The organism is Aquabacterium sp. (assembly GCF_041915145.1).
Classification (GTDB): Bacteria; Pseudomonadota; Gammaproteobacteria; order Burkholderiales; family Burkholderiaceae_C; genus Aquabacterium.
In genome coordinates this window covers 1-43,575 of sequence record NZ_JAYSBZ010000023.1, presented here as the reverse complement: position 1 = coordinate 43,575, position 43,575 = coordinate 1, and the positions used below count along the sequence as shown (strand labels likewise).

Genomic DNA, 43,575 nt, shown 5'->3' with positions numbered 1-43,575 from the left:
GTAAGGGCACATGTACTTGCACATCTGCTCGCGCAGATAGCCGGCGTTGCCGTAGGTGGCGAAGCCGTAGAACAGCACCCAGAACCATTCCCAGGCCGACAAGTTGAACGTGCCCAGCTCGGCCGCCAGCGTGCGGATCGGCGTGAAGTAGCCGACGAAGCTGAAGCCGGTGACGAGGCCGATGGCGACCCACGCGGTCTGCTTGGCCGACTTGCGCCACAACTTGTTGATCGACCACGGCGCCTGATCGAGCCGCATGCGCGCGAGGCGGTCGCCCTCGATCTTGCGCTCGACCCACATGAACATCTCGGTGTAGACCGTCTGCGGGCAGGCGTAGCCGCACCACAAGCGCCCGGCCACCGCGGTGAAGAAGAACAGCGCCAGCGCCGAGATCACCAGCAGCACGGTGAGGTAGATGAAATCTTGCGGGTACAGCACCAGGCCGAAGATGTAGAAGCGGCGCGTGTCCAGGTCGAACAGCATGGCCTGGCGGCCGTTCCACTGCAGCCACGGCAGGCCGTAGAACACGAGCTGCGTCAGCCACACCATCACCCAGCGCCAGTTGGCGAACCAGCCCTTGACCGTGCGCGGATAGATCTTGGCGTGCTTTTCGTATAGCGAGACCGAGGTGACGTCGGCAGGCACCGGCTGGATCGGGATGATGGGCGGGCGGGGGGCTTGACTCACGGCAAAGACGCGACTGAAAAAGACGATGCCCGATCACCACGGTGGTGTCGGGTTGGTTTCATAAGATACCATTTCCATGAATCTTATGCTTACACCGGGGCTCCGCCGATCATCATGCGCCTGACCACCATGACCGACTACTCGCTGCGATTGCTGATGTACGTCGGGCAGCACCCGGATCGGCTGTGCACCATCAGCGAGATCGCGCAAGCCTACGGCATCTCCGAGGCGCACCTGATGAAGGTCACGCACCAGCTCGGTCTGCACGGCTGGATCGAAACCGTGCGCGGCAAGGGCGGCGGCATGCGGCTGGCCCGCGCGCCGGCCGAGATCAATGTGGGCGAGGTGGTGCGAAGCATCGAGCCCGACTTCAATCTTGTCGAGTGCTTCTCGACCGGCAACACCTGCGTGCTGACCAATCGCTGCGAGCTCACCACCTTGCTCGGCGGCGCGATCGAGGCATTCATGTCCCACCTCGGCGCGCACACGCTGGCCGACTTGCTGCCGCGACGCCAGACCTGCGTCGTCATGCCCCCCGCCAGCCGCCGCGCACGCGCTTCGCTGCCTTGACCCCCGATGGGCCACCGGCCCGCGCGCGACAAGCAATCGCAGACTTGATCCACATGAAGCAGCGGAGCCTCCGGCGGCCTCTCATCGTTAATCCGCAGACACCTACCATCGGTTTGCTTGACGAGGGTCAACAGTAAGGCTATTCGGGCTCCAGACACTACCGCTAGCGTTTTCGATCCATAAAAAACGCTAAATACAGTAGGAGACCCGCATGCCCGCCACGCCCCTTGCCGCTGCCGATCAGCGCCCGGTTGCCGTTATCAAGCGCAACGGCGCCACCGCCAGCTTTCATCTCGACAAGATCACCCACGCCATCGCCTGCGCCGGTCAGGCCACGGGCGAATTCGATGCGTCGCGCGCCCAAGCGCTGGCCGAGCTGGTGTGCCGGGCGCTGCAGCGCCGCGTGCCCACCGTCGAGCAGGTGCAGGATCAGGTCGAGCGCACCCTGATCGAGGGCGGCCACTTCGACACCGCCCGCGCCTACATCGTCTACCGCGAGCAGCGCAGCCAGTTGCGCGCCGACAAGGCCTGCGCCGTCGACGTCGAGCGCTCGGTCAACGAATACCTGAGCCAGCAGGACTGGCGCGTCAACGCCAACGCCAACCAGGGCTACTCGCTGGGCGGCCTGATCCTCAACGTGTCGGGCAAGGTGGTGGCCAACTACTGGCTCACGCACGTCTACCCGCGCGAGATCGGCCACGCGCACCGCGAGGCCGACGTGCATATCCACGATCTCGACATGCTCAGCGGCTATTGCGCCGGCTGGTCGCTGCGCACGCTGCTGCACGAGGGGCTCAACGGCGTGCCGGGCAAGGTCGAGGCCGGTCCGGCCAAGCACCTGTCGAGCGCGGTGGGGCAGATCGTCAACTTCCTGGGGACGCTGCAAAACGAGTGGGCCGGCGCGCAGGCGTTCAGCTCGTTCGATACCTATCTGGCTCCGTTCATCCGCAAGGACAACCTGGGTTACGACGAGGTGCGCCAGTGCATGCAAGAGCTGGTCTACAACCTCAACGTGCCTTCGCGCTGGGGCACGCAGACGCCCTTTACCAATCTCACGTTCGATTGGGTCTGCCCCGAGGATCTGCGCGAGCAGGTGCCGGTGATCGGCGGCGTCGAGATGCCGTTTGCCTACGGCGATCTGCAGGCCGAGATGGACATGATCAACCGCGCCTACATCGAGGTGATGATGGCCGGCGACGCCAAGGGCCGCGCGTTCACCTTCCCGATCCCCACCTACAACATCACCAAGGATTTCGCCTGGGATCACCCCAACACCGAGCGGCTCTTCGAGATGACGGCCAAGTACGGCCTGCCCTACTTCCAGAACTTCTTGAACTCCGATCTGCAGCCCAACATGGTGCGCTCGATGTGCTGCCGCCTGCAGCTCGATCTGCGCGAGCTGCTCAAGCGCGGCAACGGCTTGTTCGGCTCGGCCGAGCAGACCGGCTCGCTCGGCGTGGTCACGCTCAACTGCGCGCGGCTGGGCTATCTCTACAAGGGCGACGAGGCCGCGCTGCTGGCGCGCACCGACGAGCTGCTCGAACTCGGCAAGAACAGCCTCGAAATCAAGCGCAAGGTGATCCAGCAGCACATGGACGCGGGGCTCTTTCCGTACACCAAGCGCTATCTGGGCACGCTGCGCAATCACTTCTCGACGCTGGGCGTGAACGGCATCAACGAGATGATCCGCAACTTCACCGACGACGCCGAAGACATCACCACCGCGTGGGGCGTGGCGTTTGCCCTGCGTTTCCTGGATCACATCCGCGCCCGCATCACGGCCTTCCAAGAAGAAACCGGCCACCTCTACAACCTCGAAGCCACCCCCGCCGAAGGCACCACCTACCGCTTCGCCAAAGAAGACCGCAAGCGCTTTGCCGACATCCTGCAAGCCGGCCCGGCCGACATGCCCTACTACACCAACTCGTCGCAGCTGCCGGTGGGCTTTTGCGACGACCCGTTCGAGGCGCTCGAGCGCCAGGAGGCGCTGCAATCCAAATACACCGGCGGCACCGTGCTGCACCTGTATCTGGGCGAGCGGGTGTCGTCGGCCACGGCCTGCAAAGAGCTGGTGCGTCGCGCGCTCACTCGCTTTCGTCTGCCCTACATCACGATCACGCCCACGTTCTCGATCTGCCCGACGCACGGCTATCTGGCCGGCGAGCACGAGTTCTGCCCGCAGTGCGATGAACTGGCGGTGGCACGCAAGCGCGCCGAGCCGCAATCGTGCTGCCCGGGCCATTGAATTTCGAGCCGATAACGACAACCGATCTCCCTCCATTGCCCCGTTTCATACCGCCCCCTGTTTCTTTGTCCACAACCCCAAAAGGAGAGACACGATGACCCGCTTCAACACCGCCGCCCACCCCGTGCTGGCCGACCACGAGCGCCAGCGCTGCGAAATCTGGACCCGCGTGATGGGCTACCACCGCCCGGTGGCCTCGTTCAACACCGGCAAGAAGGGCGAATTCGCCGAGCGGGTGTATTTCTGCGAACCGGGCCGCGCCGCGCCAGGCACCCCGAGCCGCACCGAAGTGGCCACCCCCGAGCTGGCCTGATCCGCCCTGAGGCCCCCATGGCAGCCCGGCTCACCGTTGGCGGCTTCTCGCCGCTGAGCACGACGGATTGGCCCGACGCGCTGGCCGCCGTGGTCTTCGTGCAAGGCTGCCCATGGCGCTGCCACTATTGCCACAACATCGGTTTGCAGCCGCGCGATGCCGCGTCTGCAACCGAGTGGCCCCAGGTGCTGCAAACCCTTGAGCGGCGCCAGGGTCTGCTCGACGGCGTGGTGTTCAGCGGCGGCGAGCCCACGCTCGACCCCGCTCTGCCCGACGCGATGCGCGAGGTGCGCGCCCTCGGCTTCAAGGTGGGGCTGCACACCGCCGGCATCTACCCCGATCGGCTCGCCGAGGTGCTGCCGCTCGTCGATTGGGTGGGCTTTGATCTCAAAACCACTTTTGATGATTACGACAGCGTTACCGCGGTTCAACGCAGTAGCCAGCCGGCATGGCGCAGTTTTCAGGCGGTGCTGCAAGCCGCCCGCGAGGACGGGCTCGACTTCGAGATCCGCACCACCTATCACCCCCGCCTGCACAGCGACAACCACCTGCTGTCGCTGGCCGCCATGCTGACCGACGCCGGCGTGTCGCGCTGGGTGCTGCAGAACTTTCGCCCGGCCCACGACGAACACGCCGATCTGGCAAGCGACTGGCACGCCCCGCCACCGACGCTGCTGCAGCAACTGCGCGACTCCGGCGTCGAACTCACCTTGCGCTGAGCGGCGCAACTCCACGCAAATTGCTTGATCCAGGGCAAGAAGGCACGCTGACAACCCGCTGAGCCGCCCCCGCCGAGACTCCAATAGATGTATATTGGATAGATCTTTAAATGCCTCGCGGGAGACCGGCATGAGCACGAGCCCTGAACCGACCTCGGACGCGCTGTTCGATTACAGCGGCGACGAGGCGTGGCGCGCGCCCATCACCGAGGCCCTGCGCCGCGTGGTGGACCCCGAAGTGGCGCTGTCGATTCTCGACGTGGGTCTGGTGTACCGCATCACCGTCGAGCCCGAGAAGGCGCATGTGCTGATGACGATGACGTCGGCCGCCTGCCCCGTCACCGACGTGATCCTGGACGACGTCTACGCCGAGCTGGAACGGGTGCTGCCCATCGAGATGGACATCGCCATCGAGCTCTGCTGGGAGCCCCCCTGGACGCCCCAGCGCATGAGCGAGTCGGCGCAACGCTTCATGCGCTGGTAGGTCGCCGCACGGACACCCCATGCGCCCGAGCATGCTCCACCGCCCATCGCCCGCCCCGTCGCGCCCGTCGCTTGGCGCGGAGCGCCGACGCGCCGCAGGCTGGGTGCGTCTGGCCAAGCCGGCGCTGATGGCCCTGGTGGCCGCCAGCCTGCTCAGTGGCTTGCTCGGCGGGCTGCTGCGCGCGGGCGTGGCCCTGCCCGCGCTGGGCGCTGGCGCGTGGCCCGGGCGCGCCGTGGGGTGGCACGCAGCCTTGATGATCTGCGGCTTTCTGGGCACCGTGATCGGCGTGGAGCGCGCGGTGGCACTGCGCGCCCGCTGGGCCTTCGTCGCCCCGTTCGTCTCGGGCCTGGGCGGCGCGCTCATTCTCGTCGGGCAGACTGCGGCGAGCGCCGCGCTGTTCGTGCTGGCCGCCGCGGTTTTCGCGCTGGTCAACGTGCAGATCGTGCGCAAGCAGGCCGCGCCGCACACCGTGTTGCTGCTGGTGGCGGCGCTGGTCTGGCTGGGCGGCAACCTGCACGTGGCTTACCGGGGCCTGGGTGACACCGGCATCGCCGCCTGGTTCGCCTTTCTGGTGCTCACCATCGCGGCGGAGCGGCTGGAGATGTCGCGCCTGATGCGTCGGCAAGCTGCGGCGCAACCGCTGCTGGTCGCGGCGGTGTCGATCCTGCTGTGCGGCGTGGCGCTGGGCGCGGCGCCGGTGGCGTCGGCGTGGGGCGGCACGCTGTTCGGCGCGGGGCTGCTCGCCCTGGCGTTGTGGTTGGGCGTGTTCGATATCGCCCGCCACACCGTGCGCGCCACCGGGCTGAGTCGCTACATGGCGGTCTGTCTGCTCGGCGGCTACGCCTGGCTCGCGGTGGCCGGCGTGAGCTGGGTCGCCTACACCTTCGGTGCGCCTGCCCGCGACGCCGCGCTGCACGCGCTCGGACTGGGCTTCATCGTCAGCATGGTGATGGGCCACGCGCCGGTGATCCTGCCGGCCGTGGCGGGCATCAAGGTGCATTTCGATCGCCGCTTTTACGTGCCGCTGGCGCTGTTGCACGCATCGCTGCTGGTGCGACTGCTGGGTGGCGCCTGGTTGCCCGACTGCCGCATGCGAGGGGCCGCCCTGAACGCCGCGGCAATCGTCCTGTTCGCGCTCACGATGGCGAGCGCTGCCTGGTCATGGCGACGCCGCCACAATACGCCCCGCCCCGCTCGTCACTGACGAACGCCCCGCCGCATTCCTGCCTCATTCGATTTCCCTGGAGCACGCCATGAACCAAACCGCCTCATCGTCCCCCGCTGCCGCGCCCGATCGCGACGAGCTCACCCTGGTCTACTCGTGCTCGGGTTGCTCGAGCGCCGCGCAACTGGCGAATCACCTGGCGGTGCGCCTGGATCGCGAGGGCAGCGCCGAGATGTCGTGCATCGCGGGCATCGGCGGGCACGTGCCCAGCCTGCTGCGCAAGGCGCAACGCGCGGTGGCGTCCGGCCGGCCCATCCTGGCGATTGACGGCTGCGCGCTGGCTTGCGTGCGCGCCTCGCTGGCCCAGCACCAGATCGTGCCGACCGTGCACCGGCAGCTCGACGCCGATGGCGTCAAGAAAACCTATCGCGCCGACTTCGACTCGGCCCAAGCCGACGCCCTGCTGGGCGAGTTGCGCACCCAGGTGCAATCGATGAACCGCCTGCGCGCCCAACCGCGCGCGAGTCAAGCCCCAGGCGGTTGCGGCGGCACCGGCCAATGCCGCTGCGCTGGCGGTTGACGAGAAGGGCGCGCTTCAGCGCCCCAGGTAGGTCATCACCATCAGGCCCAGCGGCGCGAGCGCCGTGAACACCGCCACGATGCGGCGGAACACCGGGCCGGCGTGCTGCACCTCGAGAAACTGCGTGGCCACCAAGCGCCCCTTGACCCAGGCCACCAGCGCCACGCCCCAGCCCAACCAGGCATGCGCGTGGCTGCCGTGCGCGAGCAGCAGGCTCACGCCGGCCAGGGCCACGAGCGCGATCCAGGTCAGCGTCAAGGCCGACACCCCCGGGCGGCCGCTCGACCGAGCCGGTGCGGGAGCGTGCGGTGTGGGGTGGTCTTGCATGGCCTCAGCCCGTGAAGGCGTAGAAGAAGGTGAACAGCATCAGCCAGACGATGTCGGTGGCGTGCCAGTAGACGGCCAGGGTTTCGAGGCCGCGCAGGTCGTCGGCTCGGTAGGTGCCCATGAAGAGCCGCGCGGTCACCCAGGCCATGCCCATGATGCCCCACGAGGCATGCACGAGGTGGTTGATGGTGAGGTAGTAGTAGACGGTGACGAAGACGTCGGCATGCGCCCGCAGGCCATGCGCCTGGTTCCAGCCCACCTCGAAGAACTTGAGCAACGGGTAGCCCAGCGCCGTGACCAGCGCCGCGACGATCCAGCGCCGCGCCGCCGCCTGCTGCCCGCGCCGCACGGCATCGACCGTGCGGGTCAGGAAGTAGCCGCTGGTCACCATCACCATCGTGATGCCCAACCCCGCCGTGGCCCACAGCCGCTGCGCGCCTTCGTGAAAGGCTTGCGGATTCAACGCCCGGGTGGTGAAGTACACCGCGAAGAACACCGCGAACTCGAAGAATTCGAGCGAGATGCCGACCCACATGCCGGTGAAGCCCGGCCGCAAGGGGAAGCGTCGCGGCGGTTCGGGCCAGTCGCCCCCCGCCACGGCGCCCGCGGCGTCCAGCGTGGTCGCGCTCAAGCGCCGACCGCCCGCGCCACGGCGTAGGCGCTCACGATGAAGCCGATCACCACGACCAGCCAGCCGATCATCAAGGCCGGCCACAGCCAGGGCGCGCGGCGCAGCTCCATGAAATCGAGGATCACCATCAGGCCCTTGACGAGCGAGAGGCCGAACATCACGAGCACCGCCGTCACACCCGCGCGGCTCGACAGCCCGCTCTCGCCCAGCCAGAACGTCACCAGCGTGGCCGCCACCAGGGCCAGCCAGATCAGGTTGAGACGCCAGGACGTCGGGTGAGCAGCAGTGTGAGATGACATCATCAACCTCGTGACCATCAACGCATCACGTAGACCAGCGGGAACAGCACGATCCACAGCAGGTCGACCATGTGCCAGAACGCGGCGCCCGTTTCGAGGGCGTGGCAGTTGTCGCGCCCATAGCGGCCGCGCAGCGTGTGAACGAGCAGGATCGTCAGCAGGATCATGCCCACCAGCACATGCAGGAAGTGAAAGCCGGTGAGCATGAAGTACAGCATGTAGAAGTCGTTGGTCGACAGATCGATGCCCGCGTGCAGCTTGGCCGCGTACTCGCTCAACTTCAGGCCCAGAAAGCCGCCGCCGCACAGCAGGGCCCCGACCAACCAGCCCGCGCCCGCCCGGCTGGCATCGCCCCGCACCGCATGCACGGCCCGCGCCACGCACCAGCTACCCGTGATGAGCAGCAGCGTGTTGACCACCCCGGTGTGCAGATCGAGCGTGCGTTGCGATTCGGTGAACACGGCCAGGTGCCGCGCCCGCGTCACCGAGTAGGCCAGGAACAGGATGCCGAAGGTCAGCAGTTCGGCCAGGATGACCAGCCAGATCACCAGGTCGCCGATCAAACGTGGCTGCGCCGAGCCGACCGCGTTCGATGCGGCAGGCGTGACAGCAGGGGCGGGAGCGGCGGCTGGTGAAGTAAGCACGGCAGTCATCGGGTGCGAAGCAGCTTTGCGCGGTTAGACAAGATCGATCTCGAACACGTCGTCGTCGAAGGCATGGTCGATCAGGATGCGGCGCACGCGGCCTTGCCACAGGTCGGCGAACTCGGCGTGGTCGTCGGCCGAGGCCTCGCCGTGCAGGCAACGCTGCATCAGTGGCGCCATGCGCGGGTCGGCCGGCACGCGCTTGAGATGCGCCTGGGCACACACCGTCGCGCCGGTATCGGCCCGGGTGAAGCGCAATTCGGTGGCAATGGGCTCGTTGAACGCGAGCAGATCACGACGCACGAACTGCCCGCCGATACCCTTGAAACCCCCGGAGCCAGACGCCCCGGTGATGAGCCCGACCACGCCCGCCACCACCCCCATCGTGCCCGACTCGATCGGGTCGCGCAGCGCCACCTCGATCCGGCCGCGCACCGGCATGGCATCCGGGTAGAGCGCGTTCAGGCTGCGCGCGCACAGCCAATAGGCACTGGCCACCGTGGGGCAAGAATGACCGGCCAGACGCACGGCATCGGCGTAGCGATAGTCGAGCACCCCGCCCTCGGCGGCGCCCAAGAACGCGGCCAGCGGGTCACGCAGGCGGATGCCGGGAACCTGATCAAAAAACGGCGGGAAGATCGACGCGTTCATCGCATCACTGCACGATGAAATCGATCACGATCGCACCCGGCTCGCGCTGGCGATATTCAATACGCACGCGGTTGCCGTAACGCGCTTCGAGCTGAGCGAGCAGCGGCAGCGGATCGTGGTCGTTGCAAAAGCGCATGGTCTCGCCGGCGTTGAGCGTATCGAGCGCGCCGAAGATGGCCGCGTGGCGGAAGCGCTTGGCAATGCCGCGGGCATCGAATGGATAGAGCGCGTCGGGCGAGGTGTGAACGTGAGGGTGATGCATGATGCGAATCCGTTTAAAGATTTATCAAGGATACATCTTTATGCTAAAGCCCCACTTGCGCCAGAACAATACGTCGCACGAACTAGTGCGACGTGCCAGCGGGCGCCCTACACTGGGCGCCACTCGGCTGCCCGACTGGCCGAATCAGCCTGGATACCGCCATGAACATCTCTTCGTTCGACGACCTGCTGCTGGCCGCGCGCCAGCAACCCACCGCCCAGCGCCTGTTGCTGGTTTTTGCCGGCGCGTCCTTGCCCGCCGATGCCACCCCCGAGCAGCGCGCAGCCTTCGATGCCGGACACGGCGGCGAACTGGCGCCGCTGATGTGCGTGGACAAAACCCCTGACGAATTGATCAGCTTCACCGCGCTCGTCGCCGAAGCCGATCAGTTCGGTCACCCGTGGGCGATCGTCTTCGTGGCCGCGCTATCGGGCAGCGCCACGCAGGCACCGTCGAGCAACGACGCGCAAGCGCCTTTGCAGAGCATGGTCGAATCGGTCAAGAGCGGCCAGATCGGCGCGTTCATTCCGTTCGACCGCTCAGGCCGCGCCGTGCGCCTGGCCTGACTCCGCTCACACGTCCCATCAACCAGGGCGGCCGTCCAGGCGCGGGCGGCCGTACCAGCGCCCGTAGCGCACGGCCCAACCGCCCACCGCGATCAGCCAGACCGACGCGGCGGCCAGCAAGATCACTGGCGCCTGGGCCGCCCAGATTGCTCCGACCAGGCGCAGCACCACCGCGCCCTGCAGGGTCCAGAACAGCCCCCAGACGAGGTTGTCCGCCGCCAGGGGCCGACCGCCGTGCCCGCAGCTCACGCGCGTGACCATGGCGATCAGCACGCTGCCCAGAAAACCCATGGTCAGGGCATGCAGGGGCAACAGATTCAAGGTCACGCCGCTGATGGATTCGCACGCCACGGCCACGGCATCAAGCAGCAACGCCACGCCCAGCCAGACAAAACCCAGATGCAGCATCGCCAGCAGGCGGATGCGCAGGCTCTGCACCAGGCCCCAGCGCACCGCCAATGCCAGCACCAGCAGGCCGAACACGCCTGAGCTGAACACGCGTGCGCCGTTCAGCCCCGGGCTTTGCCACGCGAGCGCGTCGGTCAGCACCCACCCGCCTTGCAAGCCCACCGCGGCCAGCAGCGTCCACAGCAACCAATTGGGGCGCCACGCGTCGAGCACCGGCAGCGCCGAGGCGGTGAAGAACGGAATCATCCGATGCGCCACCGTGACGTACACCGGCACGACGAACCACCACAAGCCCAGCAAGGCGGCCAATCGCACCGCAGCCCAGTGCTGCGCCAGCGCACCGACAGCCGCCGACGCGAGCACCGCCACGCCCACCACGCACGCCACGGCGATCACCGAGGCATGCAGGCGGTCGCGAGCCGGACTGCGCCGCACGAGATCGATGAAGCGCACCGTCAAGCGCGCCCAGCCGCCCACCACCAAGACGAGCCCGGCCGCCGCCAGCAGATGCCCGACGTGCGCGCCGATCAGCCACCCCGCCCAGCCCAGCACCATGACCGCGACCGGACGCGCGATGGCGGACGCCGCGACCTCGGGCATCTGCAACCACTTGGGGCCGGCGGTGAACAAGAAGCCGCAGAAGAACAAGGGCATGAAGCCCAGGCTCATCACGAGGGCATGCACGAAGGTGGCCGGCACGGCGGCGCCCAGCGTCAGGCCGGCATGCGCCAGCGGGCCGGCGGGGAGTCGGCTGAAGATCTCGACCCACCACCACGCGGCCGACAGCGTCATCACCACGGCGGCCGAAAAAAAGGCCAGCCGATGCGGCGCATTCAACAAGACAACCCAGCGCCACGGCGCGGGTGCCAGAGCGGCGGCGGAATCAGGAGCGGGCGAAGAGGCTGGACGCGGCGCGACGGTCTTATCGGCTGGCATGAGGAGCGTGCTTGGCCGCGCGACCCGGCCATTGCGGAGGGCCCACGGCGTCGAGAGTGTTCTTGAGCAGCAAACCATACTCGGTATCGCCTTCCATGACCATCAAACGGTCAAAGAACAGCGTGTCCGGATCGTCGCGACCTTGCAGCAAGCGCCAGTAGACCTCGGCGGTGGCGCGCAGACGCAAGGCCGTCGGCTGGCTGGACGTGGCGGGCGACAAGCCGCCGGGCTGAGCAATGAGGCGACAGGTGATGCCGAGGTCGTCCACCACCAGCTCGACCACGCGACCCGACAGCTCGCGCTGCGTGGCGCGGTCCACGCGCGGCCACCACAAGCGGTTGAGCGCCTGCGCCGCCACCATCGAGGGCGGCCACACCGGCAGGCGGCGAATCACGTTGCGCAACAGCTGCTTGGGCTGCTGCAAACCTTGCTTGAGTTGCTTCGAATCGATCATGAGGTCACCCATTCGCGGCCCGCGTGGCGTGCGCGGGCGTAGCCGTTGGACAAGGGGCCGGGCAGGCGCAGCGCGCGCAGCTCGGCCAGGGCAGCGGTGGCATCGGCCCCGTGGTTGAACACCGCGTCGAAGGCCTGCAGCACCGGCATGAAATCGCGCGACGTGGGCGACAGGCGCAAGCGCGTCACCCCAGCCTCGCGCAGCGCGCGGCCCTCGCCGAGCAGGCATTGCACCGAGCCCGATTGGGTCTGGATGCCGTTGAGCGCCAGGAAGTCTTCGCCCTCGCGGGTGTGCAGCGCCAGGCCATCCGGGTCGTCGAGGCACAGAAAGCCGCAGCTGTCTTTCTGCACACGATGGTGACGCGCCGTGAAGCAGCGCGCCGACAGTGCCAGCGGCATGCGGCCGAAGGCGAACACCTCGGTCTGCACCGGCGAAGGCGTGGCCCCGCCCGGCGGGTTGACGCGCCCCACGTCGATCAGCGGCAGCTCGACCGGCGGCACCCAGCGCGTGGCGCCCAGCGCCGCGTATTCGGCCAGCGCCGGCGCGTTGTAGACGTTGACGTGCAAGCCGATCACCCACGGCGCGTGGCCCGCCAGCAGGCGCACCGCCGCCGTGTCGTTGGCTTCGAGCAGGTAGTCGCCCTGCTCCGTCCAGCGACGCAGCGCGCGCAGCTCGGCCTCGGTCTCGATCAGGGCTTGCGTGCCGATCACCACCTCCTTGCCGGCCTGTTTCAGGTCGCGGGCCAGGTCGAGCCAGTCTTCGGGCTTCATCTCGTGGCGACGCGAGCACACCACCTCGCCCAGGCACACGGTGCGGGCGGGCGAGTCGGCCACGTCGGCATAAAAGGCCGTCAGGGTGGGCCGCGACCAGTAGTACTGCACCGGCCCCACGCTCAATTCAAATTTTGCCGTCATGTCGTCCAGACCCCTCTCATTGCCAGGGCCGCGACAGCGCGCCCAGCGTGTGCTGCTGCCCCTCGGCCAGGCGCCCCAACGCCGCCGTCCAGCTCGGCTGCACGGTGTAGCGCTCGGGCTGCGCCATGCACGCGTCGATGGCCTGGCGCCAGGTGCGCGTCACCTGCTCCACGTAGGCCGCGCTGCGTTGTCGGCCTTCGATCTTGATGGCGCGCACGCCGGCCTTGATGAGATCGGGCAGCACCGACAAGGTGTTCAGGCTGGTCGGCTCCTCGATCGCGTAGTCGACCGTGCCACCGACCTCGAAGCGCCCCTTGCACAAGGTCGGGTAGCCGCGCGGCTCGTCGGGGGTGAAGCGGTCGATCAGGATGCCGCCGAGTCGGGCTTCGACATCGTCGCCCACGTTGTCCCAGCGCACGGCCGAGGGCGGCGAGCACACGCCCGAGTTGTTGGGCGACTGCCCCGTGGCGTAGGACGACAGCGTGCAGCGCCCTTCCACCATCACGCACAGGCTGCCGAAGCCGAACACCTCGATCTCGACCGGCGTGTTGCGGATCACGTGCGCCACCTGCGAGAGCGTGAGCACACGCGGCAGCACCGCTCGCTGAATGCCGTAGCGCTCGCGGTAGAACTCGATGGCTTCGTAGTTGGTGGCCGAGGCCTGCACCGACAGATGCAGGCGCAGATTCGGGTAACGCTGGCGCGCGTAGGCCATCACGCCGGGGTCGGCCAAGATCAGGGCGTCGGCGCCGATATCGGCCGCCACGTCCACCGCCTCGCGCCAGCGCTGCGGCTCGGCGGCCTGCGCGTAGGTGTTGAGCGCCATCAGCACCTGACGACCACGCTCGTGGGCATAGCGCACGCCTTGGCGAGCCTGGTCGAGATCGAAGTTCAAGCCGGCGAAGTTGCGCGCGTTGGTGGCGTTCTTCAAGCCCATGTAGACGGCATCGGCGCCGGCATCGATGGCCAGCTGCAGGGCCCGCAGCGAGCCCGCCGGACACACCAGATCGGGCCGCACGGGCCGAGACATCGCGTTCATGTGGGGAGGTGTCCTTGCTGAAACAAATCGCCCGGAGCCCTGCTCCGAGCGGTGCGCCGGAGTTTGGCCACCTGCTTGCACCATGGATTTGACGACGCGCAAGGAAGCGCGTGCCGTTCGTCCAGCGTCAGTGCGTCGGCGCGTCGCCCGCCCCGGCCTGCAGGCGACGTGCCATGCCGGGCGTCTGCCAGACCGAACCGTCGCGGTACACGATCAAACCGTCGAGCCCCGGCGTGCGCTCGATGAGCCGGCGACCCTCGCTCGCTCCCATCACCATGATGGCCGCGCCCAGACCGTTGAGCCGCCTCACGTCGTCCGCCACCAGCGTCACGCCATGCGGCCCCTGAGTCGGGTAGCCGGTCTGCGGGTCGAGGATGTGGTGGTAGCGCCGTCCGTCACGCTCGAAATAGCGCTCGTAGTCACCCGACGACGCCACGAGGCCACGCGTCACTGCCAGCACGCCGAGCAGGCGATCAGGTTGACGCGGATCGCGCACCCCCACCCGCCACGGGCGACCACGCGACAACCCGGACACGGCCACGTCACCGCCGCCGTTGATCATGGCGTTGCTCACGCCGTGCCGCTTGAGCGCTTGGATGCCGGCATCGAGGATCACCAGCTTGGCAATGCCGCCGAGGTCGATACGCATGCCCTGGCGTTGCAAGAATGCGGTGCCGGCGCGCTCGTCGAGCTTCACGGCTCGATAGTTGACCAGCGGCAACTGCGCCGCGATTTGATCGGGCGAAGGCATGGCCGGTTGCGCCGAGTTGAAGCGCCAGCCGCGCAACGAGCCGACGGTGATGTCGAACGCGCCATGGCTGCGCTCGGACACGCCCTGGGCCATCTGCAACACACGCATCAATTCGGGGGGCACGGGCACCGGCTGGATGCCGGCAGCCACGTTGATGGCGCTCACCACGCTGGTCGGGCTGTAGTGATTCATCATGTCCGACAAGCGGACCATCTCTTGGTACGCCGCCTCGAGCGCGGGGCGCAGACGGGGGTTAGCCGAAGCCGCGTCGTCTTCAACGGTGATCTCGACCACCGTGCCCATCAAGGGGCGGGTTTCATGCAGCTCGGCGGCGAGCGACGAGCTGCATGCCAACCAGCCGGCCAGCACGGCCGACCAGCCGAAGGCAAAGCCCCGCAACACGCGAAGGCCTCGCCCGCGAGGCAACACGATCAACGAGCCTTGTCGGCCATGTAGTCGACAGCGGCCTTCACTTCGTCGTCGGTCATGGTCGAGCCACCACGCGGCGGCATCATGCCCTTGGCGCCAGTGAAGCCTTCGAGCGCATGCTTGTAGAGCGTGTCCTTGCCCTGAGCGATGCGCGGGCCCCACTCTTCCTTGCTACCGAATTTGGGTGCACCACCCGCACCCGACGCGTGGCACATCGAGCACGTCTTGTTGAAAGCCTTCTTGCCAACTTCGTTTTCGCCGCCGGCCGCTGCAGTGGCCTCGGCCGGAGCGCTCGTCGAGGCGCCAGCCGATGCGGCGGCGGCCGGAGTCGCGGCAGGCGTTTCAGCGGCCTGAGATGCCGGCGCCGAAGCGGCCGGAGCGGCAGATTCTTTCGGGCTGCAAGCCACCAGGGCCAGCAGGCTCAGCAGCAGAGCAGCGGATGCGTGTTTCATGAAGCGGATTCCTCAAATTTGCAGAACAGAGGATTCTATGAACGCGTCGCGCCTCAAAACATGAAGCAGTTCAAGAAGTACCTCTCACCCGCCCTTTCGCGGGGGCTTGATTTCAATCAAACAGGTTTTCGTCAGGCTTATCGCACGTCAATGATTTCATCTATCCTTGCGGATGAAGATCACTCGCCCTAGGGGATTCACTCAGCCGGCATCTGTCAATCAGCAATCGGGGCTCGCCGGCTTTCAATGACCGAGCACAACCGTGAGGACGCAATCATGAGTCAAGAAAAGAAGAACGGAACCACATCTCAAGACGCTTCGGCGACCGGCCTGGGGCGTCGCCGATTCCTGAACACCGCTGCCGCCGCCGGTTTGGCTGGCGTTGGCATGGCGGCGTGCACGGACAAGCAAGCCGGTGGCAGCAGCGCCTCGGGCGCGGCGTCCGGTTCTGCCAGCGCGGCGAGCGCGCACACTGAAGCCAATGCCGGCGCGGAAGCCGCCATGCACCCGAAGCCGGGCGAACTCGACACCTATTACGGCCTGTGGAGCGGCGGTCACACGGGTGACGTGCGCGTGCTGGGCATGCCCTCGGGTCGCGAAATCCACCGCATCCCCTGCTTCGTGCCGGACGCGCTGGTCGGCTGGGGCATCACCAACGAGTCCAAGGCGGTCATGGGCACCAAGGCCGACGGCTCGCTGCGCTACACCATCGGCGACACCCACCACGTGCATGCCTCCTACAAAGACGGCAATTACGACGGTCGCTACGCCTGGGTCAACGACAAGATCAACGGTCGTCTCGCCCGCATGCGTCTTGACTACTTCGTGTGCGACAAGATCACCGAGCTGCCCAACATCCAGGGCTTTCACGGCATCTTCCCGGATAAGGCCGATCCGGTCGACCCCAAGATCAACTACACCACGCGTGTGTTCTGCGGTGCCGAGTTCTCGATCCCGCTGCCCAACAACGGCAAGGACGCCGACAAGCCCGAGGCCTACCATTCGCTGTTCACCTGCGTCGATGCCGAGTCGATGGACGTGCGCTGGCAAGTGCTGATCGACGGCAACTGCGACCTCGTGGCCACCTCGTACGACGGCAAGCTCGCCGCCACCAACCAGTACAACACCGAGATGGGCGTGCACTACGAGGACATGATGTCCGCCGAGCGCGACGCCTGCTGCTTCTTCAACGTCGCCCGCATCGAAGAGGCCGTCAAGGCCGGCAAGTTCAAGACCTACGGCGACTCGAAGGTGCCGGTGGTTGACGGCACCAAGGCCGCCAACACCGATCCGAAGACGGCCCTGACCGCCTACGTGAGCGTGCCCAAGAACCCGCACGGCGTGAACGCCAGCCCGGACGGCAAGTACTTCATCTGCGCCGGCAAGCTCTCGCCCACCACCACCACGATCGAGCTGACCAAGGTGCTGGACTGGTTCGACGGCAAGCTGGCCAAGCTCGACGACGCCATCGTGGCCGAAGTCGAAGTGGGCCTGGGCCCCCTGCACACGGCCTTCGACGGCCGCGGCAACGCCTACACCACGCTGTTCCTCGATAGCCAGATCGTCAAGTGGAACATCGACAAAGCCATTGCCTTCCACAAGGGCGACAAGAACGCCAAGTACGTGGTCGATCGCCTTGACGTGCAATACCAGCCGGGCCACTTGAACGCCTCGCAGTCCGAAACCAAGGCCGCCGACGGCAAATGGCTGGTCACGGGTTGCAAGTTCTCGAAAGACCGCTTCCTGCCCGTGGGCCCGCTGCACCCCGAGAACGAGCAGATCATCGACATCTCGGGCGAAAAGATGGTGCTGATGGCCGACCACCCCGTGCGTGGCGAGCCGCACGACTTCGTGATCTTCAAGCGCGATCTGCTCAAGCCCAAGCAGGTCTACAGCCTTGATGATTCGCCGCTGGCCGTGAAAGACGCCAAGGACTGCGCCGTGATCCGCAACGGCAAGAAGGTCACGGTCAAGCTGACCTCGCAGGCGCCAGCACTGGGGATGCGCGAGTTCAAATTGAAGAAGGGCGACGAGGTCACGCTGATCCTGACCAACCTCGACAAGGTTGAGGACTTGACCCACGGCATCGCGATTCCGAAGTACAACATCCAGTTCATCGTGAACCCGCTGGAAACCAAGTCGGTGTCGTTCGTGGCGGACAAGCCGGGCGTGTTCTGGATGTACTGCACCAACTTCTGCCACGCCCTGCACCTGGAGATGCGCAGCCGTATGATCGTGGAGGCCTAACTCCACCCGCGAATCCGGCCAGCGTGCCGGGTTCGCACGCTCAGCCTGCCAACCGCCCCCAAATGATGAAGTTGCTATCGATGGTCCAGGCGGTTCGCAGAACCGCTACCGCATTGCTGCTTGGCTTCGCGGCCCACACGGCCGCTCATGCCGGCGGCTCGCCTCACGCCAACGCCTACGAGGCTGCCTTGCCGGCCGACTTGGCCACGGCACCCGACCTCTGCGCCCGCGTTCCGTGCGCCGATGTGTTCCCTGGCGCGACATCCTTTTCCGAACGCAAGGGCCAGCCGCCGTACGTCGAAGCTTATGGCGCCGACCCGGCCAAGCCCGGCGGCAAGAAGCTGCTCGGCTACGTGATGCTGTCCACCGACATCACCGACACGCCCGCCTACTCGGGCAAGCCGGTGGTCACGCTGATGGGCATGGACACCGCCGGCCACTTTGTCGGCGTGAAGGTGCTCAAGCACTCCGAGCCCATCCTGCTGCTCGGCATCCCTGAAAAAGCGCTCATCGACTTCAACCACCAGTACGTGGGCAAGTCGGTGAAGGACAAGATCGAAGTCGGCCCGTCGCGCCCCAACGAAGGCATCGTGGGGGTGGACGCCATCTCGGGCGCCACCGTCACGGTGATCGCTCAAAACCAGGTGCTCACCACCTCTGGCAACGCGGTCGCCCGGCAAGTGGGCATCATCGCCCCCACCGTGCGCAAGCCGGCCGTGTTCACCGACCGCGGTGAGGTGGCCGACTGGGCCACGCTGGTCAAGACCGGCGCCGTGCAGCGCGTGGTGGTGCAGCCCGAGCAAGTGGGGCTGGCGCGCACGGGCACGCCGTTCATCGAGCTGTGGTTCGGCTCGCTCAACGCACCCGACCTGGGCCGCTCGGTGCTGGGCCGCGACGGCTGGGCCAACCTGATGAGCCGACTCAAGCCCGGCGAGCAAGCGCTGTTCGTGATCCGCACACAAGGCAGCGAGTCGTTCAAGGGCTCGGGCTTCGTGCGCGGCGGCATCTATGACCGCGTCCAGATCCATCAGGACATGGACACCTTCACCTTCCGCGATCTCGACTACCTCAACCTGTACGGCGTCGAGGCCGTGGGCGCGCCGGCCTTCACCGAGTCGGCGATATTCATCATCCGCTCCAAGGCCTTCTCGGCGGCCTACCCCTGGAAGTTCAACTTCCTGGGCAACAAGGTGGACCGCGCCACCGGCGCCCGCACCTTCGCCAACTTCGATGCCGAATACTGGCTGCCGGCCGCCTACCTGCAAGGCGGTCGCCCCGAGGTAATCAAGCCCGACGCACCGTGGGTCAAGGTCTGGAAGACCCGTGCCCCCTACATCGCGCTGTTCGCCGTGCTGCTCGTGGCAGTGGCCGTGGTCTACGCCCTGCGCGACCAACTCACCCGCCGCTCGACGCGCAAGAACAAGTGGCCGGTCAACAGCTTCAAGTACAGCGCCTGGGTGCTGAGCATCGCCTTCGTGGGCTTCGGCGTGATGGCGCAGCCCTCGGTCACGCAGGTGCTGACCTGGTTCCACTCGCTGCTGTTCCACTGGCAGTGGGAGCTCTTCCTCACCGACCCGTTCATCTTCCTGTTCTGGATCTTCATCATCGTCACCGTGTTCGTGTGGGGACGCGGCCTGTTCTGCGGCTGGCTGTGCCCGTTCGGCTCGCTGTCCGAGCTGCTCTACAAGGTCGGCGGCATGGTCGGGCTCAAGCGCTTCCAGTTCCTGGTGCCGCGCCGCTGGCATGACCGCCTCAAGTGGGTCAAGTACGCCGTGTTCTTCGGCCTGCTCGCGGTGTCGTTGTTCTCGATGAGTCGCGCCGAGATGCTGGCCGAGGTCGAGCCCTTCAAGACCACCTTCCTGGTCGGCATCCTGAACCGCCCCTGGCCTTATGGCTTGTTCGTGGCCACGCTGCTGGGGCTGTCGATCCTCACCGAGCGCCCCTACTGCAAATACCTCTGTCCGTTGGGAGCCTCGCTGGCGATGCCGTCGACCTTCCGCTGGTTCGGGCTGCGTCGCAAGCAGGAGTGCAATTCGTGCAAGGCCTGCGCGGTGGGGTGCGGCTCGCAAGCCATCGACGAGCACGGCCGCATCGACCACCGCGAATGCCTGCACTGCCTCGATTGCATGGTGCTCTACACCGACACCCATGCCTGCCCGCCGCTGGCGCAAGAGCGCAAGAAGCGCGAGCGCGCCGGCCAGCCGCTCACGCCCGTGGGCCGCGATGGCTACTTCATCCCCATCCACCCGGTGGCCCCGACCGCTGAATCTTCTCGGTGACCCGCCATGAAAATCTCGTCCATCGACCCCACCGTGCCGACGCGTCCCGTCGAGCCGCCCTACGCCGAAACCCGAAGCGCGGCGGGTTGGCTGCTGGCTGAGCTGGTAGACCACCTCTGGCCCTGGAGCCGCAGCGGCGTTGCGCAGCGCCGGGTGCTGTCGGCCATCGGGATGTCGCTAGCCCTGTGCGCGAGCGTGGCGTGGCTGCTGGCCGCCACGGGGCGCCTGCCTGCCGGCGGCATCATCGGCTGGTGGTTCGGCTGGAGCCTGTGCGAAGTGTTCATTCGCCTCAATCACAAGCGCTACGTGAAAGACGGCCCTTGGTGGGGGCGCCGCTACCGCGAGGCCAGCGTGATGGACATGCTGTGCTACGTCGGATTCAAGAATCTGCTGATCGGCGCGGCGCTCTTTTTGGCGAGCAAGTCGCTGGGCGATCTGGTGGTCGTCTGACGATGCCGCGTTCGCCGCGACCCGCGGCCCGGGTATGGGCCGCGTTCATCGCTTTCGCGCTGTGGCTGCCCTCGACCGCATCGGCGGCGGCCACGCGCGGCGTCCACCCAGGCGAATCGATCCAGCAAGCGATCGACCGCGCCGCGCCGGGCGACGTGATCGAGATCGAGCGCGGGTTCTATCCAGCCAACCTGCGCGTATCCAAGCCGATCACGCTGCGTGGCATTCACCGCCCGACCATCAGCGGCGGAGCACGCGGCGACACCATCCGCGTCGTCTCGCCTGACGTCCACATCGAAGGCCTGATCGTGCGCGACTCGGGCGACAGTCTGCTGGATCAGAACGCCGGCATCTACATCCAGCCCGGCGCGCACCGTGCCGTGGTGCGGCACTGCGATCTCACCTACAACCTGTTCGGCCTGTGGATCGAAAAGGCCAACGACGTGGTGATCGACGGCAACGTGATCACCGGCAAGCGCGACTACCCCTCGGCCCAGCGCGGCAACGGCATCCAGCTCTACAACACCACCGGGGCGCGCATCGAGGGCAACAACATCGGCTTCGTGCGCGACGCGCTCTACATCGACGTCTCGCACCACGCCGTGTTCCGCCGCAACAAGCTGCACCACAGCCGCTACGGCACCCACTACATGAACTCGTACTACAACGTCTGGGAAGACAACGACACCTGGTTCAACCGGGGTGGCTTGGCCCTGATGGAGGTGCGTGATCAGGTGGTGCGCAACAACCGCGCCTGGGGCAACTCCGACCACGGCATCATGCTGCGCAGCATCCAGGATTCGGTGATCGAGAACAACGTGGTGGCGGGCAACTCGCGGGGCTTCTTCATCTACGACGTCGAATACACCAAGCTGCTGAACAACCTCGTGGTGGACAACACCGTGGGCGTGCATCTTTCCGCTGGCTCGACTCGCAACGAAGTCGAGAGCAACGACTTCATCAGCAACCAAGAGCAAGTGCGCTACATCGGCGCACGCGACGAGATCTGGGGCGCCAGACACGGCAACCACTGGAGCAACTACCTCGGCTGGGATCGCGACGGCAACGGCATCGGCGACGTGCGCTACGAAGCCAACGACATGGTCGATCGCCTCACCTGGCGCTACCCGATGGTCAAGCTGCTGCTGTCCAGCCCGGCCGTGCAGGCGCTGCGCCTGGTGGGGCAGCAGTTCCCGGTGCTGCGCGTGCCCAGTGTCATCGACCCCAACCCCCGCATGCAACCCAGCCACACCGACTGGCGCCAGTGGCTCGGCCGGCATTTCGCCGCCGGCAACTCGACCAGCAACGCCACCCCTGCCGCCGACGCTCATGAATAAGGTCGCCCCGACACCCCACGCCGACGCCATCGCCGTGCGCGGCGTGCACAAGCACTACGGTGCGCTGCATGCCGTGCAAGGGGTCGACCTTGCGGTGCAACGCGGCGAAGTCTTCGGCCTGATCGGCCACAACGGCGCGGGCAAGAGCACGCTGTTCAAGATGATGCTCGGGCTGATCCCGATCAGCGCCGGCGAGATCATCGTGGACGGCGCTCGCGTGGGCGGCCCGGACTTTCGCGCCGCGCGCCGCCGCATCGGCTACCTGCCTGAAAACGTCGTGCTCTACGACAACCTCAGCGCCCACGAAACCCTGCATTTCTTCGCCAAGCTCAAAGGCATTGCCCCGGCCCAGCGCGAACCGGAATCGCAGCGCGTGCTCGATCTGGTCGGCCTGAGTCATGCCGCGCGGCGTCACGTCCGCGAATACTCCAAGGGCATGCGACAGCGCCTCGGCTTCGCCCAGGCCTTGCTGGGCTCGCCTCAGGTGCTTTTTCTTGACGAACCCACCTCGGGCCTCGACCCGGAGGCGATCCGCAGCTTCTACGCCACGCTGCGCGGCCTGCGCGAGCAAGGCGTGACGATGATCATCACCTCGCACATCCTCGCCGAGCTGCAAGAACGGGTGGACCGGCTCGCCATCCTGTCCGGCGGCAAGATCCAGGCCGTGGGCAGCGTGCAAGGCTTGCGCGAGCAGATGAACATGCCGCTGCAGATCGAAGTCATCTGCGCCAACAACGCTGGCGCGGCGCAGGCCGCCCGCGCCGCCTTGGCGTGCCTGCCCGAATCAACCATCGATCAACAGGGCGACCGCTTGACCGTGCGCTGCCCGCGCGCCAGCAAGATGGCAGCGCTGTCGGCCTTGGCTCAGCTCGCCGCGCCAGTCAGCGCCGACGCCGCCGTGCAAGACATCAAGGTCATCGAACCCTCGCTCGAAGACGTGTTCTTCGGCTTCGCCGACTGAAAGGCGCGACCATGGAACTGCATCAAGTCCTCACCATTGCCGGCAAAGAGTGCCGCGACCGCATCCGCAACCGCTGGGTGTTGTCGGTCGCCGTGGTGTTCACGGTGTTCGCCCTGGCCATTGCCTACTTCGGCGGCGCGCAGCAGGGCACGGTGGGCTTTCGCTCCATCGAGTTCACCATCGCCAGCCTCGTCAGCCTGGTCATCTACCTGATCCCGCTCATCGCGCTGCTGCTCGGCTTCGACGCCATCGTCGGTGAGCGCGAACGCGGCTCGCTCGATCTGCTGCTGGCGCTGCCCATCACCCGCTTCGAGCTGCTGCTGGGCAAGTTCCTGGGCCTGGCCGCCGCGCTCACCGCGTCCACCGTGGCGGGCTTTGGCCTGGTCGCCGTGGTGCTTGCCACGCAGATCAGCGCGGGCGCGCTGTACCACTACATCGGCTTCATGCTCAGCTCGGTGCTGCTCGGCCTGGCCTTCCTGAGCCTGGCTGTGATGCTGTCGGTGTTCGCCGCCGATCGCACCCGCGCATCGGGCTTGGCCATCGCCGCCTGGTTCTTCTTCGTGCTGGTGTTCGACCTGCTGGTGCTCGGCGCCCTGGTCGTGACCGGCGGACGCTACAGCGGCGAAGTCTTCCCCTACCTGCTGCTGCTCAACCCGGCCGATGTCTTCCGCGTCCTCAACATCTTCTCGCTCGACGACGTACGCACGCTCTACGGCCTGGCCAGCATCGTCCCCCCCGCGCTCGGCAATCCGGCGTTGATGGGGGCCGTCATGCTGGCCTGGATCGTCACGCCGCTGGGCATTGCATCCTGGAGATTCCGTTCATCATGATTCGCGCCTCTTCCGCCCTCGCCCTGCGCCACCGCCTGGCGCCCCTCGTCCTGCTGACGCTGCTGGCGGCCTGCGACAAGCCCGCGTCCACCACCGCCACCGCGCCCGGCGAAATCAGCGCCCAGACAACCTGTTCGCTCGACGGCATGGCTCTGGCCGACTACCCCGGCCCCAAGGCACAGATCCTCTACGAAGGCCAGACCGAGCCGGTCTTCTTCTGCGACACCGTCGAGCTCTTCCACACCCTGCTCAACCCTGAGCAGGTCAAAGCCATTCGTGCGGTCTATGTGCAAGACATGGGCCGCGCCGATTGGGACAATCCGCGGGGCAACTGGACCGATGCCAAGCAGGCGGTCTACGTGGTCGGCAGCAAGCGCAAGGGCTCGATGGGCCCGACCATCGCCAGCTTCGCGCAAGAGGCCGATGCTCAAAAATTCGTGGCGCAGTTCGGCGGCAAGGTGCTGCGCTATGGCGAGGTCAAGCCGGACATGGTCGACCTCAGCGGCGGCGCGCTGCACGACTCCCGCATGTAAAGAGGCCCTCCGGCCACGCCGCACCCGACGCTTCTGCTCCAATTCACGCTTTCGAAAGATCGCCTCATGCTCGCACATCGTTCGCACCGACTCTTTCCCGCTGTCACCGATTCCATCCAATTCACTGGCGCGTTGATTGCACTGCTGGCCACCTCGTCCACTGCCTGGGCTTGCTCCAGCTGCGGCTGCAACCTCAGCCCCGACTGGGTCGCCTCGAACGGCAACACCGGTGCCGGCGTCAAGCTCGATCTGCGTTACGACTACCTGAATCAGAGCCAACTGCGACAAGGCACGCACCGCATCTCGCCGCAGGCGGCCAGCCAGGTCGTCAACGACGGTGAGCCGCAAGAAGTCGAGCAGTACACGCGCAATCACTACTTCACCGCCGCGCTCGACTACAGCCCGCAACCCGATTGGGGCATCAACGTTCAGTTGCCTTATGTGTCTCGCAGCCACAGCACATTGGGCGATGCCTCTGACGGCGTCACTGCCGGGGCTGATGGCAGGCAATTCCACTCGCACACGTCGAGCCTGGGCGACATGAAAGTCCTTGGTCGCTACCTGGGGCTGACACCCGAGCGCAATCTTGCGCTGATCGCTGGCCTCAAGCTCGCCACGGGCAGTCACACCAAAACCGGCACATCGACCGACCCCGGCGCGCCCGGTGCCGTCGATCTGGATCGAGGCTTGCAGCCCGGCACCGGCACGACCGACGCCATCGTCGGCCTGACCTACTCCGCTTCGCTCAACCCGAGTTGGGACTATTTCGTCCAAGGCCTGTTTCAGGCACCGCTCCATGCGCGCGACGACTACCGCCCCGGCAATGGCCTGAATCTCAATGCAGGTTGGCGCTACCTGGGGCTGCCATCCGTGCAGCCGCAGGTGCAGATCAACGTTCGCCACGCCAGTCGCGATACGGGCGCCCAAGCCGACACGGCCAACAGCGGCGGCACCTTGTTGTACGTCAGCCCCGGCGTGGCCGTCCCGCTCGGCAACCAGACTTCGGTTTACGGCTACGTCCAACTGCCGCTCCATCAGAACGTCAATGGCGTCCAACTCGTGCCGCGCTTCACCGCATCCATCGGTTTGCGCCACGCCTTCTGATCTGGCTTGGTTTGAACATGTGGAGTGCACGCATGAATCTGTTGCCCTCACTCACGCTCCGCGGCGCATGCGTCGCACCGAGCTACGGCGCAGCGCTAGGGCCGCGCCCGTCCATACGCCTGCGCCGCGCCGCCTCCACCACCCTGTCATTCGTTCTGGCCTGGATGACGCTCAGCGCCGTCGCGTGCGACCATGCCTACTGCGAAAACGCCGATGCCAAGGCGGACGTTCGTCACGCGCTGAGTCAATCGGCCACAAGCCATAAACCCGTGCTGCTGATCTTCGGCGCCAACTGGTGCGAAGACTGCCGCGCGCTTGATCAAGCGATCAAGAGCCCCGCTACCGCCGAGCTGCTGTCTCACGAATTCGAACTGGTCAAGATCGACGTGGGCAACTTCAACCACAACCTGGATATCGCCACCACCTACGGCAACCCCATCAAGAACGGCATCCCGGCCGCCGTGCTGCTCACCGCCGACAGCCGCGTGCTCTATGCCACCCACGCCGGCGAACTCGCCGATGCCCGGCGCATGAGCAACCAAGGTGTTTATCAATTTTTCAAGTCGACTGCCGAGCGCACGCAAGACAAGCCCCAACACTGAGGCTTGAGCCGCGACACAACAAAGTCGTCGTCCAAAACAAAAAAAGCCAGCTCACGCTGGCTTTTTCTTTGACGGTACCCCGCTCCCGACGGGATACAGCCCATGGCTTATTCAGCCTTGTCGGTGCCCTCGGCAGCGGCGGCTTCAGTGCGCTCGACCAGCTCAACGTAGGCCATCGGCGCGTTGTCACCCACGCGGAAGCCCATCTTCAGGATGCGGGTGTAGCCGCCCGGACGAGCGTTGAAGCGCGGGCCCAGCACGTTGAACAGCTTCACCACGTTGTCGCGGTTACGCAGACGGTCGAAAGCCAGGCGCTTGTTCGCCAAGCTCGGCACCTTGGCCAGCGTGATCAGCGGCTCGACAACGCGACGCAGTTCTTTTGCCTTCGGCAGCGTGGTTTTGATGGCCTCGTGCTCGATGAGCGAGTTAGCCATGTTGCGCAGCATCGCTTGGCGATGTGCCGAAGTACGGTTCAGTTTACGGAGACCATTTCCGTGACGCATGATGTGCTTTCCTTTCCATATTTATCCCCGCAGCCGGATCAGGTACTGCGGGTTGCACAACGAGGCAATTTGCCTCTGCTCTTCCAAACGCCAGCACGCTGTCACGTGCTGGCGCATTCATCAACAAGCGATCAACGCTTGTCCAGACCTTGCGGCGGCCAGTTCTCGAGACGCGAACCCAGGGCGAGACCACGCGAGGCCAGCACTTCCTTGATTTCGTTGAGCGACTTGCGACCCAGGTTCGGGGTCTTGAGCAGCTCGGTCTCGGTACGCTGAATGAGGTCGCCGATGTAGTAGATGTTTTCGGCCTTGAGGCAGTTTGCCGAACGCACCGTGAGCTCGAGCTCGTCGACCGGACGCAGCAGAATCGGGTCGAACTGCTGCGCGCTCTTGGCCGGCGCATCGAACACGCTGCCGATGTCGCTGCCTTCCAGCTGCGCGAACACCGCCAGTTGCTCGACCAGGATCTTGGCCGAAGCGCGGATGGCTTCTTCCGGCGAAATGGCGCCGTTGGTTTCGATCTCAACCACCAGCTTGTCCAGATCGGTACGCTGCTCGACGCGGGCGCTTTCCACGGTATAGCTCACGCGCTTGACCGGCGAGAACGACGCGTCCAGCACGATACGGCCGATCGCCTTGGTCGATTCGTCACCGTAGCGACGCAGCGAACCCGGCACGTAGCCGCGGCCCTTTTCAACCTTGATCTGCACGTCCAGCTTGCCGCCTTGCGACAGATGCGCGATCACATGCTCAGGGTTGATGATCTCGACGTCGTGCGGCGTCTGGATGTCGGCGGCCGTCACGGGGCCTTCGCCTTCCTTGCGCAGCACCAGGGTCACTTCGTCGCGGTTATGCAGACGGAACACCACGCCCTTGAGGTTGAGCATGATGTGGACCACATCTTCTTGCACGCCGTCGATTGCCGAGTACTCGTGCAGCACACCGGCGATGGTGACTTCGGTCGGCGCATAACCCACCATCGACGACAGCAGCACGCGACGCAGCGCGTTGCCCAGCGTGTGGCCATAGCCGCGCTCAAACGGCTCCAGCGTCACTTTGGCGCGATGGCCACCCAGCGGTTCAACTTGGATGGCTTTGGGTTTCAGCAAATTCGTTTGCATGAGGTCTTCCTGTCAATACCCTCGGCTCGTTACACCGATAAGGCTGATGGACCAACCGGGGCATCTGCCCCGGAGCGGTACGCGGCGACGCGAACTACCGCATGGGCAGCACCCGCCGCCCAGCATCGCGTCAACCAATAGATCAACGCGAATACAGCTCGACGATCAACGATTCGTTGATATCGGCACCGAACTCGTCGCGGTCAGGCGTCTTCTTAAACACGCCTTCGAGCTTGGCAGCATCGAGCTGCACCCAGCCCGGCAGGCCGATCGACTCGGCCAGCTTGACAGCTTCGTGAATGCGGGTTTGCTTCTTCGACTTCTCACGCACGCCCACCACGTCACCCGCCTTGACCATGTACGACGGGATGTTCACCACTTCACCATTCACGGTGATGGCCTTGTGCGAAACCAGCTGACGCGCTTCGGCGCGGGTGGAGCCAAAGCCAAGGCGATAGACAACGTTGTCCAGACGCGATTCCAGCAGGAGCAGCAGGTTGGCGCCGGTGTTGCCCTTGCGGCGCTCGGCCTCGGCGAAGTAGCGGCGGAATTGCTTCTCCAGCACGCCATACATGCGCTTGACCTTCTGCTTCTCACGCAATTGCAGACCGAAGTCCGAGGTGCGAGATCCCGAGGTGCGGCCATGCTGACCAGGCTTGGAGTCGAACTTCGCCTTGTCGCTGATCGGGCGGCGTGCGCTCTTCAGGAACAGGTCGGTGCCTTCACGGCGAGAAAGTTTGGCCTTGGGGCCGAGATAACGTGCCACGTTAATGTCCTCTTTGAATATCTAACGCGGAATCACCTGATCAACAGATGAACGCCGCGCGAGTCTGGCGAGTGTTGTTGAATGCGCTCAGACGGTGGGCTTGGAGTCGGCGCGATCTGCCGCGAACAGCGGAAAGCCCTCATCAATGAAAGCGCCGGCACAGCCAAAAGCCGTGCCGGCAAGCGGAAACTTGAAAGTTTAACCGATTTTGACCAACTCTCGCCAAAAGGAGCCGGCCTGAAATCTGACGATCCCTTTAGATGCGACGACGCTTCTGCGGGCGGCAACCATTGTGCGGCACAGGGGTCACGTCGGAGATGGACGTGATGCGAATGCCCAAAGAGGCCAAAGCACGAACCGACGATTCACGACCAGGACCCGGCCCTTTGATTTCGACGTCGAGATTCTTGATGCCTTGTTCTTGAGCAGCACGGCCTGCCACTTCTGCGGCAACCTGAGCAGCAAAAGGCGTCGATTTACGTGAGCCCTTGAACCCTTGACCACCGCTGGACGCCCACGACAATGCATTGCCCTGGCGATCCGTGATCGTGATGATCGTGTTGTTGAACGACGCGTGAACGTGAGCGATACCGTCCGCAATGTTCTTGCGGACCTTCTTGCGCACGCGTTGGGCGGCGGTGTTAGCAGCTTTAGCCATGCTGACCTTCTCTCAAACTTGTTCTGTGTTCGAAGCGACTACGCGTTAGCTTACTTCTTTTGGCTCACGCCCTTACGCGGACCCTTGCGGGTACGTGCATTGGTGCGAGTGCGCTGACCCCGCATCGGCAAACCACGACGATGACGGAAGCCGCGATAGCAGCCTAAATCCATCAAACGCTTGATATTGATGGAAATCTCACGGCGCAGATCGCCTTCGATGGTGAGCTTGCCCACTTCATCGCGCAATTTTTCCAAATCGGCGTCGGTCAGATCCTTGACCTTCTTGCTATAGGCGATGCCGCAAGCGTCGCAGATTTGTTGCGCGGTGGTGCGCCCGATCCCGTAGATCGAGGTCAAACCAATCTCAGTGTGCTTGTGCGGCGGAATATTGATGCCAGCGATACGTGCCATGTGCGTCCTCTATCGGATAGTTCGTCGCGTGCCCAGGCTTAGCCTTGGCGCTGCTTATGACGCGGGTCCGTGCAAATTACACGCACCACGCCCTTGCGACGGATGATCTTGCAATTGCGGCACATCTTCTTGACGGATGCCGAAACTTTCATGGTCTTCTCCTTGACCTCTAAATCGCCAACGCTTCCGGGTTAACAATGAAGCTCACTTCGCCCGGAAGACGATGCGAGCGCGACTCAAATCATACGGAGTCAGCTCTACGGTCACCTTGTCACCAGGCAGGATGCGGATGTAATGCATACGCATCTTGCCGGAAATGTGCCCCAGCACGACGTGACCGTTCTCCAACTTCACGCGGAAAGTTGCATTAGGCAAGTTTTCTACAATCTCACCCTGCATCTGGATGACGTCGTCTTTCGCCATGTCTTCCTGCAGTCCGCGCTCAATTTGCTTTGAAATTCGCCTTTTTCAGCAGCGATTCATACTGCTGCGACATAACGTATGACTGAACCTGAGCCCAGAAATCCATTGTCACAACAACAATAATCAACAACGACGTGCCGCCAAAATAGAAGGGAACGTTGTACTTCAGGACCAAGAACTCCGGCAGCAAACACACCGCCGTGATGTAAATGGCACCACCCAAAGTGAGCCGCCCTAAGATCTTGTCGATATATCGAGCAGTGTTCTCTCCAGGACGGATGCCGGGAATGAATGCACCGCTTTTCTTCAAGTTGTCTGCGGTCTCACGGCTGTTGAAAACCAGTGCCGTGTAAAAGAAGCAGAAAAATACAATCGCAACCGTGTACAGCAAGACGTAGATCGGTTGACCTGGGGACAATGCACCAGCAATATCCTTAAGCCACCGCATGCTCTCACCAGTCGCAAACCAATTCACAGCTGTGGTGGGTAGCAAAATGATCGACGAGGCGAAGATTGGCGGGATAACCCCAGCCATATTGATCTTCAAGGGCAGGTGCGAGGACTGACCTCCATATACGCGATTGCCGACCTGACGCTTGGCGTAATTCACCAAAATCTTGCGCTGACCACGTTCAACGAACACCACGAAGTAGGTCACGCCAGCAACAACCAGAACGATAAGCAGTGCAACCACGATGCTCATTGCACCAGTGCGAACCAACTCAAGCAACCCGCCAATCGCATTCGGCAAGCCCGCAGCAATACCACCGAAAATCAGAATCGAAATACCGTTACCCAAGCCGCGCTCGGTGATCTGCTCACCCAGCCACATCAGGAACAAGGTACCAGCCGTCAGACTGACCACTGCCGTCAGTCGGAAACCGAAACCCGGCGAAATCACCAACCCTGCAGACCCCTCCAAAGCCATGGCAATACCCATGGATTGGAAAAGAGCCAGCGCCACCGTTCCATAACGCGTGTACTGCGTAATCTTGCGACGACCAGCCTCACCTTCCTTCTTCAGCGCATCAAGCGAAGGGATCACATAACCCATCAACTGCATGATGATGGACGCCGAGATGTACGGCATGATCCCCAACGCGAACACTGTGAAGCGAGACAGCGCTCCACCGGAAAACATGTTGAACAGGCTCAGAATGCCGCTTTGCTGCCCCTTGAAGAGCTGCTGCAGCTGAGCAGGATCAATCCCTGGCACAGGAATATGCGCACCGATGCGATACACAACCAACGCCAGCAGCAGGAAAACGAGACGGCGACGCAAATCGCCGAATTTTCCACTCTGGGCTAGCTGAGCCGCATTTTGTGTTGCGTTATTCGCCACGCTGAACCTTTTGATCCTGCTTTGAGCCTGGCCTGATTCAGGCCAACGACCCGCCAGCAGCTTCGATTGCGGCCTTTGCGCCAGCCGTGGCACCGATGCCCTTGAGCGCCACTTTCTTGCTCAACGAACCGGTGTTAATGACTTTCACGACCTTGGCCAACTGAGACACCAAGCCCGCTTGCTTGAGCGACGACAGATCCACTTCGGCTGCGCCGAGCGCCTCCAAGTCGGCCAAGGTCACTTCGCCGTTGTACTTGAGCTGTTGCGACTTGAAGCCACGCTTCGGCAGACGACGCTGCAAGGGCATCTGACCGCCCTCGAAACCGACTTTGTGATAGCCGCCAGCACGGGACTTCTGCCCCTTGTGACCGCGACCAGCCGTCTTGCCCAGGCCTGAGCCGATGCCGCGACCGACGCGACGCTTGGCGTGCTTCGAGCCGCCAGCTGGTTTGATGGTGTTCAGTTCCATGATGTATTCCAACCTAAGCCAGAGATGCTTACAGCACCTTCACCAAGTAGGCGATCTTGTTGATCATGCCGCGCACTGCAGGCGTGTCTTCAAGGGTCGACTGGCTGTTGACCTTGCGCAGCCCTAGGCCGAGAACCGTGGCGCGATGCGATTGACGCGTGCCGATCGGGCTACGGACCAATTGCACAGTGACCGTTTTTTTGTCAGTCATGATGGACTCCGGGTTTCAACGCTCAGTTGAAAATTTCTTCGATGGTCTTGCCACGCTTGGCTGCAACTTCAGCAGGCGTCGTCGCATTCTTGAGCGCATCAAACGTTGCACGAACCATGTTGTACGGGTTGCTCGAGCCTAGACTCTTCGCCACGATATCGGTTACGCCCATGACCTCGAAAACAGCGCGCATCGGACCACCAGCGATGATGCCGGTACCTGCAGGAGCAGGCGCCAACAGAACCTTGGCTGCGCCGTGCTCGCCACGCACGTTGTGATGAACAGAACCGTTTTTCAACGATACCTTGACCATGTTGCGGCGTGCCTGGTCCATGGCCTTTTGCACAGCCAAAGGCACTTCACGAGCCTTGCCCTTGCCCATGCCAACACGACCATCGCCGTCGCCAACAACGGTGAGCGCAGCGAAACCCATGATCCGACCACCCTTGACCACTTTGGTCACGCGGTTCACTTGAATCATTTTCTCGCGCAGACCGTCGTCGCGACCTTCGTCTGCCACCTTGGGTTGAAACTTAGCCATTTCAGATTCCTTCGTTAGCAGCGAGACTTAGAACTGCAGACCGGCTTCACGCGCAGCCTCAGCCAGAGCCTTGACACGGCCGTGATATGCAAAACCGGCGCGATCAAACGCAACCTTCTCAACCCCTGCAGCCTTGGCCTTTTCAGCAATACGCTTGCCAATCAGCTGGGCTGCATTGACGTTGCCGCCCTTGCTCGTGCTGCCGAGCTGCTCGCGCACCTCTTTTTCGGCGGTGGAGGCCGACGCCAGCACCTTGTTGCCGTCGCCAGAAATGACGCTGGCATAAATGTGCAGATTCGAGCGAAACACCGTCAGGCGGGCCACACCCTGCAACGCGATACGCGCGCGGGTTTGGCGGGAGCGGCGCAGACGCTGTTCTTTCTTGTTCAACGACATGTTGCTGCTCCTTATTTCTTCTTGGTCTCTTTCAAGACCACGCGCTCATCGGCGTAACGGATGCCTTTGCCCTTGTACGGCTCAGGCGGACGGAAGGCGCGCACTTCAGCGGCAATCTGCCCAACCACTTGGCGATCCATTCCCTTGATGAGAATTTCAGTTTGCGACGGCGTCTCGACCTTGATGCCAGTCGGCATGTCTTTGATGACCGGATGCGAGAACCCAATCTGCAGATTCAGCTTCTGACCTTGCGCCTGAGCCCGGAAGCCCACGCCGACCAAAGTCAGCTTCTTTTCAAAGCCCTTGCTGACACCATTGACCATATTGGCCACCAGTGCTCGCACGGTACCCGACATCGCATTCGCTTCAGTCGAATCGTTGATCGGCTCGACTTGCAGCTTGCCGTCTTCTTTCTTGATGGTGACCAAGCCATTGATCGGGCGCGCCAACGTACCAAGGGCACCCTTCACACTGACTTGATCAGCACTGATCGTCACGTCCACACCTTGCGGGACGGCGATCGGCATTTTTCCTACGCGGGACATTGCGATCTCTCCTCAACCCTTAGGCGACGTAGCAGAGCACCTCGCCGCCGATACCGGCAGCACGAGCCTTGCGATCAGTCATGACACCTTTAGGCGTCGTCACGATAGCGACACCCAAACCGTTTTGCACCTGCGGAATGTCGTGACGGCCCTTGTAGATACGCAGACCAGGACGACTGACGCGCTCGATGCGCTCGATCACCGGACGACCGGCGTAATACTTCAGCGCGATTTCGAGTTCCGGCTTGGCCGTTTCACCCTTCAGCGCGAAACCATCGATATAACCCTCGTCTTTCAAGACCTGGGCAATCGCCACTTTCAGCTTCGACGACGGCATAACGACAACAGCCTTTTCGACCATTTGTGCGTTACGGATGCGCGTCAGCATGTCGGCGATAGGATCACTCATGCTCATTGGATCTCTCCTGTCTGTGCCCTGGACCGATTACCAGCTGGCTTTGGTGACACCCGGGATGTCACCTGCGAATGCCAACTCACGGATCTTGATACGGCCCAGACCAAACTGGCGGAACGTACCGCGAGGGCGCCCAGTCAACTCGCAGCGGTTGCGCAGACGAGTCGGGTTGGCGTTGCGGGGCAGCTTCTGCAACTCGAGACGAGCGGCATAACGCTCTTCATCAGACTTTTTGGAGTCATCGATGATGGCCTTGAGTTCGGCGCGCTTTTTAGCAAACTTGGCGACGAGTTGTTCGCGCTTGAGTTCGCGCTGGATGAGCGAAAGTTTAGCCACAGAACACCTCAGTTCTTGAACGGGAATCGGAACGCGGTCAACAAAGCCTTGGCTTCGTCGTCGGTCTTCGCGGTGGTGGTGATGCTGATGTTCAAACCACGCAGGGCGTCAACCTTGTCGTACTCAATTTCCGGGAAAATGATCTGCTCTTTGACGCCGATGTTGTAGTTGCCACGGCCATCGAAAGAACGACCCGAGATACCACGGAAATCACGCACACGAGGCAGAGCCACCGTCACGAAGCGATCCAGGAACTCGAACATCTGGACGCCGCGCAGCGTGACCATCGTGCCGATAGGCACGTTCTCGCGGATCTTGAAACCGGCGATAGCCTTGCGGGACTTGGTCACGACGGGCTTCTGGCCAGCGATCTTGGTCAGATCGTTGACTGCGTGCTCCATGACTTTCTTGTCGGACACCGCTTCGCTCACACCCATATTGAGCGTGATCTTGGTCAGACGCGGCACTTCCATCACGGACTTGTAGCCAAACTTTTGAACCAGGTCCGGCACCACCTTCTCACGATAGAAGGCTTGCAGACGAGCTTGTTTTTGCTGAGTCATCTCGAACCCCATCAAGCTTTGATCTCTTCGCCACTGGACTTGTAGACGCGCACTTTTTTGCCGTCAGCCAGAAGCTTGATACCAACGCGATCAGCCTTGCCCGTTGCCGGGTTGAAAATCGCCACATTCGACTGATGGATCGGCTGAGTCTGGTCGACGATACCGCCCGTCGTCCCCTTCAGCGGATTCGGCTTGACGTGCTTCCTCACCACGTTCACGCCGGCAACCACCACATGGTCGGCATCCACGCGCAACGACACTTCGCCGCGCTTGCCCTTGTCACGACCAGTCAAAACAATGACCTGGTCGCCTTTACGAATCTTGTTCATGTGCCTGTCCTTTGCCTGAGCACCGAATGCTTACAGCACCTCGGGAGCGAGCGAGACGATCTTCATGAAACGCTCAGTACGCAGCTCACGCGTAACCGGGCCAAAGATACGCGTACCGATCGGCTCAAGCTTGGCATTGAGCAGCACGGCGGCGTTACCGTCGAACTTGACGAGCGAACCATCTTGGCGACGCACACCCTTGGCGGTACGCACAACCACGGCACTGTATACCTCGCCCTTCTTCACGCGACCACGCGGCGCAGCCTCTTTGATGCTGACCTTGATGATGTCGCCGATACCGGCGTAACGACGCTTGGAGCCGCCCAGCACCTTGATGCACATGACGGACTTGGCGCCCGTGTTGTCTGCGACATCAAGTCGCGATTGCATTTGGATCATGTTTATTCCCCAACTTATCCCGCAGCCAACAGAACGAGGCAACGGTCAGTCTTGGGCCCGTCAGCCACCCACCAAAGCCACCTGTCGATGACCCCAGCAAGCCGCCTGTCAGGGCGAAACCAACGGCGAACTCAACCGAAATGATTGAGCCACCAATTGGCGAAGACGTAGATTATTACTCCTTTTTCTTCGCAACGCAAGCCAAGCGAAGAAAAAGTTTTGAATGCTCAGCGAGCAACGCCCCGCCGGGTTCGCGGCCGACCGGATCAGGCCGTGCCGCCGACCGTCAGGCCGTCGATGCGCAGCGTGGGCTGCCCCACACCGACTGGCACGCTCTGCCCCTCTTTGCCGCACGTGCCGACGCCGCTGTCCAGGCTCATGTCGTTGCCGATCATGCTGATGCGGGTTAGCGCATCGGGGCCGTTGCCAATGAGCGTGGCGCCTTTGACGGGGTACTGGATCTTGCCGTTCTCGACCCAATAGGCCTCGGACGCCGAGAAAACGAACTTGCCGCTGGTGATGTCGACCTGCCCACCACCGAAGTTGGTGGCGTAGAGGCCGCGCTTGATGGATGCGACGATCTCGTCGGGAGGCGTGTCGCCGCCCAACATATAGGTATTGGTCATGCGCGGCATCGGCACGTGGGCGTAGCTTTCGCGGCGGCCGTTGCCGGTCGGCTTGACGCCCATCAGGCGCGCGTTCATGGAATCCTGGATGTACCCGCGCAAGATGCCGTCTTCGATGAGCACGCTGCGCTGCGTGGTGTTGCCCTCGTCGTCGACGTTGAGCGAGCCGCGGCGATCAGGCAGGGTGCCGTCGTCGAGCACCGTCACGCCTTTGGCCGCCACGCGTTTGCCCACCTTGCCGCTGAAGGCGCTGGAGCCCTTGCGGTTGAAGTCGCCCTCGAGGCCGTGGCCGATGGCTTCGTGCAGCAGGATGCCGGGCCAGCCGGGGCCGAGCACGACGGTCATCTCGCCGGCCTGGGCCGGGCGGGATTCGAGGTTGACGAGCGCCGCGTGGACCGCCTGGTCGACGTAGGCATCGAGCCGGGCTTCGTCGAACGACTCCAGCCCGAAACGACCGCCGCCGCCTGACGAGCCGACTTCGCGGCGGCCGTTCTGCTCGGCGATCACGGTGAGGCTCAGGCGCACCAGCGGGCGCACGTCGGCGCTCAGCAGTCCGTCGGCGCGGGCCACGAGCACCACGTCGTACTCGGCGGCCAGGCCGGCCATGACCTGCACGATGCGCGGATCCTTGGCGCGCGCCTTGCGCTCGATGCGCTCCAGCAGGGCGACCTTGGCCGCGCTGTCGAGCGTGGCGATGGGGTCGAGCGCGGGGTAGAGCGTACGCGGCTTGGCCGCTGCGGCGCGGCCGGCCACCTTGACGCGCTTGCTGGCGCCCGCCACGGCAATGCTGCGCACGGTGCGGGCCGCGTCGAGCAAGGCGGCTTCGGAGATGTCGTCGGAGTAGGCAAATGCCGTCTTTTCACCGGCGATGGCACGCACGCCCACGCCCTGGTCGATGCTGAAGCTGCCCGATTTGACGATGCCCTCTTCGAGGCTCCAGCCTTCGCTGCGCGTGTACTGGAAGTACAGATCGGCGTCGTCGGTGCGGTGCTCGGCGATGGTGCGCAGCGCGTTGCTGAGCGCGGCGTCGCTGAGTCCATAGGGATCGAGCAGCAGGCTGCGGGCGATGGCCAAGCGTTCGAGGGCAGGGTCGCGTGAGTTCATGCGGGGCATTGTAGGAGTGGCGCCGAATTCTTGCGGGCGACTCGACCACTGGTCTTCCCTGCCCGGGCAGCGCGGTTCAGTCGGCGTCGGATTCGTCAGATTCGTCGGCCGCGTCACGCGCCTGACGCCAGGCCAGCCCCCGCGCGTAAAGCGCGTTGCGCGCCGCGCCGGTGGCGTCGGCCACCAAGGCCACGGCGGCCTTGACCGGCTGGTGTTCGAGCAAGGCCTCGAGCAGCCTGACGGCCGCCTCCGGCACCACCTCGGTTTCGGCCTCGGGCAGGGGGGCGTGGATGACGATCACGAACTCGCCGCGCTCGCGGTGGGCATCGGCCGCCAGCCAAGCGGGCCAGTCGGCGGCGACGAGGGTGTCGATGGACTCGAACTGCTTGGTCAGCTCGCGGCACAGCGTGACGCGCCGCTGCGGGGCCAGCTCGGCCACCTCGCGCGCCAGGCTGGCGATGCGGTGCGGCGCCTCGAACAGCACCGTGCTGCAGGGTTGCGCCAAGGCCTGCCGCAAGGCCGCCGCCCGGGTCGCGCCCTTGGCGGGCAGGAAGCCGGCGAAATGAAAGCCGGTGCCGTTGACATCGCCCGCCGCGCTCAAGGCCGTGACCACGCTGCTGGCCCCGGGAATCGGCATCACCGGGCAGCCGGCCGCCTGCGCCGCGCGCACCAGCACCGCGCCGGGGTCGGATACCGCCGGCGTGCCAGCGTCGCTCACGTAGACCACGCGCTCGCCGCGCCGCAGCGCCTCGACCACGGCGTCCGCCGAAGCCGCCTCGTTGTGCTCGTGCACGGCCAGCAGGCGCTTGCTCAGCCCGAGGTGCTGCAGCAGGCGGGCGCTGACGCGGGTGTCCTCGCAGGCGACCACGTCGGCCAGACTCAGTACGTGCACCGCCCGCAAGGTGATGTCGGCCAGGTTGCCGATGGGCGTGGCGACGAGATACAGCGCCCCGCCCGGATGGTGCTGCGTCGACGCGGCATGATGGGCGGCTTGCAACAACAAAGTGGCGTCGATGGTCACAACGAAATCCAAGGGGGACGAGGCAGAGGAGCGCGCGCTGGCCCATCTGCTGGGCTGCGGCATGAAGCTGGTGCAGCGCAATTATCGGGTGGCGCGCGGACCCAGCGCGCGCGGCGGCGAGGTCGACCTGATCATGCGCGACCGCGACGGCACGCTGGTGTTCGTGGAAGTGCGCGCGCGCCGCGCCGGCAGCCACGGCGGCGCGGCCGCCAGCGTGACGCCCGCCAAGCAGCGCCGCTGCATCTACGCCGCCCAGCACTATCTGCAGCGCCTGCCGAGCTGGCCGCCGTGCCGGTTCGACGTGGTGGCCCTGGACGGCGACACCATCGAGTGGCTGCGCGCCGCGTTCGACGCCAGCCCGCGCTGACACGGAACCCGGCCGCCGCAGCGGGCTCTACCCTTGGCCTATCATCGACGCCCATGCTGGAAGCTCGCATTCAACAACACTTCTTCGACGGCGCCGACCTGCTGAACCAGTGCGCCGAGCCGCTCGCGCGCGCGCTGACGCAGGCCGTGCAAGCCGCCGTGGCCTGCCTGACCGCCGGCAACAAGGTGGTGGCCTGCGGGCCGGATGGCGCGGCGGCGCTGGCCAGCCACCTGACGAGTCTCTTTCTGGCCGGCTTCGAGCGCGAACGCCCGCCGCTGGCCGCGATCGCCGTGGCCGATCAGGCCGGGCTGACCACGGTGCAGCAGATCCATGCCCTCGGACACCCTGGCGACCTGCTGATCTGCCTGGCCCTCGGCGGCAACGCCCGCGCCACGCGCACCGTGATCGAGGCGGCGCAAGACAAGGACATGACCGTGATCGCGCTGACGCCGCTGGGCGACCACAGCGTGATCGACCTGCTGCGCGAAACCGACGTGCTGGTCGCCCTGCCGGGCGAGCGCATCGGGCGCCTGCTCGAACTTCAACTGCTGGCGGTGCACTGCCTGTGCGACGCCATCGACACCCAATTGCTCGGAGAGCACATCCCATGAAATCGATCGCCCCCACCCTTCGCGTCGCCGTGCTGACGCTCGCTGCTGCCGCTTCGTTGCAAGCCTGCGCCCCGCTCATCGTGGGTGGCGCGGCCGTTGGCGGCTCGCTGATGGTCACCGACCGACGCACCTCGGGCGCGCAAGTCGAAGACAAGTCCATCGAGATCAAAGGCGCCAACCGCATCAAGGAAGCCCTGGGCGACCGCGGCCACGTGAACATCAACAGCTACAACCGCCTGGCGCTGCTGACCGGCGAGGTGCCGACCGAGGCCGACAAGGCGGCGGCCGAGCAGGCCCTGAGCCGGGTCGAGAACGTGAAATCGGTGGTCAATGAACTGGCCGTGGGCTTCAACAGCTCGCTGACCTCGCGCTCGAACGACGTGCTGCTGCAAGGCAAGGTCAAGGCGACGCTGGTCGATACCAAAGACCTGATCAGTAACGCCTTCGACATCGTCGTCGAGCGCGGCAACGTCTACCTGATGGGTCGCGTGACCGAGCGCGAAGCCACCCGCGCCACCGATCTGGCGCGCAGCATCGCGGGCGTGGCCAAGGTGGTGCGCGTGTTCGAGATCATCACCGAGGCCGAACTGGCCGACCAACCCGCGCCCACCCGACCGGCACCGGTTGTGACGCCGGGCACCGCGCCCTGATCGCTCTGACGCCGCTCAGCGCAGCAGCTTGATCAGGCTGGAGGTGTCCCAGCGGCCGCCGCCCTGCGATTGCACCTCGGCGTAGAACTGATCGACCAGCGCCGTGGCCGGCAGGCGCGCGCCGATGTGCCGGGCTTCGTGCAGGCACAAGGCGAGGTCCTTGCGCATCAGGTCGACGGCAAAGCCGAAGTCGAAGCGGTCTTGCAGCATGGTGGGGCCGCGGTGCTCCATCTGCCAGCTCTGCGCCGCGCCCTGGCGAATCACCTCGAGCACGGCGGGCATGTCGAGCCCCGCCTTCTCGCCGAAGGCCAGCGCCTCGGCCAGGCCTTGCAGCACGCCGGCCACGCAGATCTGGTTGACCATCTTGGCGCGCTGACCCGAGCCGGCCGGGCCGAGCAGCGTGACGGCACGCGCGTAGGCGTGGATCACGGGCTTGACGCGCTCGAACGCCGCCGCCTCGCCGCCACACATCACCGTGAGCGTGCCGTTGATGGCCCCCAGGTTGCCGCCGGACACGGGAGCATCGACAAACGCGATGCCGCGCGCCGAGCCCTCTGCGGCCAGCTCTTGTGCCACCTCGGCCGAGGTGGTGGAGTGGTCAACCCAGACAGCACCGTCGCCCAAACTCGAAAAGGCGCCGTGCTCGCCCAGCGCCACCTCGCGCAGATCGCGGTCGGCGCCCACGCACGAAATCACCACGTCGGCCCCTTGCGCGGCCAAGCGCGGCGTGGCCCAGCTGCTGGCGCCGTGCTCTTGCCCGACGGCCGTCAGCCAGTCTTGCGCCTTGCTGGCGGTGCGGTTGAACACGCGCACGCGGTGCCCCGCGCGGGCCAGGTGCCCGGCCATCGGGGCACCCATGACGCCCAGCCCGAGAAAGGCGATGGTGACGGGCGCGGCCGCGGCCGGCGGTACAGGCGGAGAGACAACGGACATGACGAATCGCGAAGCGGGTATCAGACGATGGTGAGGTGCTCGGTGCCCGCTGCCAAATCAGAGCTGCGGGCGCGGTTGCTGTTGAGCTTGATCTGCAGGCGCAGGTCGTTGACCGAGTCGGCGTTGCGCAGCGCGTCTTCGTAGCTGACGTAGTTGCCCTCGTAGAGGTCGAACAGCGCCTGGTCGAAGGTCTGCATGCCCAGCTCGCGGCTCTTCTTCATGATCTCCTTGATCTCGCCGACCTCGCCCTTGAAGATGAGATCGGAGATGAGCGGCGAGTTGAGCATGATCTCGACGGCCGGCACGCGGCCCTTGCCTTCTTCGCGCGGCAACAGGCGCTGCGACACCAGCGCCTTGAGGTTGAGCGACAAGTCCATCAGCAACTGGGCGCGACGCTCTTCGGGGAAGAAGTTGATGATGCGATCGAGCGCCTGGTTGGCGCTGTTGGCGTGCAGCGTGGCCATGCACAGGTGGCCGGTTTCGGCGAAGGCCACGGCATGCTCCATGGTTTCGCGGTCACGGATTTCACCCATCAGGATCACGTCGGGCGCCTGGCGCAGCGTGTTCTTCAGGGCCAGCTCCCAGCCGTCGGTATCGAGCCCGACTTCGCGCTGCGTGATGATGCAGTTCTTGTGCGGGTGCACGAATTCGACCGGGTCTTCGATGGTGATGATGTGGCCGTGCGAATTGATGTTGCGGTAATCGACCATCGCCGCCAGCGTGGTCGACTTGCCCGAGCCGGTGGCGCCCACCATGATGACCAGGCCGCGCTTGGTCATGACCACGTCTTTCAGCACCTGCGGCAGCCCGAGGCCGTCAATGGTCGGCAGCTCTTGCGGAATCACCCGCAGCACGAGACCGACGCTGCCCATCTGCACGAAGGCGTTGGCGCGGAAGCGCCCCACGCCGCCCGGCGCGATGGCGAAGTTGCACTCTTTGGTGCGCTCGAACTCGGCGGCCAGCTTGTCGTTCATGATCGAGCGGGCCAGCGCCACGGTGTGCTGCGCGGTCAAGGGCTGCGGCGACACCTTGGTGACCTTGCCATCGACCTTGATGGCGGGCGGAAAGTCGGCCGTCAAGAACAGATCGGAGCCGCCGCGCGTGACCATGAGGCGCAGCAAGTCGGTGATGAATTTCGAGGCCTGATCGCGTTCCATGGTGACGAACCTTCCGACTGGATTTCTGAGTAGGTGACGAGAGGAATCAAGTGGCCGAGAGCAAGGCGCTGAGCCGCGCGCTGACCTGCCGCATGCGCAGCGACAGCCGCCGCGCCATCGAGGCCATCAGCGCCATGCCGACCCGCGGGTCGTGGCGCGCGATGTTGTCGAGCGCCTGCACGGTGACCACCGCGAAGGTGCAGCGGCTGAGCGTGACGCAGGCCGAGAAGCGCATGCCGGCGTCGAGCAGCGAGAGCTCGCCCAGCACGTCGCCGTCGCGCGCTTCGGTGAGCCGCGCGCGTGCACCCCAGGGCTGCACGCGATCGACCGCCACCATGCCTTCGAGCACGATGAGCGCGAAGTCGCCCGGCTGGTCTTGCGAGATCACCTCGCGCCCGGCCGGGACGATGACGAATTCGAGGTACTGCGCCAGCCGGTTGCGCTCTTCGGGCGTGAGCGCGGCCATGTAGCGGTCGTGCCCCCAGACCTTGTTGAGCAGCAGCAGGCCGCGCGGGGTGTCGCACGCCTCGTTGCCGATCAGGCGCGAGCGGCTGCTGGCGGCGGGTGACGCCGGCGCTGCCTGCGGCCCCGGTGGGTGCTCCATGAAGACGGTGGCGAAATAGCCTTCGTCGTCCGGGCCGGTTGTCTTGGCCTCGGCCTCCGCCCCGCTCGGGCGCTGGGATCCCAGCAGACGATCGAAGAGTTTCTTCACGACAGCGCTTCAGCTAGGGGCGGCACGATGCGGCCGCTCACCCCGGGAAGTTCTCGGGGAACTTGGCCTTGGCGCGCGCCTCGGCCGGCGAAATGACGTTGCGGCGAACCAGATCGGTGAGGTTCTGGTCGAGCGTCTGCATGCCCTGACCCTGGCCGGTCTGGATGGACGAATACATCTGCGCGATCTTGTTCTCGCGGATCAGGTTGCGGATGGCCGAGGTGCCGATCATGATCTCGTGCGCCGCCACGCGACCCGAGCCGTCCTTCAGCTTGCACAGCGACTGCGAGATCACCGCCTGCAGCGATTCGGACAGCATCGCGCGCACCATGTCTTTTTCAGCGGCCGGGAAGACGTCGACGATCCGGTCCACGGTCTTGGCCGCGCTGGACGTGTGCAGCGTGCCGAACACCAAGTGGCCGGTTTCAGCGGCGGTGAGCGCCAGGCGGATGGTTTCGAGGTCGCGCATTTCGCCCACCAGGATGCAGTCCGGGTCTTCGCGCAGCGCCGAGCGCAGCGCGTTGGCGAAGCTCATGGTGTGCGGCCCCACCTCGCGCTGGTTGACCAGGCACTTCTTCGACTCGTGCACGAATTCGATCGGGTCTTCGACGGTCAGCACGTGGCCGTATTCGGTTTCGTTCAAGTGGTTGACCATGCCCGCCAGGGTGGTGGACTTGCCCGAACCCGTGGGCCCGGTCACCAGCACCAGGCCGCGAGGCTTCAAGGCCAGCTCGGCGAAGATCTTGGGCGCGTTGAGCTGCTCCAGCGTCAGGATCTTGCTCGGAATCGTCCGGAACACCGCGCCGGAGCCCCGGTTTTGATTGAAGGCATTGACGCGGAAGCGCGCCAGGCCTTGAATCTCGAATGAAAAGTCGCACTCCAGCACCTCTTCGTACATCTTGCGCTGGGTGTCGTTCATGATGTCGTAGACCATGTCATGGACCTGCTTGTGGTCCATGGGGTCGACGTTGATGCGACGCACATCGCCATGCACCCGGATCATGGGCGGCAGGCCGGCGGACAAGTGCAAGTCGGACGCTTTGTTCTTGACCGAGAACGCCAGCAGTTGGGTGATGTCCATGTTTTGATGTGTTG

55 protein-coding genes and 1 pseudogene are annotated in these 43,575 nt (G+C 64.8%); 19 read left to right on the top strand and 37 right to left on the bottom strand.

Annotated features, from left to right (window positions below; all coding sequences use genetic code 11):
• Positions 1–687, bottom strand: a 687-nt coding sequence (locus ACE3SS_RS06445) for a 4Fe-4S binding protein (RefSeq protein ID WP_374592339.1), incomplete at its 3' end; no start/stop codon positions are given.
• Between the two features lie 114 nt (positions 688–801).
• Here ACE3SS_RS06445 and ACE3SS_RS06440 point away from each other — a divergent pair.
• The 7 genes from ACE3SS_RS06440 to ACE3SS_RS06410 all read left to right on the top strand — a co-directional run bounded on the left by ACE3SS_RS06440 (position 802) and on the right by ACE3SS_RS06410 (position 6,763).
• The gene (locus ACE3SS_RS06440; protein WP_374592338.1) at positions 802–1,257 is read left to right on the top strand and encodes an Rrf2 family transcriptional regulator; all 456 of its coding nucleotides are present in this window, start codon (positions 802–804) and stop codon (positions 1,255–1,257) included.
• Positions 1,258–1,468: 211 nt separating this feature from the next.
• Positions 1,469–3,502, top strand: coding sequence for a ribonucleoside triphosphate reductase (locus ACE3SS_RS06435; RefSeq protein WP_374592337.1), 2,034 nt, complete (start codon positions 1,469–1,471; stop codon positions 3,500–3,502).
• A gap of 94 nt (positions 3,503–3,596) precedes the next feature.
• Positions 3,597–3,815, top strand: coding sequence for an anaerobic ribonucleoside-triphosphate reductase (nrdD, locus tag ACE3SS_RS06430; protein WP_374592336.1), 219 nt, complete (start codon positions 3,597–3,599; stop codon positions 3,813–3,815).
• A 17-nt stretch (positions 3,816–3,832) separates the two neighbouring features.
• Entirely contained in the window at positions 3,833–4,534 is a 702-nt protein-coding gene (locus ACE3SS_RS06425) for an anaerobic ribonucleoside-triphosphate reductase activating protein (RefSeq protein ID WP_374592335.1), read from the top strand.
• A 130-nt stretch (positions 4,535–4,664) separates the two neighbouring features.
• The gene (locus ACE3SS_RS06420) at positions 4,665–5,018 is read left to right on the top strand and encodes a metal-sulfur cluster assembly factor (RefSeq protein ID WP_374592334.1); all 354 of its coding nucleotides are present in this window, start codon (positions 4,665–4,667) and stop codon (positions 5,016–5,018) included.
• A 31-nt stretch (positions 5,019–5,049) separates the two neighbouring features.
• Positions 5,050–6,222 (top strand): hypothetical protein, encoded by a 1,173-nt coding sequence (locus tag ACE3SS_RS06415; RefSeq protein ID WP_374592333.1) that lies wholly within the window; start codon positions 5,050–5,052, stop codon positions 6,220–6,222.
• A gap of 49 nt (positions 6,223–6,271) precedes the next feature.
• Positions 6,272–6,763, top strand: coding sequence for a putative zinc-binding protein (locus tag ACE3SS_RS06410; protein ID WP_374592332.1), 492 nt, complete (start codon positions 6,272–6,274; stop codon positions 6,761–6,763).
• A gap of 15 nt (positions 6,764–6,778) precedes the next feature.
• Here the strand turns inward: ACE3SS_RS06410 and ACE3SS_RS06405 are convergent, their stop codons facing one another.
• From ACE3SS_RS06405 to ACE3SS_RS06380, 6 genes are read right to left on the bottom strand one after another with little or no spacing between them, the layout of a single operon-like run.
• Positions 6,779–7,090 (bottom strand): cytochrome C oxidase subunit IV family protein, encoded by a 312-nt coding sequence (locus tag ACE3SS_RS06405; RefSeq protein WP_374592331.1) that lies wholly within the window; start codon positions 7,088–7,090, stop codon positions 6,779–6,781.
• 4 nt (positions 7,091–7,094) lie between these two features.
• Positions 7,095–7,721, bottom strand: a complete 627-nt coding sequence (locus ACE3SS_RS06400; RefSeq protein ID WP_374592330.1) for a cytochrome c oxidase subunit 3 — start codon at positions 7,719–7,721, stop codon at positions 7,095–7,097.
• Positions 7,718–8,020: a cytochrome C oxidase subunit IV family protein gene (locus tag ACE3SS_RS06395; RefSeq protein WP_374592329.1), complete on the bottom strand. Its 303-nt coding sequence runs from the start codon at positions 8,018–8,020 to the stop codon at positions 7,718–7,720. Before ACE3SS_RS06395 ends, ACE3SS_RS06400 begins: the two co-directional genes overlap by 4 nt.
• 17 nt (positions 8,021–8,037) lie before the next feature.
• A complete protein-coding gene (locus tag ACE3SS_RS06390) occupies positions 8,038–8,673 on the bottom strand; it encodes a cytochrome c oxidase subunit 3 family protein (protein ID WP_374592328.1) in 636 nt (211 codons plus the stop codon).
• Positions 8,674–8,697: 24 nt separating this feature from the next.
• On the bottom strand, positions 8,698–9,315 hold the full coding sequence (locus tag ACE3SS_RS06385; protein ID WP_374592327.1) for a hypothetical protein: 618 nt from the start codon (positions 9,313–9,315) through the stop codon (positions 8,698–8,700).
• A 4-nt stretch (positions 9,316–9,319) separates the two neighbouring features.
• Complete coding sequence (locus tag ACE3SS_RS06380) at positions 9,320–9,577, bottom strand: DUF2249 domain-containing protein (protein ID WP_374592326.1); 258 nt, start codon at positions 9,575–9,577, stop codon at positions 9,320–9,322.
• Positions 9,578–9,738: 161 nt separating this feature from the next.
• Between ACE3SS_RS06380 and ACE3SS_RS06375 the strand changes: the two genes are divergently transcribed.
• Complete coding sequence (locus ACE3SS_RS06375) at positions 9,739–10,143, top strand: ribonucleotide reductase subunit alpha (RefSeq protein ID WP_374592325.1); 405 nt, start codon at positions 9,739–9,741, stop codon at positions 10,141–10,143.
• A gap of 18 nt (positions 10,144–10,161) precedes the next feature.
• Here the strand turns inward: ACE3SS_RS06375 and ACE3SS_RS06370 are convergent, their stop codons facing one another.
• The 6 genes from ACE3SS_RS06370 to ACE3SS_RS06345 all read right to left on the bottom strand — a co-directional run bounded on the left by ACE3SS_RS06370 (position 10,162) and on the right by ACE3SS_RS06345 (position 15,526).
• Positions 10,162–11,487: an NnrS family protein gene (locus ACE3SS_RS06370; protein ID WP_374592324.1), complete on the bottom strand. Its 1,326-nt coding sequence runs from the start codon at positions 11,485–11,487 to the stop codon at positions 10,162–10,164.
• On the bottom strand, positions 11,474–11,941 hold the full coding sequence (locus tag ACE3SS_RS06365) for an SCP2 domain-containing protein (RefSeq protein ID WP_374592323.1): 468 nt from the start codon (positions 11,939–11,941) through the stop codon (positions 11,474–11,476). The genes ACE3SS_RS06370 and ACE3SS_RS06365 overlap by 14 nt, the downstream gene beginning before the upstream one ends.
• Entirely contained in the window at positions 11,938–12,855 is a 918-nt protein-coding gene (locus ACE3SS_RS06360; RefSeq protein ID WP_374592322.1) for a U32 family peptidase, read from the bottom strand. The genes ACE3SS_RS06365 and ACE3SS_RS06360 overlap by 4 nt, the downstream gene beginning before the upstream one ends.
• Before the next feature lie 16 nt (positions 12,856–12,871).
• Positions 12,872–13,885 carry a peptidase U32 family protein gene (locus ACE3SS_RS06355; RefSeq protein WP_374592342.1) on the bottom strand — a complete coding sequence of 338 codons (1,014 nt, stop codon included), beginning with the start codon at positions 13,883–13,885 and terminating at the stop codon, positions 12,872–12,874.
• Positions 13,886–14,021: 136 nt separating this feature from the next.
• Entirely contained in the window at positions 14,022–15,074 is a 1,053-nt protein-coding gene (locus ACE3SS_RS06350; RefSeq protein WP_374592341.1) for an FAD:protein FMN transferase, read from the bottom strand.
• A 2-nt stretch (positions 15,075–15,076) separates the two neighbouring features.
• On the bottom strand, positions 15,077–15,526 hold the full coding sequence (locus ACE3SS_RS06345) for a cytochrome c5 family protein (RefSeq protein WP_374592321.1): 450 nt from the start codon (positions 15,524–15,526) through the stop codon (positions 15,077–15,079).
• A gap of 276 nt (positions 15,527–15,802) precedes the next feature.
• Between ACE3SS_RS06345 and nosZ the strand changes: the two genes are divergently transcribed.
• The 8 genes and pseudogenes from nosZ (at position 15,803) to ACE3SS_RS06305 (ending at position 25,869) form a co-directional block, all read left to right on the top strand.
• Positions 15,803–17,773, top strand: a complete 1,971-nt coding sequence (gene nosZ / locus ACE3SS_RS06340; protein ID WP_374592320.1) for a TAT-dependent nitrous-oxide reductase — start codon at positions 15,803–15,805, stop codon at positions 17,771–17,773.
• A gap of 80 nt (positions 17,774–17,853) precedes the next feature.
• A pseudogene (locus ACE3SS_RS06335) lies at positions 17,854–20,502 on the top strand (4Fe-4S binding protein).
• Positions 20,503–20,504: 2 nt separating this feature from the next.
• A complete protein-coding gene (locus ACE3SS_RS06330; protein WP_374592319.1) occupies positions 20,505–21,839 on the top strand; it encodes a nitrous oxide reductase family maturation protein NosD in 1,335 nt (444 codons plus the stop codon).
• Complete coding sequence (locus tag ACE3SS_RS06325; protein WP_374592318.1) at positions 21,832–22,800, top strand: ABC transporter ATP-binding protein; 969 nt, start codon at positions 21,832–21,834, stop codon at positions 22,798–22,800. Before ACE3SS_RS06330 ends, ACE3SS_RS06325 begins: the two co-directional genes overlap by 8 nt.
• Before the next feature lie 11 nt (positions 22,801–22,811).
• The gene (locus tag ACE3SS_RS06320) at positions 22,812–23,630 is read left to right on the top strand and encodes an ABC transporter permease (protein ID WP_374592317.1); all 819 of its coding nucleotides are present in this window, start codon (positions 22,812–22,814) and stop codon (positions 23,628–23,630) included.
• Positions 23,627–24,163 carry a nitrous oxide reductase accessory protein NosL gene (locus ACE3SS_RS06315; protein WP_374592316.1) on the top strand — a complete coding sequence of 179 codons (537 nt, stop codon included), beginning with the start codon at positions 23,627–23,629 and terminating at the stop codon, positions 24,161–24,163. Before ACE3SS_RS06320 ends, ACE3SS_RS06315 begins: the two co-directional genes overlap by 4 nt.
• Before the next feature lie 66 nt (positions 24,164–24,229).
• Positions 24,230–25,267: a TonB-dependent receptor gene (locus ACE3SS_RS06310; protein WP_374592315.1), complete on the top strand. Its 1,038-nt coding sequence runs from the start codon at positions 24,230–24,232 to the stop codon at positions 25,265–25,267.
• Positions 25,268–25,299: 32 nt separating this feature from the next.
• Positions 25,300–25,869 (top strand): thioredoxin family protein, encoded by a 570-nt coding sequence (locus ACE3SS_RS06305; RefSeq protein WP_374592314.1) that lies wholly within the window; start codon positions 25,300–25,302, stop codon positions 25,867–25,869.
• Positions 25,870–25,976: 107 nt separating this feature from the next.
• Here ACE3SS_RS06305 and rplQ read toward each other — a convergent pair whose 3' ends face one another.
• From rplQ to rsmI, 20 genes are all read right to left on the bottom strand, one after another.
• Positions 25,977–26,372 (bottom strand): 50S ribosomal protein L17, encoded by a 396-nt coding sequence (rplQ, locus tag ACE3SS_RS06300; RefSeq protein WP_374592313.1) that lies wholly within the window; start codon positions 26,370–26,372, stop codon positions 25,977–25,979.
• 131 nt (positions 26,373–26,503) lie between these two features.
• Positions 26,504–27,493, bottom strand: a complete 990-nt coding sequence (locus tag ACE3SS_RS06295) for a DNA-directed RNA polymerase subunit alpha (protein ID WP_374592312.1) — start codon at positions 27,491–27,493, stop codon at positions 26,504–26,506.
• Between the two features lie 142 nt (positions 27,494–27,635).
• A complete protein-coding gene (gene rpsD / locus ACE3SS_RS06290) occupies positions 27,636–28,259 on the bottom strand; it encodes a 30S ribosomal protein S4 (RefSeq protein WP_374592311.1) in 624 nt (207 codons plus the stop codon).
• Positions 28,260–28,515: 256 nt separating this feature from the next.
• Complete coding sequence (gene rpsK / locus ACE3SS_RS06285) at positions 28,516–28,917, bottom strand: 30S ribosomal protein S11 (RefSeq protein WP_374592310.1); 402 nt, start codon at positions 28,915–28,917, stop codon at positions 28,516–28,518.
• Between the two features lie 50 nt (positions 28,918–28,967).
• Positions 28,968–29,330 carry a 30S ribosomal protein S13 gene (gene rpsM, locus ACE3SS_RS06280; protein WP_374592309.1) on the bottom strand — a complete coding sequence of 121 codons (363 nt, stop codon included), beginning with the start codon at positions 29,328–29,330 and terminating at the stop codon, positions 28,968–28,970.
• 38 nt (positions 29,331–29,368) lie between these two features.
• Positions 29,369–29,482 carry a 50S ribosomal protein L36 gene (gene rpmJ, locus ACE3SS_RS06275; RefSeq protein WP_035036301.1) on the bottom strand — a complete coding sequence of 38 codons (114 nt, stop codon included), beginning with the start codon at positions 29,480–29,482 and terminating at the stop codon, positions 29,369–29,371.
• 52 nt (positions 29,483–29,534) lie between these two features.
• Positions 29,535–29,753, bottom strand: a complete 219-nt coding sequence (gene infA, locus ACE3SS_RS06270; RefSeq protein WP_114403589.1) for a translation initiation factor IF-1 — start codon at positions 29,751–29,753, stop codon at positions 29,535–29,537.
• Between the two features lie 19 nt (positions 29,754–29,772).
• Positions 29,773–31,095: a preprotein translocase subunit SecY gene (secY, locus tag ACE3SS_RS06265; protein WP_374592308.1), complete on the bottom strand. Its 1,323-nt coding sequence runs from the start codon at positions 31,093–31,095 to the stop codon at positions 29,773–29,775.
• A 37-nt stretch (positions 31,096–31,132) separates the two neighbouring features.
• A complete protein-coding gene (gene rplO, locus ACE3SS_RS06260) occupies positions 31,133–31,564 on the bottom strand; it encodes a 50S ribosomal protein L15 (protein WP_374592307.1) in 432 nt (143 codons plus the stop codon).
• A 28-nt stretch (positions 31,565–31,592) separates the two neighbouring features.
• Positions 31,593–31,775 (bottom strand): 50S ribosomal protein L30, encoded by a 183-nt coding sequence (gene rpmD, locus ACE3SS_RS06255; RefSeq protein ID WP_374592306.1) that lies wholly within the window; start codon positions 31,773–31,775, stop codon positions 31,593–31,595.
• A 22-nt stretch (positions 31,776–31,797) separates the two neighbouring features.
• A complete protein-coding gene (gene rpsE, locus ACE3SS_RS06250) occupies positions 31,798–32,316 on the bottom strand; it encodes a 30S ribosomal protein S5 (protein ID WP_374592305.1) in 519 nt (172 codons plus the stop codon).
• Between the two features lie 27 nt (positions 32,317–32,343).
• On the bottom strand, positions 32,344–32,712 hold the full coding sequence (gene rplR, locus ACE3SS_RS06245; protein WP_374592304.1) for a 50S ribosomal protein L18: 369 nt from the start codon (positions 32,710–32,712) through the stop codon (positions 32,344–32,346).
• Between the two features lie 11 nt (positions 32,713–32,723).
• Positions 32,724–33,257, bottom strand: a complete 534-nt coding sequence (gene rplF, locus ACE3SS_RS06240; protein WP_374592303.1) for a 50S ribosomal protein L6 — start codon at positions 33,255–33,257, stop codon at positions 32,724–32,726.
• A gap of 19 nt (positions 33,258–33,276) precedes the next feature.
• Positions 33,277–33,672, bottom strand: coding sequence for a 30S ribosomal protein S8 (gene rpsH, locus ACE3SS_RS06235; RefSeq protein WP_374592302.1), 396 nt, complete (start codon positions 33,670–33,672; stop codon positions 33,277–33,279).
• A 30-nt stretch (positions 33,673–33,702) separates the two neighbouring features.
• A complete protein-coding gene (gene rpsN / locus ACE3SS_RS06230) occupies positions 33,703–34,008 on the bottom strand; it encodes a 30S ribosomal protein S14 (RefSeq protein WP_374592301.1) in 306 nt (101 codons plus the stop codon).
• An 8-nt stretch (positions 34,009–34,016) separates the two neighbouring features.
• The gene (gene rplE, locus ACE3SS_RS06225; RefSeq protein WP_374592300.1) at positions 34,017–34,571 is read right to left on the bottom strand and encodes a 50S ribosomal protein L5; all 555 of its coding nucleotides are present in this window, start codon (positions 34,569–34,571) and stop codon (positions 34,017–34,019) included.
• An 11-nt stretch (positions 34,572–34,582) separates the two neighbouring features.
• Positions 34,583–34,900 (bottom strand): 50S ribosomal protein L24, encoded by a 318-nt coding sequence (gene rplX, locus ACE3SS_RS06220; RefSeq protein WP_374592299.1) that lies wholly within the window; start codon positions 34,898–34,900, stop codon positions 34,583–34,585.
• Between the two features lie 30 nt (positions 34,901–34,930).
• On the bottom strand, positions 34,931–35,299 hold the full coding sequence (gene rplN, locus ACE3SS_RS06215) for a 50S ribosomal protein L14 (RefSeq protein ID WP_088286487.1): 369 nt from the start codon (positions 35,297–35,299) through the stop codon (positions 34,931–34,933).
• Between the two features lie 266 nt (positions 35,300–35,565).
• Entirely contained in the window at positions 35,566–37,029 is a 1,464-nt protein-coding gene (tldD, locus tag ACE3SS_RS06210) for a metalloprotease TldD (protein ID WP_374592298.1), read from the bottom strand.
• Between the two features lie 76 nt (positions 37,030–37,105).
• The gene (gene rsmI, locus ACE3SS_RS06205) at positions 37,106–38,062 is read right to left on the bottom strand and encodes a 16S rRNA (cytidine(1402)-2'-O)-methyltransferase (RefSeq protein WP_374592297.1); all 957 of its coding nucleotides are present in this window, start codon (positions 38,060–38,062) and stop codon (positions 37,106–37,108) included.
• Here rsmI and ACE3SS_RS06200 point away from each other — a divergent pair.
• The 3 genes from ACE3SS_RS06200 to ACE3SS_RS06190 are packed head-to-tail and all read left to right on the top strand — an operon-like array spanning position 38,043 to position 39,678.
• Entirely contained in the window at positions 38,043–38,417 is a 375-nt protein-coding gene (locus tag ACE3SS_RS06200) for a YraN family protein (RefSeq protein ID WP_374592296.1), read from the top strand. The genes rsmI and ACE3SS_RS06200 overlap by 20 nt on opposite strands.
• A 53-nt stretch (positions 38,418–38,470) precedes the next feature.
• Entirely contained in the window at positions 38,471–39,028 is a 558-nt protein-coding gene (locus ACE3SS_RS06195) for an SIS domain-containing protein (RefSeq protein ID WP_374592295.1), read from the top strand.
• A complete protein-coding gene (locus tag ACE3SS_RS06190; protein ID WP_374592294.1) occupies positions 39,025–39,678 on the top strand; it encodes a BON domain-containing protein in 654 nt (217 codons plus the stop codon). The genes ACE3SS_RS06195 and ACE3SS_RS06190 overlap by 4 nt, the downstream gene beginning before the upstream one ends.
• A gap of 15 nt (positions 39,679–39,693) precedes the next feature.
• Here ACE3SS_RS06190 and ACE3SS_RS06185 read toward each other — a convergent pair whose 3' ends face one another.
• The 4 genes from ACE3SS_RS06185 to ACE3SS_RS06170 are packed head-to-tail and all read right to left on the bottom strand — an operon-like array spanning position 39,694 to position 43,561.
• Positions 39,694–40,611, bottom strand: a complete 918-nt coding sequence (locus ACE3SS_RS06185; protein ID WP_374592293.1) for an NAD(P)-dependent oxidoreductase — start codon at positions 40,609–40,611, stop codon at positions 39,694–39,696.
• Between the two features lie 20 nt (positions 40,612–40,631).
• On the bottom strand, positions 40,632–41,768 hold the full coding sequence (locus tag ACE3SS_RS06180) for a PilT/PilU family type 4a pilus ATPase (RefSeq protein ID WP_374592292.1): 1,137 nt from the start codon (positions 41,766–41,768) through the stop codon (positions 40,632–40,634).
• A gap of 46 nt (positions 41,769–41,814) precedes the next feature.
• Positions 41,815–42,480 (bottom strand): Crp/Fnr family transcriptional regulator, encoded by a 666-nt coding sequence (locus ACE3SS_RS06175; RefSeq protein ID WP_374592291.1) that lies wholly within the window; start codon positions 42,478–42,480, stop codon positions 41,815–41,817.
• Between the two features lie 37 nt (positions 42,481–42,517).
• Positions 42,518–43,561, bottom strand: a complete 1,044-nt coding sequence (locus ACE3SS_RS06170) for a type IV pilus twitching motility protein PilT (protein ID WP_374592340.1) — start codon at positions 43,559–43,561, stop codon at positions 42,518–42,520.
• Between the last annotated feature and the right edge of the window lie 14 nt (positions 43,562–43,575).

Coding starts and splice junctions, on each gene's coding strand:
- ACE3SS_RS06440 (WP_374592338.1), top strand. CDS start 802: ATGCGCCTGACCACCATGACCGACTACTCGCTGCGATTGCTGATGTAC.
- ACE3SS_RS06435 (WP_374592337.1), top strand. CDS start 1,469: ATGCCCGCCACGCCCCTTGCCGCTGCCGATCAGCGCCCGGTTGCCGTT.
- nrdD (WP_374592336.1), top strand. CDS start 3,597: ATGACCCGCTTCAACACCGCCGCCCACCCCGTGCTGGCCGACCACGAG.
- ACE3SS_RS06425 (WP_374592335.1), top strand. CDS start 3,833: ATGGCAGCCCGGCTCACCGTTGGCGGCTTCTCGCCGCTGAGCACGACG.
- ACE3SS_RS06420 (WP_374592334.1), top strand. CDS start 4,665: ATGAGCACGAGCCCTGAACCGACCTCGGACGCGCTGTTCGATTACAGC.
- ACE3SS_RS06415 (WP_374592333.1), top strand. CDS start 5,050: ATGCTCCACCGCCCATCGCCCGCCCCGTCGCGCCCGTCGCTTGGCGCG.
- ACE3SS_RS06410 (WP_374592332.1), top strand. CDS start 6,272: ATGAACCAAACCGCCTCATCGTCCCCCGCTGCCGCGCCCGATCGCGAC.
- ACE3SS_RS06405 (WP_374592331.1), bottom strand. CDS start 7,090: ATGCAAGACCACCCCACACCGCACGCTCCCGCACCGGCTCGGTCGAGC.
- ACE3SS_RS06395 (WP_374592329.1), bottom strand. CDS start 8,020: ATGTCATCTCACACTGCTGCTCACCCGACGTCCTGGCGTCTCAACCTG.
- ACE3SS_RS06390 (WP_374592328.1), bottom strand. CDS start 8,673: ATGACTGCCGTGCTTACTTCACCAGCCGCCGCTCCCGCCCCTGCTGTC.
- ACE3SS_RS06385 (WP_374592327.1), bottom strand. CDS start 9,315: ATGAACGCGTCGATCTTCCCGCCGTTTTTTGATCAGGTTCCCGGCATC.
- ACE3SS_RS06380 (WP_374592326.1), bottom strand. CDS start 9,577: ATGCATCACCCTCACGTTCACACCTCGCCCGACGCGCTCTATCCATTC.
- ACE3SS_RS06375 (WP_374592325.1), top strand. CDS start 9,739: ATGAACATCTCTTCGTTCGACGACCTGCTGCTGGCCGCGCGCCAGCAA.
- ACE3SS_RS06370 (WP_374592324.1), bottom strand. CDS start 11,487: ATGCCAGCCGATAAGACCGTCGCGCCGCGTCCAGCCTCTTCGCCCGCT.
- ACE3SS_RS06365 (WP_374592323.1), bottom strand. CDS start 11,941: ATGATCGATTCGAAGCAACTCAAGCAAGGTTTGCAGCAGCCCAAGCAG.
- ACE3SS_RS06360 (WP_374592322.1), bottom strand. CDS start 12,855: ATGACGGCAAAATTTGAATTGAGCGTGGGGCCGGTGCAGTACTACTGG.
- ACE3SS_RS06355 (WP_374592342.1), bottom strand. CDS start 13,885: ATGTCTCGGCCCGTGCGGCCCGATCTGGTGTGTCCGGCGGGCTCGCTG.
- ACE3SS_RS06345 (WP_374592321.1), bottom strand. CDS start 15,526: ATGAAACACGCATCCGCTGCTCTGCTGCTGAGCCTGCTGGCCCTGGTG.
- nosZ (WP_374592320.1), top strand. CDS start 15,803: ATGAGTCAAGAAAAGAAGAACGGAACCACATCTCAAGACGCTTCGGCG.
- ACE3SS_RS06330 (WP_374592319.1), top strand. CDS start 20,505: ATGCCGCGTTCGCCGCGACCCGCGGCCCGGGTATGGGCCGCGTTCATC.
- ACE3SS_RS06325 (WP_374592318.1), top strand. CDS start 21,832: ATGAATAAGGTCGCCCCGACACCCCACGCCGACGCCATCGCCGTGCGC.
- ACE3SS_RS06320 (WP_374592317.1), top strand. CDS start 22,812: ATGGAACTGCATCAAGTCCTCACCATTGCCGGCAAAGAGTGCCGCGAC.
- ACE3SS_RS06315 (WP_374592316.1), top strand. CDS start 23,627: ATGATTCGCGCCTCTTCCGCCCTCGCCCTGCGCCACCGCCTGGCGCCC.
- ACE3SS_RS06310 (WP_374592315.1), top strand. CDS start 24,230: ATGCTCGCACATCGTTCGCACCGACTCTTTCCCGCTGTCACCGATTCC.
- ACE3SS_RS06305 (WP_374592314.1), top strand. CDS start 25,300: ATGAATCTGTTGCCCTCACTCACGCTCCGCGGCGCATGCGTCGCACCG.
- rplQ (WP_374592313.1), bottom strand. CDS start 26,372: ATGCGTCACGGAAATGGTCTCCGTAAACTGAACCGTACTTCGGCACAT.
- ACE3SS_RS06295 (WP_374592312.1), bottom strand. CDS start 27,493: ATGCAAACGAATTTGCTGAAACCCAAAGCCATCCAAGTTGAACCGCTG.
- rpsK (WP_374592310.1), bottom strand. CDS start 28,917: ATGGCTAAAGCTGCTAACACCGCCGCCCAACGCGTGCGCAAGAAGGTC.
- rpsM (WP_374592309.1), bottom strand. CDS start 29,330: ATGGCACGTATCGCTGGCATCAATATTCCGCCGCACAAGCACACTGAG.
- rpmJ (WP_035036301.1), bottom strand. CDS start 29,482: ATGAAAGTTTCGGCATCCGTCAAGAAGATGTGCCGCAATTGCAAGATC.
- infA (WP_114403589.1), bottom strand. CDS start 29,753: ATGGCGAAAGACGACGTCATCCAGATGCAGGGTGAGATTGTAGAAAAC.
- rplO (WP_374592307.1), bottom strand. CDS start 31,564: ATGGAACTGAACACCATCAAACCAGCTGGCGGCTCGAAGCACGCCAAG.
- rpmD (WP_374592306.1), bottom strand. CDS start 31,775: ATGACTGACAAAAAAACGGTCACTGTGCAATTGGTCCGTAGCCCGATC.
- rpsE (WP_374592305.1), bottom strand. CDS start 32,316: ATGGCTAAGTTTCAACCCAAGGTGGCAGACGAAGGTCGCGACGACGGT.
- rplR (WP_374592304.1), bottom strand. CDS start 32,712: ATGTCGTTGAACAAGAAAGAACAGCGTCTGCGCCGCTCCCGCCAAACC.
- rplF (WP_374592303.1), bottom strand. CDS start 33,257: ATGTCCCGCGTAGGAAAAATGCCGATCGCCGTCCCGCAAGGTGTGGAC.
- rpsH (WP_374592302.1), bottom strand. CDS start 33,672: ATGAGCATGAGTGATCCTATCGCCGACATGCTGACGCGCATCCGTAAC.
- rplE (WP_374592300.1), bottom strand. CDS start 34,571: ATGACTCAGCAAAAACAAGCTCGTCTGCAAGCCTTCTATCGTGAGAAG.
- rplX (WP_374592299.1), bottom strand. CDS start 34,900: ATGAACAAGATTCGTAAAGGCGACCAGGTCATTGTTTTGACTGGTCGT.
- rplN (WP_088286487.1), bottom strand. CDS start 35,299: ATGATCCAAATGCAATCGCGACTTGATGTCGCAGACAACACGGGCGCC.
- tldD (WP_374592298.1), bottom strand. CDS start 37,029: ATGAACTCACGCGACCCTGCCCTCGAACGCTTGGCCATCGCCCGCAGC.
- ACE3SS_RS06200 (WP_374592296.1), top strand. CDS start 38,043: ATGGTCACAACGAAATCCAAGGGGGACGAGGCAGAGGAGCGCGCGCTG.
- ACE3SS_RS06195 (WP_374592295.1), top strand. CDS start 38,471: ATGCTGGAAGCTCGCATTCAACAACACTTCTTCGACGGCGCCGACCTG.
- ACE3SS_RS06190 (WP_374592294.1), top strand. CDS start 39,025: ATGAAATCGATCGCCCCCACCCTTCGCGTCGCCGTGCTGACGCTCGCT.
- ACE3SS_RS06185 (WP_374592293.1), bottom strand. CDS start 40,611: ATGTCCGTTGTCTCTCCGCCTGTACCGCCGGCCGCGGCCGCGCCCGTC.
- ACE3SS_RS06180 (WP_374592292.1), bottom strand. CDS start 41,768: ATGGAACGCGATCAGGCCTCGAAATTCATCACCGACTTGCTGCGCCTC.
- ACE3SS_RS06170 (WP_374592340.1), bottom strand. CDS start 43,561: ATGGACATCACCCAACTGCTGGCGTTCTCGGTCAAGAACAAAGCGTCC.